Annotated in this window: 57 protein-coding genes and 2 riboswitches (1 of these 59 only partly in view); of the genes, 37 read left to right on the top strand and 20 right to left on the bottom strand. The window is 59.7% G+C overall.

The window, feature by feature from the left end; genetic code table 11:
* The 6 genes in view from AC0KVQ_RS01695 to AC0KVQ_RS01670 are tightly spaced (at most 1 nt apart) and all read left to right on the top strand, a layout consistent with a single transcriptional unit that may run on beyond the window.
* Positions 1-102 carry the 3' end of a class I SAM-dependent methyltransferase gene (locus AC0KVQ_RS01695; RefSeq protein WP_473419374.1) on the top strand. Its footprint begins 1,113 nt before the window's first position, so 102 of the gene's 1,215 nt are visible here — the last part of the coding sequence; the start codon falls outside the window, past its left edge; the stop codon is at positions 100-102.
* A complete protein-coding gene (locus tag AC0KVQ_RS01690) occupies positions 99-626 on the top strand; it encodes a chalcone isomerase family protein (RefSeq protein WP_473419373.1) in 528 nt (175 codons plus the stop codon). Before AC0KVQ_RS01695 ends, AC0KVQ_RS01690 begins: the two co-directional genes overlap by 4 nt.
* On the top strand, positions 623-1,882 hold the full coding sequence (locus tag AC0KVQ_RS01685; RefSeq protein ID WP_473419372.1) for an MFS transporter: 1,260 nt from the start codon (positions 623-625) through the stop codon (positions 1,880-1,882). Before AC0KVQ_RS01690 ends, AC0KVQ_RS01685 begins: the two co-directional genes overlap by 4 nt.
* Positions 1,879-2,400: a DUF3833 domain-containing protein gene (locus AC0KVQ_RS01680; protein WP_473419371.1), complete on the top strand. Its 522-nt coding sequence runs from the start codon at positions 1,879-1,881 to the stop codon at positions 2,398-2,400. The genes AC0KVQ_RS01685 and AC0KVQ_RS01680 overlap by 4 nt, the downstream gene beginning before the upstream one ends.
* Before the next feature lies 1 nt (position 2,401).
* Positions 2,402-3,187: an SDR family NAD(P)-dependent oxidoreductase gene (locus tag AC0KVQ_RS01675; RefSeq protein ID WP_473419370.1), complete on the top strand. Its 786-nt coding sequence runs from the start codon at positions 2,402-2,404 to the stop codon at positions 3,185-3,187.
* Complete coding sequence (locus tag AC0KVQ_RS01670; RefSeq protein WP_473419369.1) at positions 3,184-3,597, top strand: nuclear transport factor 2 family protein; 414 nt, start codon at positions 3,184-3,186, stop codon at positions 3,595-3,597. The genes AC0KVQ_RS01675 and AC0KVQ_RS01670 overlap by 4 nt, the downstream gene beginning before the upstream one ends.
* On the opposite strand, the gene AC0KVQ_RS01665 is transcribed toward AC0KVQ_RS01670, so the two are convergent.
* On the bottom strand, positions 3,563-4,504 hold the full coding sequence (locus tag AC0KVQ_RS01665; protein ID WP_473419368.1) for a MerR family transcriptional regulator: 942 nt from the start codon (positions 4,502-4,504) through the stop codon (positions 3,563-3,565). The genes AC0KVQ_RS01670 and AC0KVQ_RS01665 overlap by 35 nt on opposite strands.
* Positions 4,505-4,685: 181 nt before the next feature.
* Between AC0KVQ_RS01665 and AC0KVQ_RS01660 the strand changes: the two genes are divergently transcribed.
* Positions 4,686-5,864, top strand: a complete 1,179-nt coding sequence (locus AC0KVQ_RS01660) for a class I SAM-dependent methyltransferase (protein ID WP_473419367.1) — start codon at positions 4,686-4,688, stop codon at positions 5,862-5,864.
* 7 nt (positions 5,865-5,871) lie between these two features.
* On the opposite strand, the gene AC0KVQ_RS01655 is transcribed toward AC0KVQ_RS01660, so the two are convergent.
* Entirely contained in the window at positions 5,872-6,780 is a 909-nt protein-coding gene (locus AC0KVQ_RS01655) for a LysR substrate-binding domain-containing protein (protein ID WP_473419366.1), read from the bottom strand.
* A 112-nt stretch (positions 6,781-6,892) separates the two neighbouring features.
* On the opposite strand from AC0KVQ_RS01655, the gene AC0KVQ_RS01650 reads away from it, so the two are divergent.
* The 11 genes from AC0KVQ_RS01650 (at position 6,893) to AC0KVQ_RS01600 (ending at position 19,477) form a co-directional block, all read left to right on the top strand.
* Positions 6,893-8,164, top strand: coding sequence for an MFS transporter (locus AC0KVQ_RS01650; protein WP_473419365.1), 1,272 nt, complete (start codon positions 6,893-6,895; stop codon positions 8,162-8,164).
* Between the two features lie 57 nt (positions 8,165-8,221).
* Positions 8,222-8,305, top strand: a riboswitch (glycine riboswitch).
* Between the two features lie 12 nt (positions 8,306-8,317).
* Positions 8,318-8,427: riboswitch (glycine riboswitch) on the top strand.
* Positions 8,428-8,483: 56 nt separating this feature from the next.
* Positions 8,484-9,608 (top strand): glycine cleavage system aminomethyltransferase GcvT, encoded by a 1,125-nt coding sequence (gene gcvT / locus AC0KVQ_RS01645; protein WP_473419364.1) that lies wholly within the window; start codon positions 8,484-8,486, stop codon positions 9,606-9,608.
* 35 nt (positions 9,609-9,643) lie between these two features.
* Positions 9,644-10,009, top strand: a complete 366-nt coding sequence (gene gcvH, locus AC0KVQ_RS01640; protein ID WP_473419363.1) for a glycine cleavage system protein GcvH — start codon at positions 9,644-9,646, stop codon at positions 10,007-10,009.
* A gap of 668 nt (positions 10,010-10,677) precedes the next feature.
* Positions 10,678-13,512, top strand: coding sequence for an aminomethyl-transferring glycine dehydrogenase (gcvP, locus tag AC0KVQ_RS01635; RefSeq protein WP_473419362.1), 2,835 nt, complete (start codon positions 10,678-10,680; stop codon positions 13,510-13,512).
* A 161-nt stretch (positions 13,513-13,673) separates the two neighbouring features.
* A complete protein-coding gene (locus AC0KVQ_RS01630) occupies positions 13,674-14,000 on the top strand; it encodes a phosphoribosyl-ATP diphosphatase (RefSeq protein ID WP_473419361.1) in 327 nt (108 codons plus the stop codon).
* An 8-nt stretch (positions 14,001-14,008) separates the two neighbouring features.
* Positions 14,009-14,332 carry a histidine triad nucleotide-binding protein gene (locus AC0KVQ_RS01625; RefSeq protein ID WP_473419360.1) on the top strand — a complete coding sequence of 108 codons (324 nt, stop codon included), beginning with the start codon at positions 14,009-14,011 and terminating at the stop codon, positions 14,330-14,332.
* Between the two features lie 105 nt (positions 14,333-14,437).
* Entirely contained in the window at positions 14,438-14,647 is a 210-nt protein-coding gene (tatA, locus tag AC0KVQ_RS01620; protein ID WP_473419359.1) for a Sec-independent protein translocase subunit TatA, read from the top strand.
* A 10-nt stretch (positions 14,648-14,657) separates the two neighbouring features.
* Complete coding sequence (gene tatB, locus AC0KVQ_RS01615) at positions 14,658-15,260, top strand: Sec-independent protein translocase protein TatB (protein WP_473419358.1); 603 nt, start codon at positions 14,658-14,660, stop codon at positions 15,258-15,260.
* Positions 15,260-15,988, top strand: coding sequence for a twin-arginine translocase subunit TatC (tatC, locus tag AC0KVQ_RS01610; protein ID WP_473419357.1), 729 nt, complete (start codon positions 15,260-15,262; stop codon positions 15,986-15,988). The genes tatB and tatC overlap by 1 nt, the downstream gene beginning before the upstream one ends.
* Positions 15,989-16,012: 24 nt before the next feature.
* Entirely contained in the window at positions 16,013-17,749 is a 1,737-nt protein-coding gene (locus tag AC0KVQ_RS01605) for a PglL family O-oligosaccharyltransferase (protein ID WP_473419356.1), read from the top strand.
* A 129-nt stretch (positions 17,750-17,878) separates the two neighbouring features.
* Positions 17,879-19,477 (top strand): methyl-accepting chemotaxis protein, encoded by a 1,599-nt coding sequence (locus AC0KVQ_RS01600; protein ID WP_473419355.1) that lies wholly within the window; start codon positions 17,879-17,881, stop codon positions 19,475-19,477.
* A 66-nt stretch (positions 19,478-19,543) separates the two neighbouring features.
* Here AC0KVQ_RS01600 and AC0KVQ_RS01595 read toward each other — a convergent pair whose 3' ends face one another.
* The 5 genes from AC0KVQ_RS01595 to recD form a co-directional block, all read right to left on the bottom strand.
* Positions 19,544-20,275 carry a pseudouridine synthase gene (locus tag AC0KVQ_RS01595; protein ID WP_473419354.1) on the bottom strand — a complete coding sequence of 244 codons (732 nt, stop codon included), beginning with the start codon at positions 20,273-20,275 and terminating at the stop codon, positions 19,544-19,546.
* A 92-nt stretch (positions 20,276-20,367) separates the two neighbouring features.
* Positions 20,368-20,907 carry a TRAP transporter small permease gene (locus AC0KVQ_RS01590; RefSeq protein WP_473419352.1) on the bottom strand — a complete coding sequence of 180 codons (540 nt, stop codon included), beginning with the start codon at positions 20,905-20,907 and terminating at the stop codon, positions 20,368-20,370.
* 26 nt (positions 20,908-20,933) lie between these two features.
* On the bottom strand, positions 20,934-22,220 hold the full coding sequence (locus AC0KVQ_RS01585; protein ID WP_473419351.1) for a TRAP transporter large permease: 1,287 nt from the start codon (positions 22,218-22,220) through the stop codon (positions 20,934-20,936).
* Positions 22,221-22,309: 89 nt separating this feature from the next.
* Positions 22,310-23,284: a TRAP transporter substrate-binding protein gene (locus AC0KVQ_RS01580; protein ID WP_473419350.1), complete on the bottom strand. Its 975-nt coding sequence runs from the start codon at positions 23,282-23,284 to the stop codon at positions 22,310-22,312.
* Between the two features lie 343 nt (positions 23,285-23,627).
* Positions 23,628-25,577: an exodeoxyribonuclease V subunit alpha gene (recD, locus tag AC0KVQ_RS01575; protein ID WP_473419349.1), complete on the bottom strand. Its 1,950-nt coding sequence runs from the start codon at positions 25,575-25,577 to the stop codon at positions 23,628-23,630.
* Positions 25,578-25,702: 125 nt separating this feature from the next.
* Here recD and AC0KVQ_RS01570 point away from each other — a divergent pair, with 125 nt between their 5' ends.
* The 3 genes from AC0KVQ_RS01570 (at position 25,703) to AC0KVQ_RS01560 (ending at position 27,677) form a co-directional block, all read left to right on the top strand.
* Positions 25,703-26,875, top strand: coding sequence for a radical SAM protein (locus tag AC0KVQ_RS01570; protein WP_473419348.1), 1,173 nt, complete (start codon positions 25,703-25,705; stop codon positions 26,873-26,875).
* A gap of 33 nt (positions 26,876-26,908) precedes the next feature.
* A complete protein-coding gene (locus AC0KVQ_RS01565) occupies positions 26,909-27,280 on the top strand; it encodes a peptidylprolyl isomerase (protein WP_473419347.1) in 372 nt (123 codons plus the stop codon).
* A 247-nt stretch (positions 27,281-27,527) separates the two neighbouring features.
* Positions 27,528-27,677 carry a hypothetical protein gene (locus AC0KVQ_RS01560; RefSeq protein ID WP_473419346.1) on the top strand — a complete coding sequence of 50 codons (150 nt, stop codon included), beginning with the start codon at positions 27,528-27,530 and terminating at the stop codon, positions 27,675-27,677.
* A 265-nt stretch (positions 27,678-27,942) separates the two neighbouring features.
* On the opposite strand, the gene AC0KVQ_RS01555 is transcribed toward AC0KVQ_RS01560, so the two are convergent.
* Positions 27,943-28,833: a LysR family transcriptional regulator gene (locus AC0KVQ_RS01555; RefSeq protein WP_473419345.1), complete on the bottom strand. Its 891-nt coding sequence runs from the start codon at positions 28,831-28,833 to the stop codon at positions 27,943-27,945.
* A 114-nt stretch (positions 28,834-28,947) separates the two neighbouring features.
* Here AC0KVQ_RS01555 and AC0KVQ_RS01550 point away from each other — a divergent pair, with 114 nt between their 5' ends.
* The 3 genes from AC0KVQ_RS01550 to miaB all read left to right on the top strand — a co-directional run bounded on the left by AC0KVQ_RS01550 (position 28,948) and on the right by miaB (position 31,495).
* Positions 28,948-29,622, top strand: a complete 675-nt coding sequence (locus AC0KVQ_RS01550) for a carbonic anhydrase family protein (protein ID WP_473419344.1) — start codon at positions 28,948-28,950, stop codon at positions 29,620-29,622.
* A 168-nt stretch (positions 29,623-29,790) separates the two neighbouring features.
* On the top strand, positions 29,791-30,120 hold the full coding sequence (locus tag AC0KVQ_RS01545; RefSeq protein WP_473419343.1) for a hypothetical protein: 330 nt from the start codon (positions 29,791-29,793) through the stop codon (positions 30,118-30,120).
* 73 nt (positions 30,121-30,193) lie between these two features.
* A complete protein-coding gene (gene miaB, locus AC0KVQ_RS01540; RefSeq protein WP_473419545.1) occupies positions 30,194-31,495 on the top strand; it encodes a tRNA (N6-isopentenyl adenosine(37)-C2)-methylthiotransferase MiaB in 1,302 nt (433 codons plus the stop codon).
* Positions 31,496-31,712: 217 nt separating this feature from the next.
* Here miaB and AC0KVQ_RS01535 read toward each other — a convergent pair whose 3' ends face one another.
* The 3 genes from AC0KVQ_RS01535 to AC0KVQ_RS01525 form a co-directional block, all read right to left on the bottom strand.
* Entirely contained in the window at positions 31,713-32,501 is a 789-nt protein-coding gene (locus AC0KVQ_RS01535; protein ID WP_473419342.1) for a gamma-glutamyl-gamma-aminobutyrate hydrolase family protein, read from the bottom strand.
* Positions 32,502-32,511: 10 nt separating this feature from the next.
* Positions 32,512-33,642, bottom strand: a complete 1,131-nt coding sequence (locus AC0KVQ_RS01530) for a YbdK family carboxylate-amine ligase (RefSeq protein WP_473419341.1) — start codon at positions 33,640-33,642, stop codon at positions 32,512-32,514.
* A gap of 96 nt (positions 33,643-33,738) precedes the next feature.
* A complete protein-coding gene (locus tag AC0KVQ_RS01525; RefSeq protein WP_473419340.1) occupies positions 33,739-34,962 on the bottom strand; it encodes a cation:proton antiporter in 1,224 nt (407 codons plus the stop codon).
* 199 nt (positions 34,963-35,161) lie between these two features.
* Between AC0KVQ_RS01525 and AC0KVQ_RS01520 the strand changes: the two genes are divergently transcribed.
* The 4 genes from AC0KVQ_RS01520 to lnt are packed head-to-tail and all read left to right on the top strand — an operon-like array spanning position 35,162 to position 38,956.
* Positions 35,162-36,139, top strand: a complete 978-nt coding sequence (locus AC0KVQ_RS01520) for a PhoH family protein (protein ID WP_473419339.1) — start codon at positions 35,162-35,164, stop codon at positions 36,137-36,139.
* Positions 36,136-36,609, top strand: a complete 474-nt coding sequence (ybeY, locus tag AC0KVQ_RS01515) for an rRNA maturation RNase YbeY (protein ID WP_473419338.1) — start codon at positions 36,136-36,138, stop codon at positions 36,607-36,609. The genes AC0KVQ_RS01520 and ybeY overlap by 4 nt, the downstream gene beginning before the upstream one ends.
* Before the next feature lie 8 nt (positions 36,610-36,617).
* Positions 36,618-37,475, top strand: a complete 858-nt coding sequence (locus AC0KVQ_RS01510; protein WP_473419337.1) for an HlyC/CorC family transporter — start codon at positions 36,618-36,620, stop codon at positions 37,473-37,475.
* Positions 37,475-38,956 (top strand): apolipoprotein N-acyltransferase, encoded by a 1,482-nt coding sequence (gene lnt, locus AC0KVQ_RS01505; protein ID WP_473419336.1) that lies wholly within the window; start codon positions 37,475-37,477, stop codon positions 38,954-38,956. Before AC0KVQ_RS01510 ends, lnt begins: the two co-directional genes overlap by 1 nt.
* Here lnt and AC0KVQ_RS01500 read toward each other — a convergent pair.
* The 4 genes from AC0KVQ_RS01500 to AC0KVQ_RS01485 are packed head-to-tail and all read right to left on the bottom strand — an operon-like array spanning position 38,873 to position 40,827.
* Positions 38,873-39,436, bottom strand: a complete 564-nt coding sequence (locus AC0KVQ_RS01500; protein ID WP_473419335.1) for an RDD family protein — start codon at positions 39,434-39,436, stop codon at positions 38,873-38,875. The two genes, lnt and AC0KVQ_RS01500, sit on opposite strands and share 84 nt — an antisense overlap.
* On the bottom strand, positions 39,436-39,885 hold the full coding sequence (locus AC0KVQ_RS01495) for a DUF3106 domain-containing protein (protein WP_473419334.1): 450 nt from the start codon (positions 39,883-39,885) through the stop codon (positions 39,436-39,438). Before AC0KVQ_RS01495 ends, AC0KVQ_RS01500 begins: the two co-directional genes overlap by 1 nt.
* 1 nt (position 39,886) lies before the next feature.
* The gene (locus AC0KVQ_RS01490) at positions 39,887-40,222 is read right to left on the bottom strand and encodes a DUF3619 family protein (RefSeq protein ID WP_473419333.1); all 336 of its coding nucleotides are present in this window, start codon (positions 40,220-40,222) and stop codon (positions 39,887-39,889) included.
* Complete coding sequence (locus AC0KVQ_RS01485; protein ID WP_473419332.1) at positions 40,219-40,827, bottom strand: RNA polymerase sigma factor; 609 nt, start codon at positions 40,825-40,827, stop codon at positions 40,219-40,221. The genes AC0KVQ_RS01490 and AC0KVQ_RS01485 overlap by 4 nt, the downstream gene beginning before the upstream one ends.
* Before the next feature lie 335 nt (positions 40,828-41,162).
* Here AC0KVQ_RS01485 and ilvB point away from each other — a divergent pair, with 335 nt between their 5' ends.
* The 3 genes from ilvB to ilvC all read left to right on the top strand — a co-directional run bounded on the left by ilvB (position 41,163) and on the right by ilvC (position 44,553).
* Positions 41,163-42,926 (top strand): biosynthetic-type acetolactate synthase large subunit, encoded by a 1,764-nt coding sequence (gene ilvB, locus AC0KVQ_RS01480; RefSeq protein WP_473419331.1) that lies wholly within the window; start codon positions 41,163-41,165, stop codon positions 42,924-42,926.
* A 16-nt stretch (positions 42,927-42,942) separates the two neighbouring features.
* Entirely contained in the window at positions 42,943-43,434 is a 492-nt protein-coding gene (gene ilvN, locus AC0KVQ_RS01475) for an acetolactate synthase small subunit (protein ID WP_473419330.1), read from the top strand.
* Between the two features lie 96 nt (positions 43,435-43,530).
* A complete protein-coding gene (gene ilvC / locus AC0KVQ_RS01470; protein ID WP_473419544.1) occupies positions 43,531-44,553 on the top strand; it encodes a ketol-acid reductoisomerase in 1,023 nt (340 codons plus the stop codon).
* A 61-nt stretch (positions 44,554-44,614) separates the two neighbouring features.
* Here ilvC and AC0KVQ_RS01465 read toward each other — a convergent pair whose 3' ends face one another.
* Positions 44,615-45,208: a Maf family protein gene (locus AC0KVQ_RS01465; RefSeq protein WP_473419329.1), complete on the bottom strand. Its 594-nt coding sequence runs from the start codon at positions 45,206-45,208 to the stop codon at positions 44,615-44,617.
* Between the two features lie 56 nt (positions 45,209-45,264).
* On the opposite strand from AC0KVQ_RS01465, the gene AC0KVQ_RS01460 reads away from it, so the two are divergent.
* The 4 genes from AC0KVQ_RS01460 to AC0KVQ_RS01445 all read left to right on the top strand — a co-directional run bounded on the left by AC0KVQ_RS01460 (position 45,265) and on the right by AC0KVQ_RS01445 (position 48,236).
* Entirely contained in the window at positions 45,265-45,681 is a 417-nt protein-coding gene (locus AC0KVQ_RS01460) for a CoA-binding protein (RefSeq protein ID WP_473419328.1), read from the top strand.
* Between the two features lie 132 nt (positions 45,682-45,813).
* Positions 45,814-46,644 carry a diaminopimelate epimerase gene (dapF, locus tag AC0KVQ_RS01455; protein WP_473419327.1) on the top strand — a complete coding sequence of 277 codons (831 nt, stop codon included), beginning with the start codon at positions 45,814-45,816 and terminating at the stop codon, positions 46,642-46,644.
* A 21-nt stretch (positions 46,645-46,665) separates the two neighbouring features.
* Positions 46,666-47,328 carry a DUF484 family protein gene (locus AC0KVQ_RS01450; protein WP_473419326.1) on the top strand — a complete coding sequence of 221 codons (663 nt, stop codon included), beginning with the start codon at positions 46,666-46,668 and terminating at the stop codon, positions 47,326-47,328.
* The gene (locus tag AC0KVQ_RS01445; protein WP_473419325.1) at positions 47,328-48,236 is read left to right on the top strand and encodes a tyrosine recombinase XerC; all 909 of its coding nucleotides are present in this window, start codon (positions 47,328-47,330) and stop codon (positions 48,234-48,236) included. The genes AC0KVQ_RS01450 and AC0KVQ_RS01445 overlap by 1 nt, the downstream gene beginning before the upstream one ends.
* A 1-nt stretch (position 48,237) precedes the next feature.
* Here AC0KVQ_RS01445 and AC0KVQ_RS01440 read toward each other — a convergent pair whose 3' ends face one another.
* From AC0KVQ_RS01440 to AC0KVQ_RS01425, 4 genes are all read right to left on the bottom strand, one after another.
* Positions 48,238-49,803 (bottom strand): hypothetical protein, encoded by a 1,566-nt coding sequence (locus tag AC0KVQ_RS01440; protein ID WP_473419324.1) that lies wholly within the window; start codon positions 49,801-49,803, stop codon positions 48,238-48,240.
* Positions 49,804-49,806: 3 nt separating this feature from the next.
* On the bottom strand, positions 49,807-51,126 hold the full coding sequence (bioA, locus tag AC0KVQ_RS01435; protein ID WP_473419323.1) for an adenosylmethionine--8-amino-7-oxononanoate transaminase: 1,320 nt from the start codon (positions 51,124-51,126) through the stop codon (positions 49,807-49,809).
* Between the two features lie 69 nt (positions 51,127-51,195).
* Positions 51,196-52,875 carry a formate--tetrahydrofolate ligase gene (locus tag AC0KVQ_RS01430; protein ID WP_473419322.1) on the bottom strand — a complete coding sequence of 560 codons (1,680 nt, stop codon included), beginning with the start codon at positions 52,873-52,875 and terminating at the stop codon, positions 51,196-51,198.
* Between the two features lie 24 nt (positions 52,876-52,899).
* Entirely contained in the window at positions 52,900-53,613 is a 714-nt protein-coding gene (locus AC0KVQ_RS01425; RefSeq protein ID WP_473419321.1) for a FadR/GntR family transcriptional regulator, read from the bottom strand.
* A gap of 198 nt (positions 53,614-53,811) precedes the next feature.
* Between AC0KVQ_RS01425 and uxuA the strand changes: the two genes are divergently transcribed.
* The gene (gene uxuA / locus AC0KVQ_RS01420) at positions 53,812-54,867 is read left to right on the top strand and encodes a mannonate dehydratase (RefSeq protein WP_473419320.1); all 1,056 of its coding nucleotides are present in this window, start codon (positions 53,812-53,814) and stop codon (positions 54,865-54,867) included.
* Between the two features lie 141 nt (positions 54,868-55,008).
* Entirely contained in the window at positions 55,009-55,866 is an 858-nt protein-coding gene (locus AC0KVQ_RS01415) for an SDR family oxidoreductase (protein ID WP_473419319.1), read from the top strand.
* The last annotated feature ends 195 nt before the right edge of the window (positions 55,867-56,061 follow it).

Genomic DNA, 56,061 nt, shown 5'->3' with positions numbered 1-56,061 from the left:
CGCTTCATCAGGCTGTGGCGGCTGTATCTGGCCTATTGCGAAACGGGCTTCGATGCCGGCACCACCGATGTCTACCAATACCACCTGGTACGCACAACATGAAGGCCCTGCTGCTGTGCATCCTTTTGCTGCTTGCCAACCCGGCGCTGGCCTGGCGTGAAACCCTGCCGCAGGCCCGGCTGATCGGCGAAGGCGAGTTGCGCTGGTTTGGCCTGTCGATCTACACCGCCAGATTGTGGAGCCCGGCAGCGCCGCAGCAGTTGACCGCTGCCATTCCCGAAGCCGCCTTTGCGCTGGAGTTGACCTATCACCGCAGCATTACGCGCGAACGTTTCGTTGAAACCAGCCTGGAAGAAATCGAACGGTTATCCGGTGCCAAGATCGATGCCGCCCGGCTTTCGCGCTGGCGCGAGGCCATGCAGCGCGCCTTTGTCGATGTCGAAGCCGGCATGCGCATCACTGGCGTCTATCTGCCCGGCGAGGGCTGCCGCTTTTATGTGAACGATCGCCTGCAACACCATGTTGCCGATCCGGATTTTGCCGCTGCCTTTTTTGCCATCTGGCTCGATCCGCGCAGCCGTGATCGCAACCTGCGCCAGCGCCTGCTGGGCGGAGCGCTGACATGAACCGCGGGCAGGCCCCGCTGGCCTGGCCGGGCTTGCTGGCCTACAGCCTGATGGGTCTGCCGCTGGCAATGGCAGCCTTGCCGGTCTATGTACAGGCGTCACGCCTCTATACCGCCGAAATGGGTTTACCGCTGGCTCTGGCAGGCTGGGTGCTGTTTGGCGCCCGGCTGATCGATACCGCGCAGGATCCATGGCTTGGCCGGCTGGCCGATCGCTGGCAACACCGTAGGGGAGGATGGCTGCGCCTGGGTGGACTGGGGGTGGCGGGACTGATGCTGGGCCTGGCAGCACTGCTGCTGCCACCCCAGCTCCCCACCGCCCTGCTGCTGGTCTGGCTGGGCGTAGCACTGGTGCTTACCTACACGGCACACAGTCTGGTCAACATCATTTGTCTGGCCTGGGGCGCACGGCTTACGGATGTGCTGGCCGAGCGTACGCGCGTCACGGCAACGCGCGAGGGCGCGGGCCTGATCGGCGTGGTACTGGCCAGCCTGCTGCCCGGCGCACTACTGATCTGGATGCAACCGCGAGCCGCCTGGCAAGGCTTTGTGCTGGTGTTTTGCCTGTTGCTGGGCACCAGCTGGCTGATTTTCCGGCGCTGGAGCAGCCCACCCCGCCTTGCCCAGACCACGGCAGCGGGTTCCGGCTGGCTGGCCTTGCACAACCGGGCATTCCGACGTCTGGCGCTGGGCTATCTGGGCAACAGTCTGGCGGTATCGATTCCGGCCACGCTGGCCCTGTTTTTCATTGCCGACCGGCTGCAGCTGGCCGCACAAAGCGGCCTGTTTCTGGCGGCCTACTTTGTGAGCGGGGCGCTGGGATTGCCGCTTTGGCACCGGCTGGCGGCACGCATCGGCAAGCTGCCGGCCTGGCGGGTGGGTATGGCGCTCGGCGCAGCCGGGTTTGTCTGGGCGGTATTGCTTGAAGCCGGCGATGCCGGCGGGTATCTGGCCGTCTGCATCCTGACCGGACTGGTGCTCGGCGCCGATCTGGCGTTGCCGCCGGCACTGCTGGCCGATGTGATTCCGGAAAGCGAGCGTGCGCAGACGGCCAGCTATTTCGGCATCTGGAGCCTGCTGGGCAAGCTGCCGCTGGCCGGCGCCGGGCTGACCCTGCCGCTGCTGGCCTGGCTTGGTTATCAACCGGGACAGGCCGCGGGCATGGAACTGGCGCTGGTGTATGCCGGGCTACCCTGCCTGCTGAAACTGCTGGTGCTGGCTTGCCTGCGCCTGCCCCCGCAAGGAGAACACTCATGAAAAAATGGCTGATGGCACTTTGCGGCCTGCTGCTGGGCTGCGGCGGCGTACCCGTTGAACAATACCGGGACGAAAAACCGGCGCTCGATCTGCGCGCCTATTTCACCGGGCGGGTAGATGCCTGGGGCATGTTCCAGAAACGCAACGGCGAAGTGGTCAGGCGTTTTCACGTGGTAATCCAGGGACGCAGTGAAGGCGAAAAGCTGATTCTGGAAGAAGACTTTCACTACAGCGATGGCAGCAAGCAGCGCCGCGTCTGGACCCTGACCCCGACCGGCCCCAACCGCTGGTCGGGCAAGGCCGATGACGTGATCGGCGATGCCAGCGGTGAGGTGGCCGGCAATGCGCTGCGCTGGCGTTATGTGCTGAGCCTGCCGGTGGACGGCAAGGTTTACCACGTCGATTTTGACGACTGGATGTACCTGCTCGATGCCGACACCCTGGCCAACCGCTCGTTCATGAGCAAATGGGGGTTCGAGCTGGGCCAGGTCACCCTGTTCTTCCGCAAGGCGCACTGACATGTTTAGCCCGCTCAACCCCCGCTGGCAGGATTGGCAAGGCCGGCGTGTCTGGCTGATTGGTGCATCCAGCGGCATCGGCGCCGCGCTGGCGCAAGCCCTGCTGCAACGCGGCGCACGCGTGGCGATCAGCGCCAGACGCGTTGACGGCCTGCAGGCCGTGCTCGACCAAGCCGGCGGCAAAGGGATGGCGCTCGCCTTCGATGCCAGCGACCCGGATCAATGGCCTGCCGCATGGAAGCAGTTGCAGGATACGTGGGAAGGCATCGACTTCATCTGTTTTTGCGCGGCGATCTACGAGCCAGAGCGCAGCTGGCAGATCGAACCGGAACGGGTCCGCGCCACGCTGGCCTGCAATCTGGGCAGCGTCTATTACGGTCTGTCCCGGATACTGCCGAGCCTGATCGCTGCGGGCCACGGCGGCATCGGCCTGATTGCCAGCGTGGCCGGCATGACCGGCTTGCCCAATGCCACGGTTTACGGGCCGACCAAGGCCGCATTGATCAATCTGGCCGAAATTCTGTATGCCGATCTGCATGACAAGGGACTGGGCGTTTATCTGATCAATCCGGGGTTTGTTGCAACCGGGCTCACCGCCAAGAACCGGTTTGCCATGCCCGCGTTGCTGACCCCACCCCAGGCAGCCGAAGCGATACTGGAAGGGCTGGCGGCCGGGCAGTTCGATATCCATTTTCCGCGGCGCTTTACCTGCTGGCTCAAGCTGCTGCGGCTGTTGCCCTACCGCCTGCTCCTGCCCTTGCTGGTAAAACTGGGGGAACGTGCATGAAGCAAGCGGATGCCCTGATCGACTGGTACCAGACACTGACGCCCGGCAGCCTGGATCGCTTGCCGGAGTTCTACACCGAAGACGCACGCTTCAGTGATCCCTTCAACAGCGTGCAGGGCCATGCTGCGATCCGGAGCATCTTCAGCCATATGTTTGCCACGCTGCAGGACCCGCGCTTCACCGATGTAACGTGCTATCCGGGCAATGGAGAGGTGATGCTGCGCTGGCAATTCCATTTTGTCCTGGATCAGCGGCCTGTATGCATCGAAGGCTGCAGCCTGCTGACCTTCGCCATGGACGGGCGCGTCGCCCGGCATCAGGATTTCTGGGATAGCGCAGATCTCTATCGCCAGATCCCGCTGCTCAAACCCTTGTTCAGCTGGCTGACGCGGAAGGTGGCGGCAACATAGCGCCAGCAGTGCCGGCTTGGCTGGAACGCCACTCATCCAAAGCCGTTTCAAGCTCGGCCAGATCAGTCAGGATACGTACATCCTGGGGCAAGCGCCGCAAGGATCGCGTGCCCCCGCCACCGCACCACAACGCTTGCGTGGATGGCAGCAATTCGCGCACCTGTGCGATGGCGCGCGTGGCCTCCAGCACCGGGAAAGCGCTACTGAAGGACAGCAATACGATCTGGCTATCATGCGCCTGTGCCGCATTCTGAATCTCGGCCAAAGGCAAGTTCGGGCCGAGGTTGACCGGCTCCACGCCTTCAAGCCGCAACATCATTTCCACCATCAGCAAGCCCAGCCCGTGCATCTCGCCGCTGACCGTGGTCAGCAGGCAACGTGGCCATGGCTGGCCGGCCGGCAATGCCTGCATCAGCTGACGCAGCAAGCGCGTGACCTGTTCGGTATAGAGATGCTCCTCGGCAATGCTCAGTTGTCCATGCGCCCAGGCATCCCCCACGGCGCGATTGGCATCGTTCAGGAAAACCGTCATGAATTCGCGCAAGCCTTGCCGGCTGTGTTGACGCTGCAGGAAATGGCGGATCGCAGGCACATCATGCGCCTTGAGCAGTTCGATCAGCAGGCCGACCGGGTGATCGCCTGCAGCAGCCTGCGCATGCGCCGACTCGGGCTGGGCCAGCGCCAGCAAGGTCGCCTCATCCAGCGCCAGCAAGCGCTTGGGACGATGACCCTGATCCAGCAGGCGCCGCAACAGGCGCAGGCGCGCCACTTGCTCCGGCGGATACAGTCGATCCCCTTGTGCATCACGTAGCGGCTGTGGAAAACCGTAGCGCTGCTCCCATTTGCGCAGCAGATCCTTGCTCAGTCCGGTTTCACGCTCGACCGCATTGATAGGCAATCCAACCATGGTTTGTCCTGGACAAAATCACAAGTTGATCATGGCACAAGCCCGTCACAACAACAAGCCAGCCGTTCCTGTTCCACCCCAGGTGCTGACATGCGGCACACTTCCTTTTCAGACCTGCACTTTGTCCACCGGAACAACAGCCCCTAGAATGCAAACTTTACCGCCCAGACAACAACGCCTCATGTCCAGCCCTACCACCCGCCTGCCTTTGCCGCCATCCGATGCACGCTCGGCCAGTGAGGCCCTGCAACAGCACATAAGGCAAGCCATCGAAAAAGCCGGTGGCTGGCTGCCTTTTTCCGATTACATGCGCCTGGCGCTGTATACACCGGGGCTCGGTTATTACAGTGGCGGCGCCACCAAGTTCGGCCAGGCCGGGGATTTTGTCACGGCACCGGAAATCAGCCCGCAATTCGGCACCTGTCTGGCCGCAACGATTGCCGACGTGCTCAACGCACCGGAACTGGCTGGCACCGGGCAAGTGCTGGAAGTGGGCGCCGGCACGGGCCAGTTGGCGGTGCAGATCCTGCGCTCGCTGGAAGCGCGTGGCACCTTGCCGCTGCAATACTGCATCCTGGAATTATCGGGCGAGCTGCAACTGCGCCAGCGCGAACGGCTGCAGCAGGAAGTACCGCATCTTGCCAGCCGGGTAACATGGCTGGACACGCTGCCTGCCGGATTTCGCGGTGTAATTATCGGCAATGAAGTGCTTGATGCCATGCCCTGTGCGCTGGTGCATTACGGCGACAAGGGCTGGGAAGAGCGCGGTGTAGCTTGGCAGGATGGATTCGTCTGGCGGGATCAGCCGATCCGGGACATGACGCTCATGATGCAGGCCATGGTGCTGCCGGTGGCCGGCGATTACCTGACCGAGATCCAGATGGAGGCGCAGGGCTTCATCAAAAGCCTGGCTGCCTGCCTGGAGGCTGGTGTGATCCTGATGCTCGATTACGGCTTTGCCGCGGACGAGTATTACCATCCGCAGCGCCACATGGGTACGTTGATGTGCCACTACCGGCATCACAGCCATACCGATCCTTTCTGGCTGCCAGGCCTGTGCGACATCACCACGCACGTGGATTTTTCGGCGATCTGGCGTGCCGGTGCCGATGCCGGTCTGGCGCTGGAAGGCTACCTCACGCAAGGCGCCTATCTGGTCAATGCCGGTCTGCTGGAAGCGTTGAACCAACTGGACATGGACGACCTGAAACCCTATCTGGCGGCGACCGCCGCCGCGCAAAAGCTGATCAACCCGGCCGAAATGGGCGAGCTGTTCAAGGTCATCGCCTTTTCGAAAGGGTTCGTACCCTCCGGACTGCTGACCGGATTCCAGGCCGGCGACGATTCGCCCAAGCTTTGAACAGGTTTCAAAGCGGTTTGGCCTGTGACCCGGACATGCTGGCCAACACATCCAGAAAATCCTGCACCTGACGCGAATGCTGCCCGGTGCGCGTGGCTGCTGCCAGCAGAACATGGGCACCGGGATCGCGCAGCGGCAGATAACGCACACCATCGATCTTCACGCACGCCAGCGGTGCCGGCAACAAGGCAATCCCCAATCCAGCCGCCACCAGCCCGATCTGCGTGGTTGCCTCGCGCGCTTCCTGCACCACGCGCGGCTCGAAACCCGCAGCCAGGCAGAGCTGGCGCTCGTGCTCGTTGAAGCGCCCGCCCACATCGTGCGGATAGGTGATGAATCCTTCATCCTTCAGATCCAGCAACGCGAGGGATTCCTGTTTGGCCAGCGGGTGATTGGCATTGATCACCACGCGCAGGTCATCACGGCTGATTTCGTAGAGTTCGATGCCATCGGGCACGTTGCGCCCGGAATAACGCAACAGACCGATATCGAGCCGGTTGGCGAGCAAGGCATCGTATTGCTCGACCGAAAACAGGCTGCTGAGTTTGAGCTCGATGTGAGGATGTGTTTCGCGGTAATCATGCAGCACCTTGGGCAGCATGCTGGTGAACGGCAACGATGCGCTGTAGCCCACGCGCAACTCGCCGATCTCGCCGCGCGCAGCGCGCTGTGCTTCCGTCACGGCGCGCTCGGTTTCGGCAAACACGCGCCGCGCACCGGCCAGCAGATGCTTGCCGGCTTCAGTCAGCTCGACGCGCCGGCGATTGCGCTCGAACAGCTGTACGCCCAGTTCTTCTTCCAGCGCCTGGATTTGCTGGCTCAGCGGCGGCTGGCCGATGTGCAGGCGTTCGGCCGCACGCGTGAAGTGCAGTTCCTCGGCCACTGCAATGAAATAACGTAGATGTCGCAGCTCCACTTATATCTCCAACATATCAATTAATCAATAAATATATATTGGACAGTATTATTGTGGAAGCAGAGCATGCGCACATGTTCATACGGCAGTGATGCCAGAAAGACACCTGATCATGTCCTCCGCTCCAGCCGCCCCGTTGGCGGGAAACTCCGCAGCGCTAGATACCCCGCAAACGCCCAGCCCACTTGCCCAGTTGCGCATCCGCCAGGGCACGCTCGAATACCGCAACACCACCCGCGCGATGACACTCGGCGGCTTCGCCACCTTCGCCCTGCTCTACGGCATGCAGCCGCTGATGCCGGTTTTCGCGCAGGATTTCCATGTCAGTCCGGCAGCCACCAGCGGCGTGATTTCCGCCGCCACCGGCGCGATGGCACTCGCATTGATTCCCGCGAGCCTCTTGGCCAACCGTTACGGGCGCAAGCCGGTGATGAATGCCTCGCTGCTGCTGGCCGCCCTGCTGACACTGCTGTGTACAGTGGTGCAGAGTTTCCATCAGCTCGTCATCCTGCGCGCCTTGCTCGGCGTGGCACTGGCTGGCCTGCCTGCGGTGGCCATGGCCTACCTGAGTGAAGAAATCGATCCGGACGTGCTTGGCCGCACCATTGGTCTGTATATCGCCGGCAATGCGTTGGGCGGCATGTTCGGGCGCTTTGCCATGGCCATTTTGTCCGATCATGTTTCCTGGCGCGCCGCCACGCTGGTACTGGGCAGCATGGCGCTGCTGAGCGCGCTGGAATTCTGGCGCAGCCTGCCCGCATCGAAGCATTTCCGGGCAACCAGCGTCACGTTCAAGCGCACGGTGGCCGCGGCTCGCCGGCATTTTTCCGACGCCGGCCTGCCCTGGCTGTTTCTGACCGGCTTTATCCTGATGGGCTGCTTCGTGAGCCTGTTCAACTATCTGGCCTTTCGGCTGGCTGCGGCACCCTACGGCTACAGCCAGAGCCAGATCAGCCTGATCTATTCGCTCAATGCCGCCGGCATCTTCGCTGCCGGCTGGGCCGGTACGCTGGCCGACCGGCTGGGGCGGCGCAATGTGTTGTGGATCATGGTGCTGAGCATGCTGGCGGGCCTCCTGCTGACGCTGGCCAGCCCGATTGCCCTGATCTATCTTGGCACAGCCATCTTTTCGTTCGGCTTCTTTGGCGGACATTCAGTGGCCAGCAGCTGGCTGGGATTTCGCGCCCTGCAGAACAAGGCACTGGCAACGGCGCTGTACCTGAGCATCTACTATCTGGGTTCGAGCTGTCTGGGCACGCTCACCGGCTTCATGTGGAATCTGGACCGCTGGAACGGCATCGTCGCGGTACTGGGCGCGTTGCTGCTGATAGCTTTTGCTGTTGCCATGAAATTGCGCAAGCTGCCACCGCGCGTGCAGCCCTGATTGCGCATCTCCCTGATGGCGGCCCAAGGACTGTCAGGGTATGATGCGCGGCATTCAACAGGTTTTCCGGGAGAGAGCGGCTGGCCGCCGCCGAAGGCGTAACTCCCATAATCGCTCAGGCAAAAGAACCGGAAATACCTCGCCCGCCAAGGGCATGACCGATCTGGAGAGAGGCAGCCAGCGCTGCCCACCGAAGGGGCACCCGGCACTGCGTCGTTACCGACCGCCGGAAACTCTCAGGTAAAGAGGACAGAGGGACGGTTGGCAGATAATCATCATTATCTGCCGGCTGTCCTTTTTTGTTTTCGAGGATCGAAACATGACCGAACCCCTGCTTCACACCGCGTTGCACGCCCTGCACACCGAGCTTGGCGCCCGCATGGCCCCTTTCGCCGGTTATGACATGCCGATCCAGTACCCGCTTGGCGTGCTGAAAGAACATCTGCACACGCGAGAAAAGGCCGGCCTGTTCGATGTCTCGCACATGGGCCAGTTGCGCCTGTGGGGCCCCGGTGCGGCAGCGGCGCTTGAATCGCTGGTGCCAGTCGATGTGGTCGACCTGCCGGTAGGGCAGCAGCGTTACGCCTTCTTCACCAACACCATCGGCGGCATTCTGGATGATCTGATGATCACCAATGCCGGTGACCATCTGTTCGTGGTGATCAATGCTGCCTGCAAGGAGCAGGATGTCGCCCACCTGCAAAAACACATCGGTGGCGCCTGTCATATCGAAGTTCTGCCGCAACAATCGCTGCTCGCGCTGCAAGGCCCGGCCGCAGCCAGCGTGCTGGAACGGCTCTCACCCGAAACCGATTTCGCCAACTGGCATTTCATGACCGCACGCACCCTGCTGCTGGTCGGGGTGGAATGCCTGGTCACGCGCTCCGGCTACACCGGTGAGGACGGCTTTGAAATCTCGATTCCGGACAGCCACGCCGAACAGCTTGCCCGCGCCCTGCTGGCTGGACCGGAAGTTGCCCCGATTGGCCTGGGCGCACGCGATTCACTGCGCCTGGAGGCTGGCCTGTGCCTGTATGGCCACGATATCGATACCGGCACCAGCCCGGTCGAAGGCGGCCTGCTGTGGGCCATCAGCAAAACACGTCGTGTCGGCGGTGCGCGCGAAGGCGGCTTCCCCGGCGAGGACCGCATCCTGGCCGAGATCGTACAGGGCGTGGCACGCAAGCGTGTTGGCCTGGTCGGACTGGAGCGCACGCCGGTACGCGAGGGCAGCGAGATTACCAACCTGGCCGGCGAAGTCATCGGCAAGGTCACCAGCGGTGGCTTTGCCCCCAGCCGCAACGGCGTGGTAGCCATGGCTTACCTGCCACTTGAATACACTGCAGTCGGCGCGGAAGTGCTGGCCATGGTGCGCGGCAAACCCGTACGCATGCAAGTCTGCAAAATGCCGTTTGTGCCGCAGCGTTATTACCGGGGCATTTGATCCCCCTATCTACCCACATCGACAAAGGAAAACCCATGAAATACACCCCCGACCACGAATGGCTGCGCGCCGAAGCCGACGGTTCCGTCACCATCGGCATTACCCACCACGCACAGGATGCGCTCGGCGATCTGGTCTTTGTCGAACTGCCGGCCGTGGGCAAGCACTTTGCCAAGGACGAACCGGCTTGCGTGATCGAATCGGTGAAGGCAGCCGGTGATGTAAAGATGCCGATCGCCGGCACCATCCTGGCCGTGAACGAGGCGCTGGCAGATACACCGGAAACTGTAAACCAGGATGCCGAAGGCGCTGGCTGGTTCATCAAGGTGAAGCCGGACAATCTGGCCGATGCCGATGGCCTGCTGGACGAGGCGGCCTACAAGGCGATGCTGGGCGAGTGATGGTCTGGCCTGCCCTGACTGGTGGACAACAGGGCAGCGCCTTAGGCGCGTATTTAGGCGCCGGTCCCGCCCGGCTTGGCGTGATACTTTCTTTGCTTCTGCAAAGAAAGTATCCAAAGAAAGCAGCCCCCGGGTGGCCGGCGCTCCGCGCTGCCCTCGTTTGGTCGGGAGCCTGAGTCTCCCTCCGCGCACTCGGCGGCCTTGAAGGGGGTAAGAGTGGTTCTAATGGATTGCAGCGGTGTAGGTTGGGCAGAATGAAATGAAGCCCAACAGGTTTTGAGATCGTTGGGCTTCGCATGGCTTAGCCCAACCTACACAGCCGAGCATCGCAGAAGATCGTGGGAATTCGGCGAGGACTGTTTGAGCCCGCAGGGCGAATTTCCCGAAAAGGGACTTGATTGGCTTTGCCAATCATCGCCGCAGCCGCCACGATCTTTGAGAAGCACAGGGAACCCGAAGGGCGTGGCAGCGTGGTCGCCTTCTTTTGGTTTCTTTTCTTGGCGAAGCAAGAAAAGAAACTCGGCTGCCGGGACGAACTCCCGGCCAACCCAGATATCCATTGGATGCCGGGTGGTGAATTCCCGGCAATCATAAAAACCATCGCGCCGCAGGCGCATAAACCCCAAGCAACAACGCTTTGGCCACACAACAAACAAGAGAGAAACACCATGCATCGCCCCCTTGCCGAACTTGAACAACGCGATGACTTCATCAGCCGCCACATCGGCACCGATGCCGCCGACCAGCAACACATGCTCGCCACGCTGGGCTACCCCAGTCGCCAGGCACTGATCGATGCGGTCATCCCGGCAGTGATTCGCCGCAACGACACCATGCCACTGCCCGCACCCAAGCCCGAAGGCGAAGCGCTGGCCGAACTCAAGTCGATTGCCGCACGCAACAAGGTATTCAAATCCTTCATCGGCCAGGGCTATTACGGCACCCACACGCCGGGCGTGATCCTGCGCAACATCCTGGAAAACCCGGCCTGGTACACTGCCTATACCCCGTACCAGCCGGAAATCTCGCAGGGCCGGCTGGAAGCCCTGCTGAATTTCCAGACCATGATCACCGATCTCACCGGCATGGATATCGCCAACGCCTCGATGCTTGACGAGGCCACTGCTGCAGCCGAAGCGATGACGCTCGCGCAGCGTGCCGGCAAATCGCAATCGAACGTGATTTACGTGGCCGATGATGTCCTGCCGCAGACCCGTGCCGTGATCGAAACCCGCGCCCTGCCGCTCGGTATCGAGGTGCGGACCTGCAGCGGCCACGAAGCACTGGAAAACGATTCGTTTGCCGTGGTGCTGCAATATCCGGGGGTCAATGGCGAGGTGCGCGACTGGCGCGAGTGGGTGGCCAGCTACAAGGCACGCGGCGGCATGGTGATCGTGGCAGCGGATCTGCTGGCGCTGACGCTACTGGTTCCTCCGGGCGAATGGGGCGCGGATGTGGTGGTCGGCTCTGCCCAGCGCTTTGGCGTACCGATGGGTTTTGGCGGCCCGCATGCCGGTTACATGGCAACGAAGGATGCCATCAAGCGCAACATGCCGGGTCGGCTGGTCGGCGTCACGGTCGATGCCCAGGGCAAGCCGGCTTACCGGCTGGCACTGCAGACGCGCGAACAGCATATCCGTCGCGAAAAGGCGACCTCCAATATCTGCACCGCACAGGTGCTGCTGGCGGTAATGGCCTCGATGTATGCGGTCTATCACGGCCCGCAAGGACTGACGACCATTGCCACCCGCACGCACAAGCTCGCAGCCATTCTCGCCGCCGGCTTGAAACAGATGGGTTTCGGCATCGAAAACCGGGTGTTCTTCGATACGGTCACGATCAGCAGCGGCAACGAAACCGCCCGCATCCACGCTGCAGCGATGGCGGCCGGCATTAACCTGCGCCAGGTCGATGCCGCACATATCGGCATTTCTCTCGATGAAACCAGCTCAACCGAAGACGTGGAAAAGCTCTGGACATTGTTCGCCAAGCCCGGCCAGACGCTGCCCAGTCTGACCGCACTGGCGCAGACCGAGACCATTCCGGCCAACCTGCGCCGGACATCGGCATTCCTGTCCCATCCGGTGTTCAATACCCACCACACCGAAACCGGCATGTTGCGCTATATCCGCAGTCTGTCAGACAAGGATATCGCGCTGGATCGGGCCATGATTCCGCTGGGTTCGTGCACGATGAAGCTCAACGCCACCAGCGAGATGATTCCGGTAACCTGGCCGGAATTCGCGCATATCCATCCGTTCGCGCCGCAGGAACAGGCCGCCGGCTATCTGGAGATGATCGGCCAGCTCGAAGCCATGCTGTGCGCAGCCACCGGCTATGCCGGTGTTTCGCTGCAACCGAACGCGGGCTCGCAAGGCGAATATGCCGGCCTCCTCATCATCCATGCCTACCACGCCAGTCGTGGTGAAGAACACCGCAACATCTGCCTGATCCCGAGTTCCGCGCATGGCACCAACCCGGCCTCGGCGCACATGGCCGGCATGCAGGTGGTGGTGGTGGCCTGCGATGCAGAGGGCAATGTGGATATCGATGACCTGAAAGCCAAGGCCGAACAGCACAGCGCCAATCTCGCCGCGATCATGATCACCTACCCGTCCACGCACGGCGTGTTCGAAGCCCGTGTGCGCGAGATCTGCGAGATCGTGCATGCCCATGGCGGGCAGGTCTATGTGGATGGCGCGAACATGAACGCGCTGGTGGGGCTGGCCGCGCCGGGCCAGTTCGGCGGCGATGTCTCGCACCTGAACCTGCACAAGACCTTCTGCATTCCGCATGGTGGCGGCGGCCCGGGTGTCGGCCCGGTGGCCGTGGCCGCGCATCTGGTGCCTTTCCTGCCGGGACGCGAGCAGGCGATCGGCGCCATCTCGGCTGCCCCGTTCGGTTCGGCCAGCATCCTGCCGATCTCGTGGATGTATATCGCGATGATGGGCGCAAAAGGGCTGACCGCCGCGACCGAATCGGCCATCCTTGCCGCCAACTACATCGCCAGGCGGCTGGGAGAGCATTACCCGGTGCTCTACACCGGCCCGAACGGGCTGGTGGCACACGAGTGCATCCTTGACCTGCGCCCGCTCAAGGAAACCAGTGGCATCACGGTCGACGACGTGGCCAAGCGCCTGATCGACTATGGCTTCCATGCGCCGACCATGTCGTTCCCGGTGCCCGGCACGCTGATGGTCGAGCCGACTGAATCCGAACCGCTGGCCGAGCTCGATCGCTTCATCGAAGCGATGATCGCGATCCGCGAGGAAATCCGTGCTGTGGAAGAAGGCCGTATGGATCGCGAGGACAACCCGCTGAAGTTCGCGCCGCATACCGCCGAAGTCGTCACGGCAGACCACTGGACGCACACCTACAGCCGCGAACTTGCCGCCTGGCCGGTGAAATCACTGCGCAGCAACAAGTACTGGGTGCCGGTCGGCCGTGCCGACAATGTCTATGGCGACCGCAATCTGTTCTGCAGTTGTGTGCCGCTCAACTGATCATCATCGCAGTTGATTTCCATGCCCCGTGCTCACGCCGGGGCATGTCCATTTCTACGGTGAGGCAAAAACCAACACTTCTTTCACCGCATGACAAACTGCCATGCGCCTTTCCTGCTTACGCCCTATAATCAGCCCTCGTATTTGCAAATGCCTTCACCATGAACAGCACCGAAATCCTGGATCGCCTCACTGCCACCATCGAATCGCGTCGCACCGCCGACCCGGCATCGTCCTATGTCGCCAAACTGTTTCACAAAGGCCAGGACGCCATCCTGAAAAAAGTCGGCGAGGAAGCCATTGAAACCGTGATGGCAGCCAAGGATGGCGACAAGGATCATCTGGTGTACGAAGTAGCCGATCTCTGGTTTCATACTCTGGTATTGCTGGCCAACGAAGGCTTGTCCTACCAGGAAGTGCTTAACGAACTGGCACGACGTGAAGGCATGTCCGGCATCGCTGAAAAAGCAGCCAGAAAACAGGATTGAGGATCAGCATGGGCAACTGTATTTTCTGCAAGATCGCCGCCGGGGAAATTCCCGCCAGCAAGCTGTATGAAGATGATGATGTCATTGCCTTTCATGACATCCACCCCAAGGCACCGGTTCATTTCATGATCGTGCCGAAAAAGCATATCGATTCACTGTTTGCAGCAGAGGCTGCCGATCAGGCACTGCTGGGCAAGATCCTGCTACTGGCGCCGCAACTGGCGCGCGAGCAGGGGCTGTCGGCCGGTTTCAAAACGGCCATCCACACAGGCAAAGCCGGCGGACAGGAAGTTTTCCACCTGCATGTGCATGTTTTGGGCAGTCCGCAATAAAACTAATGCAACGGATACCCATCAAACGGGTATGGTCGGGGTTGTGATACACCTATCGTGTGCGGCCCGCCAGCAAGACAAGTCATTATCTGAGGAGACATCATCATGGGTTCTTTGAGCATTTGGCACTGGTTGATCGTTCTGGCTGTTGTCGTCCTGATTTTCGGCACCAAGAAACTGGGTAATGTCGGCAAGGATCTGGGCTCGGCTGTGCGCGGCTTCAAGGAAGGCGTGAAGGGTGAAGAAGAACCCAAGCAACTGCCGGAAAAAGAAGTCAATCCGCCGATCGATGCTGCCAATCGCGACCGTCGCTGATCACTGAACCATGTTCGATATCAGTTTCGGTGAACTGGCTCTCATCGGTACCGTCGCCCTGGTCGTGATCGGGCCGGAAAAGCTGCCCAAGGTCGCACGCACGGCCGGCATGCTGTTTGGTCGTGCCCAGCGCATGGCCGCCGGTTTTCGCGCCGACCTGGAACGCGAACTGCAAAACAGTGAAATCGCCGAGCTGCAGAAAAAAATCGCAGAAGAAGCCAGCAATTTTCAGGACGAAATGGCGGAATCTGCCGCGCAAGTCAGCAGTGCGCTTTCCGAGCCGGACAACCGCATCCTGCCCCCCGCCACACCGACCGCACTGCCGACCACCCCGGCGACGCCGGCACCCACTGAGGCGGCAACACCGGCTCTGCCGGCAGAGGCGGAACCGGCCAAACCGCGTCGGCGCCGCAAACCGGCACAAGCCACGCCCGAAGTTAGCGAGCCTGTTGCGCCAACCGCAACAGAAGCCGTGGTAGCAGAAGAGACTGCCAGCGCCGCAGAGCCCGCGCCCAAAAAGCCGCGCAAGCGCAAAAAGCCCGAACCGCAGGCCGACCTGTTCAATGCCCCCCCTGCAGCTCCCGAACCCACCGATTGGGGTGACCGACGCTGATGAGCATGCATGATTCTTTCCAGCCACTGCTGGTGCACCTGTTGGAACTCAGAACTCGCCTCATGCGTTGCATGATCGTTTTCGCACTGGGTTTTGGTGCGTGTTTTTTCTTTTCCACCCACTTGTACAACTTTCTGGTGGCACCGCTCGCCAGCGTGGTGCCAGGCGGCAAGCTGATCACGATCGGCGTGGTTTCGCCATTCTTCCTGCAGATGAAAATCGCGGCGTTGGCCGGTTTTCTGCTCACCCTGCCACATACGCTGTATCAGATCTGGGCCTTTGTTGCGCCCGGTTTGTATACCCATGAAAAGCGCCTGGTAATGCCGCTGATTGCCAGTTCCACGCTGCTGTTTTTTATCGGCATGGCGTTCGCCTACTACTTCGTCTTCGGCATTGTGTTCAGCTTCATGGCCAAGGTCGTACCAGCCTCGATGCAATGGCTGCCGGATTCGGGCGAATACCTGGATTTTGCCCTGGGCATGTTTGTCTCTTTCGGTGTGACGTTCGAGACACCCGTCGCGGTCGTGCTGCTGGTGCGCATGGGTATTGTCAGCCTGGAAAAACTGATCAGCATCCGTTCGTACATTATTGTCGCGGCCTTTGTGATTGCGGCAGTCGTTACGCCGCCCGATGTGGTATCGCAATTGCTGCTCGCGATTCCGCTGTGGCTGCTGTATGAAGTGGGCCTGATCGCCGCACGCTGGACGCCGCCGGTTCCTGCCAAATAATCTGACTGCCCCCTGCCCATATCCATGTTCCAGCGCTACTACTTCCAGACTGTTCTGTTCCTGCTCGCCGCAGTACCTTGTGCCATCCCGTTCCGTTATCAGCCCAATCCGGTTTTCCCGTCCGAGCTGGCGGCATTCATCGGCTCAATCCTGCTGATTCTGGGCGGAATGTTCATGCCGGCACGCGCTGACAGCCGTGTCCGCCTGCCTGTGGCCAGCCTGCCCTGGCTTGGATTGGCAGCAGTGGTTGCCCTGCAAACCTGGCTGGTGGCTACCCCGTATCTGAGCGAGCGCACGATTCCTGTTCTCTATCTGGTTTGTGCGGCAATTTCCGTCTCGGCGCTGCTGCGCGCCAAAGCCCATCTGGGCACGCAACCCCTGATGCAGGCATTTGCCTGGGGCTTGCTGGCCGGCGCGCTCTTCAATAGCGGAGTGGGTGCCACGCAACTGATTGAACTCTTCCAGAGCGGCTGGCGCCTGATTTACGGCAACATCGGTCAGAAGAACATGTACGGCCATTATCTGGCCTGGGGGCTGGCAGCCGCCGTCTGGCTCGCCAGCCAGCGCAAGCTGCCGCAATGGGCATTCTGGCTGATCGCCTGCTGGTTGACGCTGTCCATGGCCTGGTCGAGTTCGCGTTCGGTTTTCCTGTATGCGCTCGCCTGGCTGCCGGCGGCGGCCTTTGTCATCTGGCGCGGAAGGGACGATACCCGACGTTTTGGCTGGCTGCTGGCCGCAGCCGCGCTGCTGATCCTGGGCATGCAATTTGTCGCCCCCTTGATCAATGACGGCATCCAGGCACTGCTCAAAGCTCGCAACGAAGCGCCCACCGGGGTCGACCGCCTGGCATCCAATGGTTCGCGCCGATTGGTAGAGTGGACCAAGGCCTGGATGATCTTCAAGGATTACCCCCTGCTGGGCGCCGGCTGGGGCGCATTTGGCGTGCATAGCGTGGCCTTGCATGTATTGCCGGAATTTGCCCGGGTACAGGAAAGCGTGCTGTTCACACATTCACACAATTCGCTGCTGAACCTGATGGCGGAAACCGGCATCCTGGGAACGGGCTTCGTCGTGGCAGGTATCGGCGGGATTTATCTGGCGCTGCTGCGCAACTGGCGTGATCCTGCCGTACTGCTGGCTGCGGCCATGGTCACCGTTTCCATCCTGCACAGCCTGGTTGAGTATCCCCTCTGGTACTACCACCTGTTCGGCCCGTTTGTGCTGATGCTGGCATTCCTGCGGGATGACAGCATCGCTTTGCCGGTTCAGGAAAAAATCGAGCGCTTTGGCTACGCCGTCAGCGGCGGGGCCTTGCTGACTGCGGCCGCGATCGGCGCCATGCTGTACCTGAAAATCTACCCGATTCTTGATCCGGCAGACAACGAGAAAACCAATGCCACCAACATGCGCGTACTGGAGCAACTGCGCCGGCATCCGCTGCTGGATTTCTATGGCGACTATGCACTGTCGAACTATATCGTTGCCAGCGATAAGGACATGGTCTGGAAGCTTGGTATCCTGCGCAAGCTCAACAGCTTGCGCCCCTATCCCGGCCAGATGACGGATCAGGCCGTAATGGAAGCCTTGAGCAACAACCTGCCACGCGCGCACGAACTGATGCGGCAGGCCGCGTATGCTTATCCGGAAAGTTTTGATTATTTCTACGACACGCTCGGCCGCTTTAACCAGCCCCAAGTTGGTGCACTGCGCCAGGATGTTGACGAAGCGAAGTCTTTCTTTAGTGCATTGAATCCAAAGTAAGTTTTATTGCACTGCTGAATATGTGGTTTTTTTACACAGCGGCATGAGTTGTTAATGTAAACGCATCCTGTTTTTGTTATAAACAGCAGGCGCATTTCCTTACGTCGACTGCTTACGCCAAGGCTGGCCATGAAAATCAACCTCCCCGTCACTCAGCGCGAGATCCCTGTTCCCGCTGACACCTATCTCGTTTCGCAAACCAATCTCAAAGGCACCATCACCGACGCCAACGAAGCGTTCGTTGTCATCAGCGGCTTCACACGCGAGGAGTTGATGGGGCAAAGCCACAACATGGTTCGTCATCCGGACATGCCTGCAGCTGCCTTTGGCGACATGTGGGGTAGCCTGAAAGCCGGCATGCCCTGGCGCGGCACCGTGAAGAACCGGGCCAAGAATGGCGACCATTACTGGGTCGATGCGCAGATCGTGCCGATTCTCAAGAATGGCGAAATTACCGGCTATATGTCGGTACGACGCGCGCCGAGCCGGCAACAGATCGCCGAGGCCGAAGCGCTGTATGCAACATTACGAGACAAGACCAAGTTCCCGACGGTCAAGCGCAAACCGGTTTCCCTGAAACTGATGATGAACGGCTTGCTCGGTTTATCGATTGCCACCTTGCTGACCAGCAAGGCGATCGTACTGCTGGATGTCCCCAGCTGGGTGGATCATGCCGCCGGCCTGCTGTCGGTTGCGCTCGCCATTCCGCCGATCATCATGCTCAATTGGCGGATTTTCCGGCCGCTGGAACAGATCGGTCGCAACGTGGGGAAATTCATCGAAGGCGACCTGGCCACCCGTTACCCGATCCGGCGCCAGGATGAAATCGGCAAACTGGCCAATGCGATGCTTAACATGCAAACCCGCTGGCTGGTCAGCATTGATCACATTCGGGAAGCGATCCGCGATTCGCTGTCATCGGTCGAGAATGCCAATCAGCAATCGGGCACCATCACCGGCCACATTCATACCCAGCACGATCGCATTGCCTCGGTTGCAGCGGCGACCGAGGAGTTCTGCCAGTCGGTTGCAGAAGTCGCCAACAGCGCAGCGGAAACGTCACAGGCTGCATCCAAATCGGAAACGCGTGTCGCCGCCAGCCAGAAGATCGTTCAGGATGGCATGACCGCCGCCGAAACCGTGGTCACCGCCGTTACGCAGTCGCACGCCACGATCAGCGAGCTTGATCAGGCAGTCCGCAAGATTGGCGATATCACTCAGGTCATCAAGGAAATCGCCGACCAGACCAACCTGCTTGCGCTCAATGCTGCAATTGAGGCGGCACGTGCAGGTGAAAGCGGGCGCGGCTTTGCCGTGGTAGCCGACGAAGTGCGCAAGTTGGCCGAGCGTACTGCCGGCAGCACGCAGGAAATCAACCAGATGGTATCGGGAGTGCAGCAACTGGCCGGTGAAGTCGTCAACGCCATGGACCAGGCCGCAGCGGCGGTTGAAATGAGTTCCGCAAAAATGCGCGACAGCGTGGATGGCCTCGGTCTGGTGGCAGAAGCCAGCCTGCAGACCGTGGCCATGGCCGGCCATATCGCCAGCGCATCGGAACAACAGAATATTGCTGGCCAGGAAGTCGCCCGCAACATGGAAGTGATTTCGCAACTGTCCGAAGAAAACGAACAGCATGTCCAGCATCTGAAAAATGCGATGCAATCGCTGCGCAGCTCGGTCAAGCACATCGATGCTGCGGTCAGCGTATTCCAGATCAAACCTCGCTGATTCAGCGCACTGGCACACAAGACAAACGGGCCGCTATCGGCCCGTTTGTTTTTGGTAGCCACTAACTTAGAATTTCTCGCCCGGCTTCAAATAGCGCCATTTGCCGGTCGGCAGATTGCCCAGCATCATTTTGCCGATGCGGATGCGCTTGAGGCCCACAACCCGCAGCCCCACCTGTTCGCACATGCGGCGGATCTGGCGCTTCTTGCCTTCCTTGAGGATAAAACGCAGCTGGTCTTCGTTCTGCCACCACACCCGTGCCGGCTTGAGCTTTTCACCGTCGAGCGACAGGCCATGATTGAGCTTGCGCAGGCCATCCTCTGACAGCTTGCCCGCTACGCGCACCAGGTATTCCTTCTCAACCTGCGAATCCTCGCCGATCAGTTGCTTGGCGATTCGCCCGTCCTGGGTCAGGACCAACAGGCCTACCGAATCGATATCCAGCCGGCCGGCCGGTGCCAGACCGCGCAAATGCGCCGGGGCGAAGCGGATACCGCTGTCATCACCCTCCCACTGGTTTTCCGGTTTGAACAACACCACCGCCGGCTGATAGCCATCTTCGGCCTGGCCCGAGACATAGCCCACCGGCTTGTTGATCAACACGGTTACGCGATCTGCCTGCGCGGCCTTGGCCGAAGGTTCCAGCGTAATGGTCTGATCCGGCAACACCTTGCTGCCCAGCACATCCACCACCTGGCCGTCGACCTTGACCCAGCCCTTGGCAATGTATTCGTCCGCCTCGCGGCGCGAGCATAGCCCGAGTTCGGCCATGCGTTTTGAAAGTCTGATTGGTTCCATGGGCGGCATTTCAGCAGGAAGTGACGGCTTGGGCAAGAAAAAACCGCCCGGATGGCCGGGCGGTGACAAACTGATCCGGAGGAGAGATCGAATCAGTGGTTAAGATCTTCACGACCATCATCGATATTCGCTTCCGGCCTGATGATCTTGTAGAGCTCGATATACATGTTCTTCAGGCTATAGAGCACCATGATGCCGCCGGAAATCGGCATGCAGGCATACAACCATTTTTTGGACATGGCAAAAGCCGTGGTCTGCTCCTCGGTCTGCATGGTCAGCTCATAGGCATATTTGAAGAAGATGGCGATGAAGACCAGCGACATCAGCTCAACGATCAGCCGGTAGACAAAGCGAGCACGTACAGAATGCAGATGCTTGGACAGCCAGTCGCCCACGCTGAAATGGCTATGCGTGACCCAGACAGCGGCTGCACCATAGAAAATCAGCGCGCCATAGAGCAATTCCAGAATCTCGTCGAACCAGTGCATCGACATGACCGGCACGAAGCGGACAAAGATATTGAGTGTCAGGATCACGGTGATCGCGCTGAACAGGCCGATACAGACCCATTTCAAAACCTGCGTGAGGACGCGATCAATATGATTCAGCGTATAGAAAATCGTATGTTTCATGGCAATACTCCCAGATCGTTACCGGCTCAGGCTGCGCCCATCACATAGTTGGGCAACCACAGCGCAATTTCCGGAACAAAGGCGCACAGGATGGTTACCGCCAGAATCGACAGCAGATAGGGCAAGCATTCCGCCGCCAGCTTCCAGATACCTACCCTGGCAAAGCTCTCCACCGCGAACAGGCACATTCCGACTGGCGGGGTCAGGTTGCCGATCATGATCAGCAGCGTCATCACCACGCCAAAATTCACCATGTCCACATTGAACATCGGGCAAATTTTCATGAAGATGGGCAGGGTAATCAGGAAAATGGCGTTGCCATCAAGGAAACAGCCCAGCACCAAAATGATGGCTATCACAATCCACAGGAAACCGGCAGTGGTAGCGCCCAGCGCGGTCAACTGGGTAATCAGCGCATCTGGAATACGCTCGAAGATCACAAACCAGCCAAAGAAATTGGCCGTGGCGATGATGAACATCAGGCCACAGGTCTGCTTGAGCGAAACAAACAGGATATCCGGCAACTGGCTGATCTTGAGATCCTTGTAAACAAACCCCAGAACCAGCGCATACAGGGTCGCAACCACCGAAGCCTCGGTCGGCGTGAAAAAGCCGGTGGTGATCCCGCCGATGATGATGACCGGGGCCATCAGTGGCCAGAACGCTTCCTTGAAACTGACTGCGATTTCACGCAGATTGGCCTGTGGGTCTCTGGGCAAGCCACGTGGCTTGGCCATCAGCCATATCGCGATCATCATCGCCAATCCCATTGCCGCACCGGGAATGGCACCTGCCAGAAACAGGCGACTGACCGAAACCGAGGTAATCGCCCCGTACAGCACGAACGGGATTGAGGGCGGAATCACCGGCCCGATGGTGGATGCGCCTGCAACAATGGCAGCAGAAATGGTGGGCTTGTAGCCCGCGTCGACCATGGCGCGATGCTGGATCTGGCCCAGGCCCGCCGCATCAGCCACAGCCGAACCGGACATGCCGGAAAAGATCATCGAGGAAATCACGCTGACCTGGCCGAGGCCGCCGTTGAAATGGCCGACCAGCGCACGGGCAAAGCGGAAGATGCGCTGCGTGGTGCCGCCGGTATTCATCAGATTGCCGGCCAGGATGAAGAATGGAATGGCCAGCAGGGTAAACCCGGTGGTACCGGAATACATGCGCTGCGGCAGCATGGCCAGAAAATCGCTTTGGCCCATGCCGACAAAAAATCCGATGGCAGTCAGGCCAATGGCCACGGCGATCGGCACATCGATCACCAGCAGCAGCAAAAGCACTGCAAAAATGGAAAGGGTCAACATCTTGAAGCTTCCTGTAGCGGGAAAGGTCTGTCACATCAAACTAACGGGGCACTCCTGCGAGTGCCCCGCCATGCACAGCAAGGACTCGCTTATTTGCTGTTCTTTTCCACGATATCCATGAACTTCTTGAAGTTGTCGGCGCCGACACGTGCCTTGACCTTGTCCCAGGCCGGGCCCATTGCTGCCTTCCACGGACCGAGATCCGGACGGGCCACCACCAGGCCCTTGCCTTCCATTTCCTTTAACTGCTTGGCCTCATCGTCACGCAGCAGCTTGCGGGCCAATTTGGCAGCCGCAGCAGATTCTTCATCCAGAATCTTTTGCTGGGCAGGATTCAGCTTGTCCCAGCTCTTCTTGTTGACCAGATGCACCATCGAGCTGTAGGTGTAGTTCAGGATCGACATGTATTTCTGGTTTTCATACAGCTTCAGGTTGAAGATCGTGCCGATCGGATTTTCCTGGCCATCGACCACGCCCTGTTTCATGGCCATTACCAGCTCGGAAAACGCGATGGTCTGCGCATTGCCACCAGCGGCTTCCACAAATGCCTGATAAGCAAATGAAGGAGGCGTGCGGATCTTCATCCCTTTCATGTCGGCAGGAGACATGACCGGCTTCTTGGAATTGGTCAGCTGGCGGAAGCCCCATTCCCAATCGGACAGGTGGACCAGATTCTTCTTGGCCAACTCCGGATCTGCCCATTTCTTGAAATCACCATCGATGATCTTGTCTGCGGTGGCGTAATCCTTGAAGGCGAACGGGGTGCTGATCACATCGAAGAATGGCAGATGCTTGGCGATCTGGTCCTGGCCTGACAGACTCATGTCCACCGCACCCATGATCACCTGCTCCAGCACTTCCGGCGGGTTACCCAGCGTATTGTTGCCAAAGACGTTGATCTTGACTTCGCCATTGGTGCGCTTTTCCACGTTGGCCTTGAGCTGCTTGGCCGCGACATCGCACGGATGGCCATCCGGCGCAAAGTGCCCCAGCTTGAGTTCCACCGCTGCAAGTGATAATTGGGAGATGCCAGCCATTGCCAGCATCATGACGATTTTTTTCATGAAATTCCTCCTGATTTCCACATGCCCGACCCATGCCGGACAAGCGTGACTGCCGTTTGGATTGAGTCAGGAAACGACTGTTGTAGCCCAGCCTTGCTTTCCTACGCGAAGATATACGGTGTTTTTATCCGCTTCGCAATAGGTAAGCTGGCCTTACCAGAAAACAGTTTGAAAAAAGTCATGAAATGCTGCATATCCGCGACAGCCGGTTTGCAGGCCTGACCTTAGCATTCTTGAAAATTACCTGAAATTTTCAGAATTAAAAATAAGAGGGTGATGGCGGCTTTGTGAGGAAAACTTGTGTCTTTTGACAAAAACAAGTGTGTTGTCACAGATGGGCTGATTACATTCCGAGTCGGTCAGCCAAACCACTGGCACGAAGGGTTTGCTGGCCAATGGCCGCATCCAGCACGGCAGGCCGGCTGCTCACCAGCGTAAAGCGGGCGCGCGCGCGCGTGATGCCTGTGTACACCAGCTCCCGCGTCAGTACCTGGTTGATTTCCGGCGGCAGTACCAGAACGGTATGGTTGAACTCGGACCCCTGTGATTTGTGCACAGTCATGGCATAGGCGGTTTCCACGTCGGCCAGACGACTGACCAGCACCGAACGGATTTCTTCGCCATCGAGAAAAAACACCCGCATCGGGGCATCGTGCTGCGCCGCCGGCAAGGCAATGCCGACATCGCCATTGAATACTCCGGCAGCATAATCGTTGCGCGTGATCATCACTGGCCGGCCGACATACCACTCCCCGCGCTTGTTGATGAGGTGCGCCTCCTGCAGAGTGGCCTCAATCAGCTGATTGAGCCCTGCCACGCCCCACTCGCTATCGCGCAAGGCACAGAGCAGGCGGAAACGCTCAAACGTCTGCAGTACCTGCCTCACCCAGACCGCATGATCCTGTTGCGGCCCACGCCGCACCAGTTCGAGATAAGAACGATAACCGCCCGGCGCCCCGGTGCGCCCATCCAGTATCAGTCCGATCAACGCAGCGGGTCGCTCCGGCACCATCCAGCACAACTCTTCCCCCGGGGCCTGCAGGCAAGCCCGCGCTGCTGCGCTATCTCCTTTGTTCACGGCCAGGGCCAGTTGGCCGATCAGGCCGCCAAAACGCCGGCTCTGGCGCAACATCACCGTTTGCTGTGCCAACGCAGCACCGGCAGCATCCAGATACTGGGCAGGCAATGATTCGCCGGTAACGGCCGCAACGTAATCGCGTGTGGCTGCGGTATAGTGGCCCGCGTCCGCTTCGCGGCACACGTCACCCAGCACCGCGCCCGCCTCGACCGAAGCAAGCTGATCTTTGTCGCCAAGCAGGATCAAACGCGCAGTGGGGGGGAGCGCCGCCAAGAGGCCATCCATCATCTCCAGATGGATCATCGATGCCTCGTCGACGATCAGTACATCCACTTCCAGCGGATTGGCTTCATCGTGACGCAAACGGCGGGTGTCCGGGCGCGCACCCAAGAGCGCGTGCAGTGTGCGTGCCGAACCGGTTCGTGCAATGAAGGCATCCAGCGGCAGTCCGGGCAAATCGAGTTCTTGCAGGGAGCGATCAATGGACTGCTTGAGCCGCGTTGCTGCCTTGCCGGTCGGCGCGGCCAGCGCGACACGCAAGGACTCGGGCTGGGGGGCGGTAGCCAGCAGCAAAGCCAGGAGGCGTGCCACAGTGTAGGTTTTCCCGGTACCGGGTCCACCGGTAATCACGGCAAAATTCCCGCGCAGCGCCAGCGCGCAGGCAATTTTCTGCCAATCGGGCCCGGCAGCACTGACCGGGAAAAGCGCTGCCAAGTGGCGGGCCAGTGCAGCTTGATCGGGCACAGCCTGATAATGAGCGCGCACCTGAATCCGTTCTGCCACCCGGCATTCATAACGCCAGTAGCGGTGCAGGTACAAACGCGAACCATCGAGCACCAGGGGTTGACCTTCGATGCCAACCACGCTGCTGGCCTGCAACGCCGGCAGCCACTGCCGAGGCAGCTCACGCAGCTCGGCAGTCAACGCATGGATCGCATCATCCGCCCACCCAAGCGTCTGCCTGGGCTCGGCCAGCAAATCCGTCAGAACCAGACAGCTGTGGCCACGCCCTTCCATATGGGCAAGCAAGGCCGCCGCCAGGATGACTTCTGGCGCACAGCTCGGATCAAGACGCGCGATAAAACGCGCAAAGGCCAGATCGAGCCGGCGCAGCCAGCCGGCTTCACACCAGGCATTCAGGCGATCAAGCAAGGATTCGGCAGCCTGGCCGCAGAACAGATCCGGCGTGGCGGCATGGGCAGGAGAAAATTTCATGGAGTCATCAACGCAACGGCAAGGCAGACCATCCGCCCCACTCACTTTATAATCCGCGCTTTCCCATTCCAGCGATGGGGATTTTGTTCATTCATACACCGCCACAGAGGTTTACGTACCGCATCATGATGGATCAAGTTGTCACCCTGCACCGCCCCGCTCATTCAGCCAAACCGTTTGCCCCGATGATTCCCGGCCATCAGCGAGTGGAATTGCAGCTTTTCACCACGCTCAATTGCAATCTGAAATGCACGTATTGCTCGGCCGCCGTGGGTGACGTGTTGCACTCACAGGGGCATGTCCAATATTCCCCTGAAGATCTTGATCGCTTTATTGCCACGCATCTTACCGGCTATGAAGTGTATGTCACTTTCTATGGCGGCGAACCAGTGATGAATCGCGCGTTCATGCAGGAAGTCATGCAGCGCCATCCACAATTCCGCTTTCAGCTGCAGACCAACGGCACACTGATCGACAACTTGCCGGAATCCGTGCTCGGCAAGCTATCCAACGTATTGATCTCGGTCGATGGCGGCGAGCACATCACCGACCATTTCCGGGGCCGTGGCGTTTACAAACAGGTGGTGAAAAATCTTGGCAAGGTGCGCGGCATGCTCGGCGGCAGCACCACGGCACGCATGACCTGGAGTAGCCCGGATACGACGTTCGCGGAAATCGACAGCCTGCTCGAGCATTTCGATTACCTGTACTGGCAGTTCATGCAGGCCGAGGGCGGCTATGATGCCGACGGCATGGAAAAGAAAAAAGCCGTGCTGCGCCAGCTCGTGGCGCGATTCTTCGCCAGCAGCGACACGCTCTATCCGGTGATTCCACTGATGGGCATCGTGCGCAACAAGGTTCGGCCCGATATTCTCGAGCGCGAGCATGGCTGCTACAGCCAGTGCCGCGTATCCACCCACATCATCAACGTGTTGCCGGATGGCCGCATCTTTCCCTGCCCGGACATGGCATGGGCGCCGGAACTGCAGCAGGGTGATCTGCGCGGCAACTGGCTCAACCAGAGCCCGCTGCAGCCGCGTGCTGACATGCCTTGCCACGACTGCAGTGCATTTGGCTTCTGTCGCTACAACTGCATGAAAAACCTCTATCGCGGCTACATCCACGGCGACCACGATTACCGCGTGAACGTGGTCGAACCGATTTGCGATCTGGTGCGCTTTCTGGGCGAAGAGATCGACCGGCATGATCCGCAGCAGTGGTATGCCAACGCCAGCCCGGCCGTACGTCAGGAAATCGATGACTGCCCGATCTACCAGTATGTAGAGATCATGCCCTGAACACATTGGGCCGGTGCACCCGGCCAGCTTGAAATGCTGGCGGGTGGCACCATGTCATGCATGTTCGCGCATTTAGCGCTTTATTTAGATCGGATGCCCCTGCGCATCTCCCAACCGGAGCCTTCCATGGTACAAGCCACCGCCCGCCACATCCTCGTTCCCACCGAAGCCCAGTGCAATGAGCTCAAACAGCAGATCCTGGCCGGCGCCAATTTTGCCGAACTGGCCAAACAGCATTCCGATTGCCCGTCCGGCGCCGATGGCGGTGATCTGGGACGCTTCGGCCCGGGCATGATGGTGCCGGAATTCGACAAGGTGGTTTTCAGCGCCCCGGTCAATGAAGTGCAAGGCCCGGTCAAGACCCAGTTCGGCTACCACCTTATCCTGGTGACCAGCCGCGGCTAAGCTGAAGTCACTCAGCGACAAAGGGCCACATGGCCCTTTTTTCATATGCGCTGCCCTGGCATATGCAAGATAGTCAGGATGTGAAAAGTGGCAAAAATCGCTCGCCCCTTTTTTGGTCTTCATCAAGAAATACTGCATCGCACAATTTCATACTTTGCGGCGGAAAACTTGCCGGAATGGCCGGCAAGCCGATTCCGGCGCAACCCGGATTGGCCGGGCTGCGTTGACATATCAAGGAGCCCAAAGCATGTCGATGCAAATACTGAAGCAGCAGGAAAAGCAACTGCGCAACGCCTTCTATGATGCCAACTACCATGGCGACAAAGCTGCCGCCAAAACGGTATTGAAAGAACTTGAAACGGTTCTTTTCCAGCAGCGCAGGCTCAACGCTGCCTGACCTGGGTCGATGCGGCCCAAGGCTGCACCTCAGATCAACCAACCCGGCTCGTACAGCCGGGTTTTTCAGGCTGCTGGCAAAGTGGCATGCAAGCTCTCTGAAGTCCCGGCAGAGCCGATCATGCCATGGCTTGATTTCGCAGCCTTCTTGTTTATTCCCCCCTTCCGTCCCCTCCTTGAGGGGAAACCTTGCTGTGCAAGTGGGAGTTGTCATCGATCTGGAAACGGCTTTTTGAACGGTTTCCAGCCCCCAAACCGGCAAGGTCTCATTGCGCAGCGAGCCTTTGCAACTGCTGCAGGAAGGCAGCCGCACTGGGCGAGAGCCGTTTGCCTCGCGGGTAGACGATGTACCAGCTGGCGTGGATCGGGAAACCCTCGACATCGAGGATCGCCAGACCGTTTTCCGTCAGCGCCTCGCCAATGGCGTGCCGCGACAGCACCGCCAGCCCCATGTTGCCAGCCACGGCCTGCTTGATCGCCTCGTTGCTGCCCAGCTCCATTCTTACCCGAGGCCGGAATCCCTGTTGCTGGAAAAATGCATCGCAGGCCAGGCGCGTACCCGAACCGGCCTCGCGCAGGATGAAGCGCTCATCGGTGAGACTTGCCAGTGGCATCCTGCCGGCACCAGCCAGTGCATGCTGGCGTGACGCAAGCACGACCAGCGGATTGGGCAGGAAATCCTGTGTCACCAGATCGAGATCAGGCGGCGGCATCGACATGATGTAGAGATCATCACGGTTTTCGCGCAAGCGCTGTACCACGCCATCCCGATTAAGCACTTCCAGCGCGATATCGATATCCGGATGCTGCGCGCAGAAATCGCCAAGTAGCCGTGGCACAAAGTATTTGGCAGTACTCACCACGGCCACGCGCAGCCGGCCACGATCCAGCCCCTTCATGCCGTCAATACGCTGACGAAAGCCGGCCCACTCATCCTCCATGGCACGCGCCGATCGCGCCAGCTCCTCGCCCGCAGCGGTCAGGTAGACCTTCTTGCCGATGACCTCGTACAAGGGCAGCCCGATGGTTTCGGTCAGCTCCCGCAACAGCATCGATACGGTCGGCTGGGTGACATGGCTGGCCCGCGCTGCAGCACTGATGCTGCCCAGCTCTGCCAGGGCAAGAAAAACACGTAACTGACGGAAGGTTACATTCATAGATATAAATCTATAAAAAGTCACTTATAAATTGATTTTACCCGATCAACCAAGGCAGTTAGCATTCCCGGCATCACGCCCTATCCATTGTCAGGCAGGAAGGTACATCGCTCGATGAAAACGCATACGTTCGAAACGCAGGCCACTGTCACCCCGGCAATTGCGCTGCAGTTTCTCAAAGAAGGCAACGCGCGTTTCGTCAATAACCTGCGCGCAAGCCGCGACCTGTTGCAGCAAGCCAATGAGACGCGCGACGGCCAATGGCCATTCGCCACCATCGTCAGCTGCATCGACAGCCGCACGTCGGCAGAACTCATCTTCGACCAGGGCCTTGGCGATATCTTCTCCGTGCGCATCGCCGGCAATGTGATCAACACCGACATCATCGGCAGCCTCGAGTTCGCCTGTCACGTGGCCGGGTCGAAACTCATTGTGGTGCTCGGGCACACCTCGTGTGGCGCCATCAAGGGCGCGTGTGACCACGTGGAGCTTGGCAGCCTGACCGAACTTCTCTCGAAGATCCAGCCAGCCGTGTACGAAGAAAGTCAGACCCCGAATCCGGCGATGCGCAACTCGAAGAACACTGCGTTCGTCGAGAACGTTGCCAACCTGAACGTGCGCCGTTCGGTGCGGTCGATCGTCAATCGCAGCCCCATCCTTGAGCGCATGATCGCCGCGGGCAAGGTCGGCATCATCGGCGCCAAGCACGACCTGGCATCCGGCGAGGTGACGTTCTTTGACGACACCTGGGTGCATGATCAGGCTTCGATGCAGATGATCGCCGGCTAGTGCTGCTCAACATTCTGCCGTCATCGGGCTCCATACCGGCGTGGCCCACCGGGCTCCTGCCTGAGCGTACATCCGCCCGACCGACACCTAGCCGGGCTTTGCGCTACAATCTGCCGCGACTTTATCCTTCTCCCCCGGCGCGGCAGGCAGGGCTCTCCTGAAATGACGATGCGAAAATTTTTACTGGCATTTCTTCTGGCGGTGTTATCACTGCCGGTATCTGCGCGCATCCTCCCGGCCAGCGCGCGTTTCGGGGAAGTCAAATCCGTGACATCGAACCAGATCAAGATCGCGGACACGGTTTTCCGGACTGCACCAGGGCTGCGTGTGATCAACCAGAACAATGTGCAGATCTTCGTGCGCCAACTGCCCGTGGATACCCTGGTCGGTTACCAGGTTGACGGACGGGGTGAACTTTTCCAGGTCTGGATGCTCACCGAGCAGGAGATCAGCGCACGCGGACTGGAAAAACGTTCGATTTTTTCTTTCGGCAATTGATCCGATATTCCAATTCAGTTTTCAGGCAATTCAAGTGACCAAAAAAGTATTCATCAAGACCTACGGCTGCCAGATGAACGAGTATGACTCGGACAAGATGGTGGATGTGCTGGCATTGGCCGAAGGCCACATCAAGACCGACAAGGTCGAAGAAGCCGATGTGATTCTGTTCAATACCTGCTCGATCCGTGAAAAGGCGCAGGAAAAGGTGTTTTCCGATCTGGGCCGCGTACAGGATCTGAAAAAAGCCAATCCGGATATCGTGATCGGTGTCGGCGGATGCGTGGCGAGCCAGGAAGGCGAAACCATCATCCAGCGCGCCAAGTATGTCGATGTAGTGTTCGGGCCGCAAACGCTGCACCGCCTGCCCGAACTGATCGCCAAACGCCGCGCCACCGGTCTGCCACAGGTGGATATCTCGTTCCCGGAAATCGAAAAGTTCGACCACCTGCCACCGGCCAAGGTCGAGGGCGCAACGGCTTTCGTATCGATCATGGAAGGCTGCTCGAAGTTCTGCACCTTCTGCATCGTGCCGTTCACGCGCGGGCAGGAAGTCAGCCGTCCGTTCGACGACGTGCTGACCGAGGTCGCCGGCCTGGCACAGCAGGGCGTGAAGGAAGTCACGCTCCTGGGGCAGAACGTCAACGCCTATCGCGGCGTGATGGAAGATGGCGAGATCGCCGACTTTGCGCTGTTGCTGGAATACGTGCACGAAATCCCCGGCATCGAGCGCATCCGCTACACCACCAGCCATCCGCGCGAAATGACCCAGCGCGTGATCGATTGCTACCGCAAGCTGCCCAAGCTGGTATCGCACCTGCACCTGCCGATCCAGTCGGGCTCTGACCGGGTGCTGGCAGCAATGAAACGCGGCTATACCCTGATTGAATTCAAGTCGCTGGCGCGCAAGCTCAAGGAAGCCCGTCCGGACCTGTGCCTGTCGTCCGATTTCATCGTCGGCTTTCCCGGCGAGACCGATGACGATTTCGAACGCACGATGAAGGCGATCGACGACATCGGTTTCGATGCCAGCTTCAGCTTTATCTACAGCCAGCGCCCCGGCACACCGGCTGCGGAGTTGCACGACGACGTGCCCGAGGAAGTAAAGACGCAGCGCCTGATGCGCCTGCAAAAGCGCATCGACGAACTTGCGAATGAGGTCAACGAAAAGATGGTCGGCACCGTGCAGCGCGTGCTGGTCGAAGGCCCGTCCAAGAAAGACCCGAACGAGCTGGCCGGGCGCACCGACAACAACCGCATCGTCAACTTTGCCGGAAATCCACGCCTCATCAACCAGTTTGTCGATGTGAAAGTGACACGAGTCTCTTCGCACAGCCTGCGCGGCGAGATCGTGACGCGCGAGTCCGCGCTGTAATCCCACTAAGTTGTTTCCGGCGCCCTGCATGGTTTCATGGCGCCGGATCTCTGTTTCCCATTGCCAAAAACCTGCCTCTGATCTTGCTGTGAAATCGTAGCCTGTCCATCCTGGCGGGTAAGAACATCCCCTTTTACTGTAGGTCGGGTTTCAACCCGACAGTCTGGCATTGTGTCGGGTTGAAACCCGACCTACGGCAACAAGCAAAGACAGTGTTTCAACGCCGGTCACGGGCACGCTCGGCAGCTGCCAGAAATGCCGCCAGCATCGGGCCGCCGTCGAGCAATTCACTGCCTGCAGGGTGAAACTCTGGATGCCATTGCACCCCGACCAGAAATCCTTCGCCTTTCTTGCGGATGGCTTCGACCACGCCATCCGGTGCTACCGCCTCGATGACCAGATCGTTACCGAGTTTGTGGATGGATTGATGGTGAATGCTGTTGACCCGCACTTGTACCGGGTTTGCGTAGATATGCTGTAGCCAGCTACCAGCAGTAAAGGCAATGTCATGTTCCAGCCGGTCATACAGGCTGCGGTCGACATGGCGAGCGGCCTCGGGTAATTGCGTGGCGATATCCTGATACAACGTGCCGCCCAGTGCCACATTGATCAGCTGGCAGCCACGGCAGATGCCCAATACCGGTTTGCCCTGGATCAGGAATTCCCAGATGAATTCGGTCTCGTACAGGTCGCGCACCCGGTCGCCTTCCCATTCCTGCCGCAGTGCGGTTTCGCCATAGCTGATCGGCGACACATCCGCACCGCCCTGCAGGATCAGACCGTCGAGTGCTTCGACATAGCGCCGCACCGACACGTCGCGCCGACCGAGCGAATCCCCTGTTTCGATGGTCGGCACCATAAAAGCCAGCGCGCCATGGCGCATCACCCAGTGCGCCACCGATTGCTCGATGTACTGCAGCCGCTTGCCGGGGAAATTCAGCTCGGCAGGCGGGGAATGCATCAAGCGCGCAGTTAGACCAATGCGCAGGGGTTTGGCGGAAGGCATGATTTTGGGCTCAGCTTGGCAACTCCACTCCCGCCCACATCAGGCATTGCTGGCGGACCACTTCAGGCAGCAGTTGTTCGTTGTCCTGCAGCTTGCGCAAGCGGCTGGCGTCGTTATCCTCGCCCCGGGCCAGCGCAGCGACCTGGCGGCAGGCTTCCTCGGCTTCAAGTTCAGCCGCATGCGGTGCCAGATTTTCCAGCAGCGCCAGGATATCTTCGCGGATGGTGCGGTGCTCGCCGGTGACTGGGTCGGCGATGATGCCATCCAGCCCGAAGCGGCAGGCCTGGAAACGGTTGAAGGTATACGGCAGGTAGTGGTCTTCCTCGGGGCGAACCGGATGTTCGACCATCAGCCAGCGTGCCACGCACTGGATATAGGCGGCGATCATTGCCGCGCGCTCGATCGTGAGCGGGGTATCCATCACGCGCAGCTCGATGGTGCCGAACTCAGGCTTGGGCCGGATATCCCAATAGAAATCCTTCATGCTCTTGACCACGCCGGTGCGGGTCATTTTTTCATAGAACACGGTGAAATCCTGCCAGGTAGTTACGAACGGCGCCCGGCCCGACAAAGGAAAAGCGAAGACCGAGTTGAGCCGCGCCGAATGAAAGCCGGTATCTACACCCTGCACGAAAGGCGACGAAGCGGTCAGTGCGATGAAATGCGGGATATAGCGTGACAGGCCATGCAGCAGCACCAGCGCTTCGTCCGGGCCGGGGCAGCCGATATGCACGTGCTGACCGAAGATGGTGAACTGCTTGGACAGATAACCGTAGAGTTCGGAGAGCTGGTGAAACCGCGGCGTATCGAAGATGCGCTGCTGGCTCCAGTGCTGGAACGGGTGTGTGCCGCCGCCGCAAATGCCAACGTCGAGCTTGCGTGCTGCCTTGACGATGGCATCGCGAATCGGAGTGAGCTGGTCGATCACCTCCTGCCAGTTATGGCAGATGCCGGTGGAAAGCTCGATCATGCTGGAAGTGATCTCGGGCTTGATATCGCCGGGCAGGCCGGCCTCTCTCTCCAGCAAGCGCAGCAGATCCGCCGCGCACGGGGTCAGATCGTAATCGCGCTTGTTGACGATCTGCAGTTCGAGCTCCACGCCCAGCGACAGCGGCCGGGAATCCTGAAAATTTTCTAGCATGGTGAGTATTCCTTGGTTGCACTTGGCATGTTGTCAGCAGCAGAACCGTTCAAAGTCGTCGCGAAAGACCCTCGCCGCAAGACTATGGACGGGTTCTCAGTCCGCTTCGCCGATATGGGTTTCATTACTTCGACGCAGCGCCCACAGCACGATCAGCGGCCCGAACAGCTCCATCAGCGCAACGGCGCTCAAGACAATAGGGGCAAGGCGACCGGCGAATTCGGGCAGTAGCAGCTGATACTCGGCGATCAAGGAAAAGGCCACGGCAGACAGTGGCGAAAGGGCCAGACCAAGGCTCAAGCCCTGACTCAGCGTCAGCCCACTCGGCCGGGAAAAAATCAGCACACCCAGAGTCTTCGCGCCGGCTCGCAGCAGGATCAGCGCCAGTGCAGCCAGCCCCCCGGTCAGGAACAGTTCCGGCTTGATCGAAAGACCGGTGAACACGAACAGCAGCGCTACCAGAATGCCGCCGGCCGTGCCGAAATGGCGCGGCCAGATCAGGGGGCGATCGGTTTTGCTGCGCAGCAAAATACCCGCCAGCAAGGGCACCAGGATCACCGATACCTGCAGGACGCGGGCAGCGGTGGTGGCCAGCAGCAGCAAGCCGAAGATCAGCAACAGCGTGTTTTCCTGACTCAACTTGAAATGCCGCACCACATGCAGCATCGCCAGCGTCAGCACGGCGGCGAGCAAAATGGCGCCGAACAGCATGTAGGCCGGTTGCAGCATGGTTTTGAGCAGCGTATCGGCAGTGCTGATCTGCACCCAGCTCATGATCAGCTTGGTGGCAATCACGGCATAGATGCAGTTGAGCCCGGCCAGCAGCGTCAACCGTTCGGAAACCTGCCCTTCCGCGCGGGATTCGCTCACCACGCGCATCACGATCGCTGGAGAGGTGGCGATGCAGATCGCAGCAATCGCCGAAGCCGAACGCCAGCCCAGCCCGAACAGGTGCAGCACCATCAAGACCACGCCAAAACTGAGTGCGGCCTCGAGCAGGCTGGTGGCAACCAGCCACGGATTGGCCTTGAGCCATTTCAGGTTGATGCGCGCACCGAGTTCAAACAACAACAACGCCAGCGCAAGATCGATGACGATGCGAAATTCAGCGGGAAGACTGGCTTCGTCATAACCGAGACCCACGATGCTGGAAACCAGGCCCACCAGCACATAACCGGTGATACGCGGCCAGGCCAGCTTGCGGAACAGGTATTCGCCGCACAGTGCGGCCAGAATCAGGGCGATGGCAAACCCCATCAGGGTGTCGGTCAGCAACGAGGACTGCAAAACCGGCAGGGAAGAAAAATCCAGGCTGGGCATATTTCAATGCCTCCCTTGTGATTGCGAGGGCAGAACGTACCATAACGTAACAACACGTAACAAACCAGGCTGGTTACCCATTTAGCTGTGGCACAGCGGAAGATGGAGTGCCCAGTGGTAAAAGATGACTGGATAAATCACCCATCTGGCGGCACACTTCGAGTACTTTTTATAGCACCTTCTATTGCGGGAAATTGTCTTGAACACCCAGACCATCGCCTTTACTCCTGTCGACAACAAGCGGCTCGCCAACCTGTGCGGCGCGCTGGATGAACATCTGAAGCAGATCGAAAACGCGCTCGATGTCACCATTGCACGGCGCAACGAGGTGTTTCGCATCAGCGGGCCGAATCGCAAGGTCGAACTGGCGGTCACCGCGCTGCAGCATTTCTACAATGAATCGGACAAACCGCTTGATCTCGATGTGATCCAGCTTGATCTGATCGAGCTGATCATGCCCAAGAACGGTGATCCGGCACCGTCTGCCACAGAACCCTCCTTGCAACTTAAAACCCGGCGCAGTGATCTGCGCGGGCGCACGCCTCGCCAGACCGGCTATATCAAGGCAATCCAGGAACACGACATCACTTTCGGCATCGGCCCGGCCGGCACCGGCAAGACCTATCTGGCAGTAGCCTGCGCGGTCGATGCGCTCGAGCGCGATGCGGTCAAGCGCCTGATCCTGGTTCGCCCGGCCGTGGAAGCCGGCGAAAAACTCGGCTTCCTGCCCGGCGATCTGGTGCAGAAGGTCGACCCTTACCTGCGTCCACTCTACGATGCGCTGTACGATCTGATGGGTTTCGACAAGGTCACGCGCTGCTTCGAGAAAGGTATCATCGAAATCGCCCCGCTTGCCTTCATGCGCGGACGCACGCTCAACCACAGCTTCGTGATCCTGGATGAAGCGCAAAACACCTCGCCCGAACAGATGAAGATGTTCCTGACCCGCATCGGCTTTGGCAGTAAGGCGGTGATCACCGGCGATCCAACCCAGATCGATCTGCCGCGCCACCTGAAATCCGGCCTGATCGATGCACAGGACGTACTGGCCGATGTGCGCGGCATCGCCATGCACCACTTCACCAGCGAAGACGTGGTGCGCCACCCGCTGGTGCAGAAAATCGTCGATGCCTACGAGCGCCAGACCAAACGACTGGCCGAAGGAGAAAAGAAGTGAAAACCAAGCTCAAGCTTGCCTTGCAGAATGCCAGCGGCGCGGCAAATCTGCCCACGCGCGCCCAGATCAAGAAATGGGCCGAAGCTGCCTTGCAAGCGGACGTGACTAACGCCGAAATCACCTTCCGCATTGTCGATACCGAAGAAGGGCAGACGCTCAACCGCGATTACCGCGGCAAGGATTACGCCACCAACGTGCTGACCTTCACCTTCGACGAAGACATGCCCGATATCCCCGGCCTGCCGCTCCTGGGCGATATCGTACTGTGCGCACCGGTGGTCGAACGCGAAGCCGCCGAGCAAGGCATCACGCTCGAGGCACACTACTGCCACCTGGTCGTACATGGCGTATTGCACCTGCAGGGCTATGACCATATCGAAGAAGATGAGGCCGAGGCGATGGAAGCGCTGGAAACGCAAATCGTCATGGCCTTGGGTTATGATGATCCGTATCGCATGGACAAGGAGTAGTCCCCCGTATGGACGAGGTCTCGTCGTCCAGCCCCAGGCCGGGCTGGCTGGAACGTCTGTCCCAACTGCTGCTCAGGGAGCCTGACAATCTCAGCGAACTCGCAGACATGCTGCACTCTGCCTTCGAGCGCAACCTGCTTGATGCCGATGCGCTGGGCATGATCGAAGGCGTGCTCTCGGTGGGTGAAATGCAGGTGCGCGATGTCATGGTGCCGCGCAGCCAGATGGATGTCATCGATATTGCCCAGCCCCCCAAAGAATTCATCCCGTTCGTGATCGAAGCGGCCCATTCGCGCTTTCCGGTCATCGAAGGCAGCAAGGACAACGTGATCGGCATCCTGCTGGCCAAGGATCTGCTGCGTTTTTATGCGCGGGAAGAAGCGTTCGAGGTACGCGATATACTGCGCCCGGCCGTGTTTATCCCCGAAACCAAGCATCTGAACGTATTGCTCAAGGATTTTCGCAACAACCGCAACCACATGGCGATCGTCATCGACGAATACGGCAGCATTGCCGGACTGGTCACGATCGAGGATGTGATCGAACAGATCGTCGGCGATATCGAAGACGAATTCGATTACGACGAACTTGAGGACGCCATCACGCAGGAACGCCCGGATCTATGGCACGTCAAAGGCATGACAGCGATTGTCGATCTCAACGAAATAATCGGCAGCACGTTTACCGACGAAGCCTTTGATACCGTGGCAGGACTGGTAATGAAACATTTCGGGCACCTGCCCAAGCAAGGCGAATCGATCAGCTTCGATGGCTATCGCTTCCTTGTCCTGCGTGCCGATAGCCGGCGCATCCATTCCCTGCAGATCGAGCGCCTGGCGCCCACCGAAGAAGACAATCCGTACTGATGCTTTCCCGTTCCCTGATCCTACCCGTGCTGCTGGCGCTGGCCGGCGCCGGCAGCGTAGTGTCGTTTGCCCCGCTGGAAGTGCCAGGGCCGATATTTGCCGCGCTGGCGCTACTGTTCTGGGCCGTTGAGAAAGCGGCTTCCCCTGCCCGTGCCGCAGCACTCGGTCTGGCTTTCGGCCTTGGCTATTTCGTGGCGAACGTTCACTGGGTCTATATCAGCATGCACGACTTCGGCGGCATGCCGGCCTGGATGGCAGCGGGCTGCACGTTGCTGTTCGCGGCTTACCTGGCCCTGTTTCCGGCACTGGCGGCCTGGCTGAGCCGACGACTGCCCTGCCCCGACATCCTGCGCCTGCCCCTGCTAGTGCCGACACTATTCATCCTGACCGAATGGCTGCGCGGCTGGCTGTTCACGGGGTTTGCCTGGGCCGGCATCGGCACCAGCCAGGTCAAATTGCTGGCAGGCTGGTTTCCCCTCCTCGGGGTTTACGGTGTGGGCTGGCTGCTGGCATTGGCGACCGCATTGACCGTGTGGCGCTGGCGCTGGGGGCTGACCACTTTTCTGGCAGTGCTGCTGACCGGGCTCGGCTTGCAAGGCGTGCCCTGGACACAGCCAGCAGGTGCGCCAGTTAGCGTCAGCCTGGTACAGGGCGGCATCCCGCAATCGCAGCGCTGGGATATGCGCCAGTTCGACAACACCCTGCTGCGCTACCTCGAACTGGTGCGCCAGACCCGCGGCCAGTTGGTACTGCTGCCCGAGGCGGCGATTCCAGTCCTGCTTTCCGACATGCCGCCCGACTATCTGGCGGCATGGCAGCAGCTGGTCGAGCCGCGCGGGGCGGCACTGGTATCGGGCTTTATCACCGGCCGGGAAGGCAGCTATCTGAATAGCGTGGTTACCCTGACCGGAACCCAGCAAGCCTACAGCAAGCACCATCTGGTGCCCTTTGGTGAATTCGTTCCACTGCCGGCGCTGTTTGGCTGGATGTATGACTTCATGAATATGCCGATGTCTGGATTTTCGCGCGGCGGAAATGGCCAGCCACCACTGGTATTGGGCCAGACCAGGCTTGGGGCTAATGTCTGCTACGAAGATATCTTTGGGGATGAGTTGCGCCATACCGCCGCGCAATCGACCTTGCTTGCCAATGTCAGCAACATGGCCTGGTTCGATGGTTCGTGGGCGGCGGACCAGCATCTGCAGATGGCACGTGCGCGCGCACTGGAAACCGGGCGCTGGATGATCCGCGCCACCAATACCGGCGCCACGGCCATCGTGGATCATCGCGGCAATATCGTCAGCCGGCTGCCTGCACGCGTAGCCGGCGTTCTGGAAGGCCAAGCCGAAAATCGTAGCGGCCTGACCCCGTATTTGCGCTGGGGCGATATGCCGGTGCTAGGCCTGCTCGCCAGCCTGTGCCTTGCGCTGGCGGCGTTTGGCTATTACCAGGCGCGTACCCGCAATCCGGTCATGCAGTAACTGCCGGTCACGATCGAAGCGGACCCAGACAAAAGGCGCCAGCAGCCAGCCCGACGCCAGCCAGGCCGGCATCAGCCAACGGGCATCGTGCCAGGCCATGACCCAGAGCGGAAGCACCGGCCCATAGAACAGACTCGCCAGGATGAAGCGCAGGCAGATCGCGCGCCAAGTCGGCTTGCTGCCATCGGCCATGACCAGCCGCATGCGCCAGGCCTTCATCGCCAGCGTCTGTCCGCCCTTGCGCCAGCACAGGGCAAACCAGGCGAATACCCAGATCAGCAGCCAGATGAAGTTGAGCGTGCGCGCCCAGGGAAGATCCGTCAGCGCGGTAACCGGCAGCCCGGTGGCCAGTTGAAACAGCGTCTGGCCGAGCGCGCCAGCCAGCAATACAATCGCTGTCAGCAGCAGTACCTCATACCAGAACGAAAGAAAGCGCCGCCACCAGCCGGCAGCGGCGCCTATTACCAGTTTTTCCGTCATCAATCCTGTCCTTGCTGCTTTTGTCCGGGCCCATGCATGCCGTTGCCGGGCCCTCGCCCGGGACCCGGCCCCGAGCCATTTTTCATCTGCCCGCGATGTTCGCGGTATCGCTCCATCACGGCATCACGCTCCTGCGGCGACATATCGCGAAAACGCTTGTAGTTCTCGCGCATGCGCGCCCGTTGCTCGGGCGGCAACTCGGCCCAGCGGCTCATGCGCTCACGCACGCGAGATTGCTGTTCCGCCGACAATTTCGGATAACGCTCGACTACCCGCAGGAACTGCTCGCGCTCGGATTCCGACAGTGTATTCCACTTGTCTTTCAGCGGCGCCAGCACTTCCTTCTGCCCAACAGTCAATGCCTGCCAGTTGGGTACGTCGGCCCAAACCGGAGCGGTCAGCCACGCCAGCAACACGCCCAGCAATACCTTGCGCAAATAGGCCGTCATGTCAGAACCGCTCGCTCAGAAACATGTCCATCGGCACATCGTCCGCCAGCAACATGGCTTCGATCGAACGATCCGCCTCCCGCGATTGATGCCATTGCCAGCCGGCACCTGCGATGGCCAGCGTCACCGCCAGCAGCAATCCGATGCTCGCTGTGTGATGGCGCTGCCAGAAACGCACAACCAGATTACCCGCACTTGCCAAAGCGGTGGTTTGCTGCGCCACGGCCCGGGCAACGGCTGCTTCCCGTGCACTACGCAAGCGGTCGGCGGCATGATCCGATAGCGGCGCGGTGTTTAGCTGGCGCGTCAGTTTCTTGGCAAATTCACGTTCATTCACGATTTTATCCCCCGCTCTTGCAGCCAGGCTGCCAGCGCATGTGTTGCCCGGGAACAGTGGGTTTTGACACTTCCCTCCGAGCAGCCCATGACCTTGGCCGTTTCAGCGACATCCATGTCTTCCCAGTAACGCAGCAGGAAGGCTTCGCGTTGACGCGCCGGCAGTTTTGCCAAGCCCTCTTCAATCGTCTGCATGGTCTGCGCCTGGCCCAACTCCTCTTCCGGCGCCATTGGTGATTCTGCCGTATGCGGCAACCATTCCAGCGGATCGCCGGCATCGGTCTCGTCATCATGCGGCTGGAATGCGGACAATACGGTCGTCCACCATGAACGCACCTTCTGGCGCCGGTAATAATCCCGAATCACATTTTGCAGGATGCGCTGAAACAGCATCGGCCACTCGGAAGCGGGTGCCGCCGCATACTTATCGGCCAGACGCAGCATGGCATCCTGCACGATATCGAGCGCAGCATCCTCATCCTGTACCGCATAGAGCGCCTGTCTAAACGCGCGCCGCTCCACATCGGCCAGGAAAGCCGCCAGTTCTCCCGGGGTACCCAGTGCCGTCTCCTGCAAAAATGTTGGTTTAAAACAAAGCGCTGTCATGGTATCCGCTCGCTGTGCCTGCTTGCAATAACGCGGCTGATCGGTTAAGGTTGACAGCTCATCCAAATTCTTTTGCTGACGCGGCCGACACGGTGCGTTGGCACCGACAGGCACCGCTACAAACACATCTGGTCGTCCCTTGGGCCACAAGCCCGACGCGACGGCGGCAAGCCCGGACTATGGACTGCTGATGGAAGTGCTGAACACGCCGGTAATGACCGACAGACCCGACCAACGCCTGGATGCGTTTTTGCGGGTATACGTTCAGCAGCATAATCTTCCCCGGCAGGACCGCTCACATATTCATGTTCAACTTAGAGACAGGGATTGAACCGATGGAAATCTCGGGTGCAGAGATCATCGTGCGCAGCCTGGCTGAAGAAGGCGTTGAATTCGTCTTCGGCTACCCTGGCGGCGCCGTTCTGGAAATTTACGACGCAATTTTCAAACAAAATGCTTTCAAGCATGTGCTGGTACGCCACGAGCAGGCCGCCGCGCATGCTGCGGACGCCTATTCGCGCTCCAGCAAGAAAGTCGGCGTATGCCTCGTGACCTCCGGTCCGGGTGCAACCAATGCGCTGACCGGTATTGCCACCGCTTATATGGATTCGATTCCGATGGTGGTGATCTCCGGCCAGGTCGGCACTGCCGGCATTGGTCTGGATGCGTTCCAGGAAGTCGACATGGTCGGCTGTTCACGTCCGATTGTGAAGCACAACTTCCTGGTGAAGGATGTGCGCGATCTGGCCGTCACGATCAAGAAGGCCTTCCACATCGCCTCCAGCGGCCGCCCCGGCCCGGTGGTCATCGATGTGCCCAAGGATGTCACGATCCACAAGACCGAATTCAGCTATCCGGCCTCGATTGCGATCCGCAGCTACAACCCGCCGACCAAGGGCCATCCTGGCCAGATCAGGAAGGCTGTGCAGCTGATCGGCGAAGCCAAGCGACCGATGATCTATGTTGGCGGCGGCGCCGTACAGGGCAATGCCGGCGCGGAAGTCACCGAGCTGGTGAAGCTGCTCAATGCACCGTGTACCAACACGCTGATGGGTCTGGGTGCGCTCGATGGCACCGATTCGCACTTCCTCGGCATGCCCGGCATGCACGGCACTTTTGAAGCCAACCTGGCCATGCAGTATTGCGATGTGCTGGTGGCGATCGGCGCGCGTTTTGATGACCGCGTGATTTCGGTACCGAACCATTTCCTGTCGCAACCCAAGCGCATCATTCATATCGATGTCGATCCGTCCTCGATCGCCAAGCGTGTGAAGGTCGATATTCCTATCGTCGGCGATGTGAAGCATGTGCTGACCGACATGCTGGCCATGCTGAAGGAAACCGGCATCCGTCCGCACACGGAAGGTCTGGCCGATTGGTGGAAACAGGTTGAAGCCTGGCGTGCACCGAAATGCCTGGATTACGCCACCTCGGAAGAGAAGATCAAGCCGCAGTACGTGATGCAAAAGCTGTGGGAAGTGACCAATGGCGAAGCCATCGTGACTTCCGACGTCGGCCAGCACCAGATGTGGACGGCGCAGTACTACAAGTTCCGCCGCCCGCGTCAGTGGATCAACTCCGGCGGTCTGGGCACGATGGGTTTTGGCCTGCCGGCCGCCATCGGTGCGCAACTGGCCAATCCGGATACGCCGGTAGTCTGCGTGACGGGCGAAGGCTCGATCCAGATGAATATCCAGGAGCTTTCCACCTGCAAGCAGTTCCATGTGCCGGTGAAGATCGTGCTGCTAAATAACCGCTACCTGGGCATGGTGCGCCAGTGGCAGGAATTCTTCTACGGTAACCGCTATTCGGAATCGTACATGGATGCCCTGCCCGACTTCGAGAAGCTGGCCGAAGCCTACGGCCATGTCGCCATCCGCGTGGAAAAGCCGCAGGATGTCGAAGCCGCGCTGCGCGAAGCCTTCACCACGCACAAGGAACGTACTGTTTTCCTCAATTTCATTACGGATCAGAGCGAAAACGTGTTCCCGATGGTGCAAAACGGCAAGGGTCTGAACCAGATGGATCTGCCGGCGCACATGAGTGGCATGCAGCAGACGCCTTTCGAAAACAACCGTGATTACGGCAATCTTTGCTGAGAAGGGAGAGGAAACCATGCGTCATATTCTGTCCATTCTCATCGAGAACGAAGCCGGCGCGCTCTCGCGCGTGACCGGCCTGTTTTCGGCCCGTGGCTACAACATTGATTCGCTGACGGTGCAAGTGACCGAAGATCCGACCATGAGCCGCATGACCATCGTCACGCACGGCTCGGACGACATCATCGAGCAGATCACCAAGCAGTTGAACAAGCTGGTGGAAGTGGTGAAAGTGATCGACCTCAACGAGGCCGAACACATCGAACGCGAACTGATGCTGATCAAGGTACGCGCCACCGGCAAGGATCGCGAGGAAATGAAGCGGATGGCCGACATCTTCCGCGGCCGCATCATCGATGTGACCGAGAAGACCTACACCATCGAGCTGACTGGCCCGGGCGAGAAGCTGGATGCCTTCATCAAGGCAATCGATCCGGCTACCATTCTGGAAACCGTGCGTACCGGCGCCTCGGGCATCGGTCGCGGCGAACGGATTTTGAAAATCTAGTGAACTAGTGAAGGTGTGAACTAGTGAACGAGACTGGATCAACACTCGCTCACCCCTTCACTTTTCACTTGTTCACTCTCTGAAAACGAAAGGAAACTGCAAATGAAGGTTTACTACGATAAAGACGCCGACCTCTCCCTGATCAAGGGCAAGCAAGTCGCCATCATCGGCTACGGCTCGCAAGGCCACGCCCACGCGCAAAACCTGCGCGATTCCGGCGTGAACGTGGTGGTTGGTCTGCGCCGTGGCGGCGCTTCCTGGTCCAAGGTTGAAGCCGCTGGCTTGAAGGTCATGGAAGTCAACGATGCAGTGAAGAGCGCTGACGTTGTCATGATGCTGCTGCCGGATGAAAACATCCCCGAGGTCTACAACAACAACGTAGCCCCGAACATCAAGCAAGGTGCTGCGCTGGCCTTCGCCCACGGCTTCAACGTGCATTACAACCAGGTTGTACCGCGCGCCGATCTGGACGTGATCATGGTTGCCCCGAAAGGCCCGGGCCACACCGTGCGTTCCGAATACCTGAAGGGTGGTGGCGTACCGTCGCTGATCGCCGTGTACCAGGACAAGTCGGGCAAGGCCAAGGACATCGCTCTGTCCTATGCCGCTGCCAATGGCGGTACCAAGGGTGGCGTGATCGAAACCGATTTCCGCGAAGAAACCGAAACCGACTTGTTCGGCGAACAGGCCGTGCTGTGCGGCGGCGCCGTTGAACTGGTGAAGATGGGCTTCGAAACCCTGACCGAAGCTGGCTACGCGCCGGAAATGGCTTACTTCGAATGCCTGCACGAACTGAAGCTGATCGTTGACCTCATGTACGAAGGCGGCATCGCCAACATGAACTACTCGATCTCCAACAACGCCGAATATGGCGAATACGTGACCGGTCCGGAAGTGATCAACGCCCAGTCGCGCGAAGCGATGCGCGCAGCACTGAAGCGCATCCAGACCGGCGAATACGCCAAGATGTTCATCCAGGAAGGCAAGACCAACTACCCGAGCATGACCGCTCGCCGTCGTCTGAACGCCGTGCACCCGATCGAAGTGGTCGGTGGCCAGCTGCGCGCAATGATGCCGTGGATCGCCAAGAACAAACTGGTTGACCAGAGCAAGAACTGATCATCGGTTAGATCCGTTAAAAAAACCTCGCTGGCAACAGCGAGGTTTTTTGTTGGCACGATCATTTCACGGCCAGGAATCCCAAGCCGACATGAGCGAGCAGCATGGCGGTTTCATGCAACGGCAAGCCCATCACCCCGGTGAAGCTGCCATCCAGATGTTCGACAAACAGGCCGCCCAAGCCCTGGATGCCATAGCTACCGGCTTTGTCATGCGGCTCGCCACTGGCCACATAGGCGGCGATCTGGGCATCGCTCATGGCCGCGAAGCGCACGCGGCTGGTGGAAAGCACCGTGTCACAGCCGGATTGCGTGCGCAATGCCACGGCCGTCAGCACTTCATGCGTGGTGCCGGAGAGCATTTTCAGCATGGCTATCGCCTGGGCATCATCCTCGGGCTTGCCCAGCAGATGATCAGCCAGCGCCACCGTGGTATCGGCACCGAGTACGGGGCGTACCGGCAGGCCCTGTGCCTGCATCTGCAGCCAGCCGGCTTCGGCCTTGGCGCTCGCCAGACGCAGCACATAGTCATGCGCGAGCTCATCGGGCAAGGGCGTTTCGTCGACCGGTGCGCTGATTTTTTCGAATGTCACGTGGATTTGGGCCAGCAACTCGCGTCGGCGCGGGCTGCCGGAAGCCAGGTAGAGATCAATCACGGTATTTCTGTTCCGGATGCAATAAACTATCGATTCTATCAATGCCGGAGGTAGCCATGTCTTTCCAGAATCCGTCCGATGACGAAATCCGTACCTTCTTGCAGAAAATGAAGCATATCGCCGTGGTCGGGCTTTCACCCAAACCGGATCGGCCCAGTTTTGGCGTGGCGCAAGTGATGCAGGATGCCGGCTACCGCATCATCCCGGTACATCCCGGTGCCAGCGAGATTCTCGGGGAAAAGGCCTGGCCGGATCTGGCCAGTGTGCCGGATGCGATTGATCTGGTCGACATGTTCCGCAAGGCGGAAGATGTCGATGCCGTAGTCGACGAGGCCATCCGCCTGAAGTTGCCGGCAATCTGGATCCAGCTCGGCATCATCAACGAAGCGGCGGCTGAACGCGCCCGCGCTGCCGGTATGTTCGTGGTGATGGATCGCTGCCTGAAAGTGGAATGGCGGCGGCTTTGTGCCTGAGGATCTGTCATCGTCTTGCAGCGAGATTCTTTTGCCGCGGACGCTGAGCAGGGCTTGGGGCGCTTTTAAATTTGAATCCATACGGCTTTGCCGCTACGCTTGCGGCAATCCGACAAACATTAGCGTTTACTTATGAATCTGCGCTTTACCAAAATGCACGGCCTGGGCAACGATTTCATGGTCATCGATGGCGTGACCCAGCCGGTGCAATTGAATACTGATCTGATCCGCCGTTTCGGTGATCGACACTTCGGTATCGGCTTTGATCAACTGCTGCTGGTCGAGCGCTCGAAACAGCCGGGTGTGGATTTCCGCTATCGCATCTTCAATTGCGATGGCAGCGAAGTAGAACAGTGCGGCAATGGCGCACGCTGCTTTGCCCGTTTCGTCTATGACCAGGGGCTGACCGACAAGCGAGAAATTGCCGTCGAAACCGCCAGAGGCCTGATCTACCCGCGCCTGGAAGACAGCGGCGAAGTCACCGTCAACATGGGCCAGCCGCGTTTTCTGCCGGCGGAAATCCCGTTCGTGGCCGAAGCCGATAGCGTGATTCACCCGCTTGATATCGCCGGGAAATCATTCGATATCACCGTGGTTTCCATGGGCAACCCGCATGCGGTGCAAGTGGTAGCCGATGTGGATACCGCGCCGGTGACCGAACACGGCCCGCTGATCGAGCACCACCCGCGCTTTCCGCAACGCGTGAATGCCGGCTTTATGCAGATCGTTTCGCGTAATGCGATCCGCCTGCGCGTGTTCGAACGCGGTGCGGGTGAAACGCTGGCTTGCGGCACTGGCGCCTGCGCTGCCGTGGTAGCTGGCATCCGGCGTGGCTTGCTCGATGCCACCGTGCGCGTCAGCACACATGGCGGCGAACTCACGATTCAGTGGGCAGGTGGCAGCGAACCGGTGCTGATGACCGGCCCGGCTGTCACCGTATACGAAGGTCATCTGACTATCTGACCGTTTCAGGGAGAAAACGCAATGCAGCCGATCGAAATCGTGGAATGGCTTCGGCAAAACCCGGCTTTTTTTGAAGATTTTGCCGATGATCTGGCACAGATCTATGTGCCGCACACGCATCGCGGCCATGCCATTTCGCTGGCAGAGCGGCAACTGCTGACCCTGCGCGAGAAAAATCGCGAGCTGGAAATCCGTCTGGGTGAATTGCTGCAGTTCGGCGAGGAAAATGATGTCACTTCGGAGCGGCTGCATCGGCTCACCGTCGACCTGATGCGCGCGGTCGATCTGGCCGGCGTGATCGGCACGCTCGAATATCATCTGCGCGAACGCTTCGGCGTGCCGCACGTGGCTTTGCGCCTGTGGTTGCCCGGCACGCAGGCCAGCTTGCGCGAATTCGAACCGGTCGGAGCCGACGTGCTCCGGCTCGCCGGCAATCTGGTTTCCCCCTACTGCGGGCAATATGTCACCGAAGAAGTGCTGGGCTGGTTCGGAGAAGCCGCAAGCGGGCTGAAATCGTTTGCCCAGTTCGCGCTGCGCAAGGGTGAAGAGCCTTTCGGCATTCTGGTCATGGCCAGTGAAGACAGCGAACGCTTCTACCCGGACATGGGTACGCTCTACCTGCAGCGACTGTCGGAACTGGTTTCCGCTGCCCTGCTGCGCGCCATACCGGCAACCAGCGACTGATGGCCGAAACACCGGAGGCTGGCGATGATCCGTACATCGCCCACTTCCTGCGCCAGCTGGCCAGCGAAGAAGGCGCCAGCCCGCACACGCTGGCGGCCTATGCGCGCGATCTGCACTGGCTGACCAGGCTGGCCAATGGCCGTAGCGCTGCCGTGCTGACGCCAGTCGATATGCGCGGCTTCGTGCGCCAGCTGGCAGCGCACAAGCTGAGTGGGCGCAGCATTGCCCGCATGCTGGCGGCCTGGCGCGCCTTTTACCGCGTCATGCAGCGTGACAAGGGTTGGCCCGCCAATCCGGCCGATGGTGTGCGGCCGCCGCGTAGCGCCAAAAAACTGCCCGCGGCCATGACCACCGATGCAATTGGCGGATTCCTCGACAATCTGCCCGCTGACGATACTCTCGCTTGTCGCGACAAGGCGATCTTCGAGCTGGCTTATTCATCCGGCTTGCGCGTGGCAGAACTTGCCGGCCTGCAACTGGACGATCTGGATCTGGCCAACGGCATGGCAACGGTATTGGGCAAAGGCGGCAAGACTCGCGTTGTGCCGGTTGGCAGCCAGGCAGCCGACGCATTGCAGCACTGGCTAGCGCAGCGGGTGTTGCTTGCGGCGGGTGGCGAGACCGCCGTTTTCGTCGGCAAACACGGCCAGCGCCTGACCACCCGCGCCATCGAACTGCGCCTGGATCACTGGCGCCGCCAGCTCGGTTTGTCCGAACCGCTTTATCCGCACAAACTGCGCCACAGTTGCGCCAGCCATTTACTGCAATCATCGGGCGATTTGCGCGCGGTACAGGAGCTGCTCGGTCATGCCAGCATTGCCACCACGCAGGTCTATACCCACCTGGATTTCCAGCACCTGGCCGATATCTACGACAAGACACACCCGCGCGCCAAAAAGAACGACTGAATCAGCCAATGTCTTCTTGATAGTCAAACAAGTCATAGCCCATTTGCTGCTCGATCAGCTTGAGTGCCCGCACCACTTTTTCACCGCTTGGCGTCATGACTGACAACTCGTGCAGCGGAATATAGCTTCCCTTGCTGGCGGCAATACGGGCAGGCTGCCGGATGCTGGAGATTTCCGGCAGCAATACCGCCGGCAAGCCGGCTCCGTCCGAGGAGGTTGGACGGATCAATACCGGTATGGCCTTGGGAGACAATACCTGCAGGCCCATCTCGATCCCGCCGCTGTCGTTGGTCTGCAGCCAGCGGACTGATGCCACCATCCACCCGGCCTGCGGCGTGCGCAAGGCCACGATCTCACCTGCGCGCACCTGCTCTTCGAGCACCGAAACTGCACGGATGGCAAACCCGCCCGGACTCTCGTTGATGATCTGCCAACTGGAAAGCGTACAGGGCATGGCATCACCGGCTTCCGGCCAATCTGCGCCGCCGGGCAGGCACCGCGCCATGGTTTCCCGCAACGGCGATTCATCGTTTTCATGCAGATGAAATACCACGGCAGGCAAACCCAGTGCCAGCTCGACCAGTGAGTGAGAGGGAATGCGCTGAAATACCCGCTGCGGTGCAATCGCCCACTGGCGCAAGGCACGACGCAAAATCTGCAGGCGTGCCAACAGGCGCGCACGGTCTTGCACCTGCGGTGCCTTGGCTTCGATCGCGGCCTCGGTCTTGTGCAGGTGGCGCGATAACTCGGTGGTATCGAACAGGATCGTGCCGGTGAGCGCCGGATCGATGGTACGACTGCCAATGTAGCGCGGGGGCTTGTCGCTCTCCAGCTCGATCAGAAAATAACCGGCGCTACCAGCCAGACGCGAAACCGGCAGAAAATGGGCCAGATGGCCATAGCTTTCCACCAGCTCGACCACTTTGTCCTGTTCTGCCGGAGCAAAGCGCAAGGGATCGGCCAGTGAAAACAGGAGAATATACTTGTACAGGCAGGCAATTGAGCGATTCTTGGGCTCGCCCGGCTCATCCAGGAACTGGTGCTTGATGCCCAGGCGAAACAGTTGATGCAATTCCCCCCACAACCCTGTCGGCATGGGCAAATACAGCCGGGAGCTCAGGCGATAAAACCGCCAGATGCTCAGCAGGATCCGCTGAACCAATACCGGATCGGCTTTGCCGCCACCGCCAAACAGCGAGCGTTTTTCCAGGCGGTTCACCAGGGCGATCTTCCAGCCAATGGCCATTTCCTGCCACAGGTTGCGATGCAGCGTCGCAGCCAGTTTTGCCGTCTCCTTCAGCGGAATGCCACTGCCTTGGCTCGCGACATCAAAGCTGCCTGCCAGCAATTCCAGCATCGATTCATACTCGGCCAGCAATTTGACGCGTACATCGGCCGTCAGCTCGATGCGGTTGAGCGAGGCGAGCGCATCATGTATCGGTCGCGCCGCCGCGGTGATGTCGGAGGTCGGCAGGCTGATCAGCCAGGCGCGCAGCCGGGCCGGATCGGTCTCGACCATCGTGGCGAGCTCCGGTGCGATTTCAGGCAGATCAAGCAGTAATTGCATGGATCACATCACTTGTTCAAGCGTTAGGGCCAGCGCATTCAACGTGCCTTGTACCAGCCATTGCGCAGCGCCATCATCCAGAATATAGGGCGGCATGAAATACACGGTTGCACCTATCGGCCTCAGCAACAAGCCCTGTTGCAGTGCCTCTGCAAAAAATCGCTGGGCAAAACCGGCACCTGCGTCAGCTACATCGAATGCCCAGATCATGCCTGTACGCCGCCAGTTTCTGACTCGCGGATGCTGCCGGAGCGGGGTAAATAGCTGATCCAGCCGCAGCGCTTTCTGCGCGTTGGCGGCAATCACGTCATCGTCATGGAAAATATCCAGTGTTGCCAGGGCCGCCGCGCAAGCCAGTGGGTTTCCGGTATACGAGTGCGAATGCAGAAACGCGCGCGCCATATCATCATGGTAGAAAGCGCCGTAAATTTCACCCTCACACAAGACGCACGCAAGCGGCAAGTAACCACCGGTAATGCCTTTTGAAAGACAAAGCAGGTCGGGACGGATGCCGGCTTGCTCACAAGCGAACATGGTGCCGGTGCGGCCAAAGCCTACAGCGATCTCGTCCGCGATCAGGTGCACGTTGAAACGATCACACAGCGCGCGTGCACGGCGCAGGTAATGGGCATCGTACATCGCCATGCCGGCAGCACCCTGCACCAGTGGCTCCAGAATCAGCGCGGCAATTTCAGGGTGCTTATCCGCCAGCAACCGTTCCAACGCCAGGGCGGCCCGTTCGGCCACATCCTGCGCAGATTCACCCGCTACGGCCTGGCGCCAATCCGGGTTGGGCACGCAATAATTTTCACGCACGAGCGGGGCATAGGCCGTCCGGAAAATCGGGACATCCGTCACCGATAGCGCACCCAGCGTTTCGCCGTGATAGCTGTTTTCCAGATAGATGAAACGGTTCTTGTGCGGTTGACCCTGGTTGCGCCAGTAATGGGCGCTCATTTTCAGGGCAATTTCGGTGGCCGAGGCGCCATCGGAACCATAAAAGGCATGACCGAGCCCGGTCAGCTGTGCCAGGCGTTCCGACAGCTGTACCACCGGCTCATGGGTAAAACCGGCCAGCATCACATGCTCGAGCCGATCCATTTGCGCCCGGATGGCAGCCTTGATGCGTGGTTCGTTATGGCCAAACAGGTTGACCCACCAGCTCGATACCGCATCCAGATAGCGCTTGCCATCGCAATCAATCAGCCAGGCGCCCTCCCCCCGGCTGATCGGAATAAGGGGGAAGGATTCATGCTGTTTCATCTGGCTGCAGGGATGCCAGACAGCAGCCAGGCTGCGCTGCAGCAGTTCTTGGTTGGTCATGATCAAGCAGAGGCAAAAAAGCGCATTCTGACGCAAAAATGTTTCGCAGACAGCATCGACCGTCGGCGATCAATGCAGACCGGTCATATGGCCGCCCGCATCGACCCGAATCCGCTCACTGGCGGGATGTTCGGGCAAGCCTGGCATGGTCATGATATTGCCGCAGTGCACCACCAGAAAACCGGCCCCGCGCGCCAGGCTCACATCGCGTACCGGCAGCGGCATGCAAGTCGCCGCGCCAGTCTGGCGCGGATCACCGGAAAAAGAGAACGGGGTTTTGGCGATACATACCGGGTAGTGCCGATATGCCTGATCCAGCCTGTCGATTTCGTTCCTGACCGCCTCGGGTGCATTTACCCCGCTGGCGCCATAGATACGCATGGCAACAGTTTCAATTTTCTGCCACAGCGGCAAATCGTCCGCATACAGCAAGGTGAACCGGTTCTCCATCTGCGCGATGGCATGGATGACTGATTGGGCAAGCTGTTGCGCACCGGTACCGCCTTGCGCCCAATGCTGGCTGATCTCGCAGGCAATGCCATTGCGGGCGCACTCCTGCTGCACCAGCGCCAGTTCTGCGGCGCTATCTGTCGGGAAAGGATTGATCGCCACCACCACGGGCAGGCCGAAATGCCCGCGTAAATTGGCGTGATGCCGCAGCAGGTTGGCCATCCCCGCCCGTAGCGCAGGGCAATTTTCCTGTGCCAGATCTTTTTCCGCTACGCCGCCATGGAACTTGAGGGCGCGCACCGTTGCCACCAGAACGGCCAGCGCAGGCGTCAAGCCCCCCTGCCGACACTTGATATCGATGAACTTTTCCGCCCCAAGGTCGGCGCCAAAGCCGGCCTCGGTCACAACATAGTCGGCCAGCTTGAGTGCCGTACGCGTCGCCAGCAAGGAACTGCAGCCATGGGCGATATTGGCAAATGGTCCGCCATGCACCAGCGCCAGATTGTGTTCCAGCGTCTGGACCAGATTGGGTTTCAGCGCATCCTGCAGCAGCGCAGTCATCGCCCCGATGATTTTCAGGTCGCGCGCCAGGATCGGCACCCTTCCGTCGTTGCCGCCATAGGCGATCAGCATATTGCCCAGACGTTCCTGCAGTTCGGTCAGTGATTCGCTCAGGCACAGGATGGCCATGATTTCTGACGCGACCGTGAGATCGAAGTGCTCCTCGCGCGGGATGGAACCCTGTGGCCCACCCTGACCAATCGTGATATTGCGCAAGGCCCGGTCGTTCATGTCCATGACCCGATGCCAGGCAATGCGGCGCGGGTCGATGCGCAAGGCATTGCCATGGTGCAGGTGGTTATCGATATGCGCCGCCAGCAGATTGTGCGCAGCGGTAACGGCGTGGAAGTCGCCGGTAAAATGCAGGTTGATGGCATTGCGCGGGGCAACCTGAGCCCAGCCGCCACCCGTCGCACCGCCCTTGATGCCAAAGCAGGGGCCAAGCGACGGCTCGCGCAAACAGACAATCGCCTTGTGTCCCAGCCGATTCAGCGCATCGGTCAGCCCGATCGCGGTCGTGGTCTTGCCCTCGCCGGAAGGGGTGGGCGTGATCGCGGTGACCAGAATCAGCTTGCCCGATGGCCGGTCCTGCAACTGCTGGAGGGTGTCGAGGGTTATTTTCGCCTTGTCCTGGCCATAGCATTCCAATGCTGCAGCAGGAATTCCGGCCTTTTGCTCTGCCAGGCCAGCGATGGGCAGCAACGTGACGGATTCGGCAATCTCACTGTCGGAAAGCACTTCTGGCCTCCGTGGACGATAGCGCTACTTGATAAACTGCCGGCGCACCCGATCCAGATGCTTGCGCATGGCACTGCGCGCCTTGCGTGAATCGCGCTGACGGATGGCCTCGACGATGGTGCGATGCTCTTCCAGTACCGCTGTCTGTTCCGCCGCGCCAGTAAAGCGTTCTTCAAATGCCCGATAAACCGGCAACGTGCGCTGCGCCCAGAGGAACTGCACCAGATCGATCAGGGTCTGGCTGCCGCTGGCCACCACGACCGCCATATGGAAATGCTGGTCTTCTGCCAGAAAGCGCGTGCGATCGTTGATCACGCCCTCCATGGCAACCAGCGAGGCATCCAGCGCCGCCAACTGTTCCTCGGTCGCATTTTCCGCAGCCAGTCCTGCCACTTCACCTTCGAGCATCATGCGTGCCTGCAACTGTTCCAGCGGGCTGTTTTCGTCTGCGGTTTCCGCCAGAGGGATACGGCGATCGCACACCAGCACGCCGTCGCCCACGCGCACCTCGACCAGGCCCATGACTTCGAGCGCAATCAGCGCCTCGCGCACCGATGGCCGGCTGACGCCCATCTGTTGCGCCAGATCCCGCTCGGATGGCAAATAACTGCCCGGGGCAAATACACCGGAACGAATGCGTGCTTCCAGCGCATCGGCAATCTGCTTGTACAGACGCCGCGATTGGAATACCGGCAATTCTGCGTTTGTACCGTTGGATTGCGAAAGTTCCTGTGCCATGTCTTGCCTATTGTTTATAACGGGTTACGAGTCGGTCAGAACGATATCCGAAGCATGATCTCATTCTATAACCAGCTCCGACGAGCGGATACATTATCTGTTGCAGCCAGAAAATTATACGCCTATACTTTAATCAATGGTCTTACCAATTTACCTTTTGACCATTTAGTCTTTAGCCCTCACCCAAGGAGCATAACCATGAAAATGACTTTCCGCTGGTACGGTGATTCCGATCCGGTCTCCCTGCAATACATCCGCCAGATCCCGGGCATGACCGGTATCGTTTCCGCGATTTATGACGTGCCGGTTGGTGAAGTCTGGCCGGTAGAAAAGATCCAGGCCCTGAAAGCCAAGATCGAAGCCGCAGGCCTGGAATTTGAAGTGGTCGAATCGGTACCGGTGCACGAAGACATCAAGCTCGGCAAGCCGAGCCGTGATCGCCTGATCGCCAACTACCAGCAGAACATCCGCAACCTGGGCGCCTGCGGCATCAAGGTCATCTGCTACAACTTCATGCCGGTGTTCGACTGGACCCGCACCACGCTGGACAAGCAATTGCCGGACGGCTCGACCTGCCTGGCCTTCAGCGCCCAGGAAGCCGACGAAATCGACGTGAGCAAGGGCATTTCCCTGCCGGGTTGGGATGCCAGCTACAAGACCGACGAACTGAAAGCCCTGCTGGCCGAATACGCCCAGGTTGGCGAAGCCAAGCTGTGGGAAAACCTCGAATACTTCCTCAAGGCGATCATTCCGGTAGCGGAAGAAGCTGGCGTGAAGATGGCCATCCACCCGGATGATCCTCCCCGCCCCATCTTCGGCCTGCCGCGCATCGTCAAGAACCGTGACGACCTCGCCCGCATCCTGGGCATCGTCAATTCCCCGGCCAACGGCCTGACCCTGTGCTCGGGTTCGCTCGGTGCCGGTTACGAAAACAGCGTGGAAGCCATGGTGCGCGAATTCGCCCCGCAAGGCCGCATCCACTTCGCCCACCTGCGCAATGTGTACGTGACCCCGGCTGGTGACTTTGAAGAAACCGCCCACCTGTCTTCCTGTGGCTCGCTCGACATGGCCGCCATCATCAAGGCCTACCACGATGCAGGTCAGCCCTTCTATGCCCGTCCGGACCACGGCCGCATGATCTGGGGCGAAACCGGCAAGCCGGGTTACGGCCTGTATGACCGCGCACTGGGCGCGATGTACCTGATCGGCCTGTGGGAAGCCGTCGACAAGTACGGCTCCAAGCAAGCCGCCTGATTCATGCCCCATCTGTAATTGAATCCTGTCGCTGCCTTTGGACCGCGGCAGGATTCTCTCCACGCCATACCGCACCCGCAGCATGGCAAAGCTTGTTGCACCCTATAAAAATGCTTCTCTCACTTCGAATGGAGAACTCAAATGTCCTTACCCAATTTCAATGATCTCGCAGGAAAAGTTGCCGTTGTGACCGGCGGCGGCGGCATTCTGTGCGCCGACATGGCTCGCGCACTGGCCGAAGCCGGTGCCAAGGTCGCCATCCTCGACCTGAAGCTGGAATCCGCCGAAGCCGTTGCCGCTTCGATCCGTGCCGAAGGCGGCCAAGCCATTGCCGTAGCAGCCAACGTGCTGGAACGCGCTTCGCTGGAAGCCGCTGCCGCAGAAGTGCTGGCCAAGATCGGCCAGTGCGACATCCTGATCAACGGCGCCGGCGGCAATCATCCGAAGGGCACCACCACCAAGGAAAACCTGACCCTGGCTGACTTCCAGCAAGCCGATGCCTCGATCACCAGCTTCTTTGATCTGGACCCGGATGGCATCCGCTTCGTATTCGACCTGAACTTCCTCGGCTCGCTGATGCCGACCCAGGTATTCGCCAAGCAGATGGTTGGCCGCAGCGGCTGCAGCATCATCAATATTTCGTCGATGAACGCCTACCGCCCGCTGACCAAGATCCCGGCCTACAGCGCCGCCAAGGCTGCCGTGAGCAACTTCACCCAGTGGCTGGCCGTGCACTTCGCCCCGGTCGGCATCCGCGTGAACGCCATCGCCCCGGGCTTCTTCGTCACCAACCAGAACCGCGCTCTGTTGTTCACGGAAGACGGCCAACCGACCGCACGTGCCGGCAAGATTCTGGGCAACACCCCGATGGGTCGCTTTGGCGAATCCAAGGAACTGATCGGCTCGCTGATGTTCCTGACCTCTGAAGAAGCCTCCGGTTTCGTCAACGGCGTAGTTGTGCCGGTGGATGGCGGTTTCTCGGCCTACTCTGGCGTGTAACTTCCAGAAGCTGTTCCACACAGCAAAAAGCCTCTATCCGGGAATCTGGATAGAGGCTTTTAATTTGCCGACAGGAATCGGGTTATGAGTGCGCCAAATATGAATTACTTTATTATTCTGTAAACCGGCATGCAAAACTTTCCAGGTTTCCGGGGTGATCGGCATCCAATAGTTTCCACCCCGGGTTGTGCAACC

It is taken from the genome of Formivibrio sp. oc-25, assembly GCF_055810895.1.
The sequence above is the reverse complement of the archived record's forward strand: the minus strand, read 5'-3'. Positions and strand labels throughout refer to the sequence as shown.

Bases quoted from the DNA above. Each gene is read 5' to 3' on its own strand.
- AC0KVQ_RS01525 (WP_473419340.1), bottom strand. From the start codon at position 34,962: ATGCCCAGCCTGGATTTTTCTTCCCTGCCGGTTTTGCAGTCCTCGTTG.
- AC0KVQ_RS01485 (WP_473419332.1), bottom strand. From the start codon at position 40,827: ATGACAGCGCTTTGTTTTAAACCAACATTTTTGCAGGAGACGGCACTG.
- AC0KVQ_RS01535 (WP_473419342.1), bottom strand. From the start codon at position 32,501: ATGCCTTCCGCCAAACCCCTGCGCATTGGTCTAACTGCGCGCTTGATG.
- AC0KVQ_RS01565 (WP_473419347.1), top strand. From the start codon at position 26,909: ATGCTGGCGGGTGGCACCATGTCATGCATGTTCGCGCATTTAGCGCTT.
- dapF (WP_473419327.1), top strand. From the start codon at position 45,814: ATGAATCTGCGCTTTACCAAAATGCACGGCCTGGGCAACGATTTCATG.
- AC0KVQ_RS01630 (WP_473419361.1), top strand. From the start codon at position 13,674: ATGAACAGCACCGAAATCCTGGATCGCCTCACTGCCACCATCGAATCG.
- ilvB (WP_473419331.1), top strand. From the start codon at position 41,163: ATGGAAATCTCGGGTGCAGAGATCATCGTGCGCAGCCTGGCTGAAGAA.
- AC0KVQ_RS01460 (WP_473419328.1), top strand. From the start codon at position 45,265: ATGTCTTTCCAGAATCCGTCCGATGACGAAATCCGTACCTTCTTGCAG.
- AC0KVQ_RS01685 (WP_473419372.1), top strand. From the start codon at position 623: ATGAACCGCGGGCAGGCCCCGCTGGCCTGGCCGGGCTTGCTGGCCTAC.
- AC0KVQ_RS01545 (WP_473419343.1), top strand. From the start codon at position 29,791: ATGCGAAAATTTTTACTGGCATTTCTTCTGGCGGTGTTATCACTGCCG.
- AC0KVQ_RS01585 (WP_473419351.1), bottom strand. From the start codon at position 22,220: ATGTTGACCCTTTCCATTTTTGCAGTGCTTTTGCTGCTGCTGGTGATC.
- recD (WP_473419349.1), bottom strand. From the start codon at position 25,577: ATGAAATTTTCTCCTGCCCATGCCGCCACGCCGGATCTGTTCTGCGGC.
- AC0KVQ_RS01665 (WP_473419368.1), bottom strand. From the start codon at position 4,504: ATGGTTGGATTGCCTATCAATGCGGTCGAGCGTGAAACCGGACTGAGC.
- AC0KVQ_RS01660 (WP_473419367.1), top strand. From the start codon at position 4,686: ATGTCCAGCCCTACCACCCGCCTGCCTTTGCCGCCATCCGATGCACGC.
- AC0KVQ_RS01510 (WP_473419337.1), top strand. From the start codon at position 36,618: ATGGACGAGGTCTCGTCGTCCAGCCCCAGGCCGGGCTGGCTGGAACGT.
- AC0KVQ_RS01445 (WP_473419325.1), top strand. From the start codon at position 47,328: ATGGCCGAAACACCGGAGGCTGGCGATGATCCGTACATCGCCCACTTC.
- tatA (WP_473419359.1), top strand. From the start codon at position 14,438: ATGGGTTCTTTGAGCATTTGGCACTGGTTGATCGTTCTGGCTGTTGTC.
- AC0KVQ_RS01440 (WP_473419324.1), bottom strand. From the start codon at position 49,803: ATGCAATTACTGCTTGATCTGCCTGAAATCGCACCGGAGCTCGCCACG.
- AC0KVQ_RS01450 (WP_473419326.1), top strand. From the start codon at position 46,666: ATGCAGCCGATCGAAATCGTGGAATGGCTTCGGCAAAACCCGGCTTTT.
- AC0KVQ_RS01495 (WP_473419334.1), bottom strand. From the start codon at position 39,885: ATGACGGCCTATTTGCGCAAGGTATTGCTGGGCGTGTTGCTGGCGTGG.
- AC0KVQ_RS01595 (WP_473419354.1), bottom strand. From the start codon at position 20,275: ATGGAACCAATCAGACTTTCAAAACGCATGGCCGAACTCGGGCTATGC.
- AC0KVQ_RS01650 (WP_473419365.1), top strand. From the start codon at position 6,893: ATGTCCTCCGCTCCAGCCGCCCCGTTGGCGGGAAACTCCGCAGCGCTA.
- AC0KVQ_RS01580 (WP_473419350.1), bottom strand. From the start codon at position 23,284: ATGAAAAAAATCGTCATGATGCTGGCAATGGCTGGCATCTCCCAATTA.
- miaB (WP_473419545.1), top strand. From the start codon at position 30,194: ATGAACGAGTATGACTCGGACAAGATGGTGGATGTGCTGGCATTGGCC.
- AC0KVQ_RS01680 (WP_473419371.1), top strand. From the start codon at position 1,879: ATGAAAAAATGGCTGATGGCACTTTGCGGCCTGCTGCTGGGCTGCGGC.
- AC0KVQ_RS01560 (WP_473419346.1), top strand. From the start codon at position 27,528: ATGTCGATGCAAATACTGAAGCAGCAGGAAAAGCAACTGCGCAACGCC.
- AC0KVQ_RS01570 (WP_473419348.1), top strand. From the start codon at position 25,703: ATGATGGATCAAGTTGTCACCCTGCACCGCCCCGCTCATTCAGCCAAA.
- gcvP (WP_473419362.1), top strand. From the start codon at position 10,678: ATGCATCGCCCCCTTGCCGAACTTGAACAACGCGATGACTTCATCAGC.
- AC0KVQ_RS01675 (WP_473419370.1), top strand. From the start codon at position 2,402: ATGTTTAGCCCGCTCAACCCCCGCTGGCAGGATTGGCAAGGCCGGCGT.
- AC0KVQ_RS01425 (WP_473419321.1), bottom strand. From the start codon at position 53,613: ATGGCACAGGAACTTTCGCAATCCAACGGTACAAACGCAGAATTGCCG.
- AC0KVQ_RS01530 (WP_473419341.1), bottom strand. From the start codon at position 33,642: ATGCTAGAAAATTTTCAGGATTCCCGGCCGCTGTCGCTGGGCGTGGAG.
- tatB (WP_473419358.1), top strand. From the start codon at position 14,658: ATGTTCGATATCAGTTTCGGTGAACTGGCTCTCATCGGTACCGTCGCC.
- AC0KVQ_RS01605 (WP_473419356.1), top strand. From the start codon at position 16,013: ATGTTCCAGCGCTACTACTTCCAGACTGTTCTGTTCCTGCTCGCCGCA.
- AC0KVQ_RS01555 (WP_473419345.1), bottom strand. From the start codon at position 28,833: ATGAATGTAACCTTCCGTCAGTTACGTGTTTTTCTTGCCCTGGCAGAG.
- ilvN (WP_473419330.1), top strand. From the start codon at position 42,943: ATGCGTCATATTCTGTCCATTCTCATCGAGAACGAAGCCGGCGCGCTC.
- bioA (WP_473419323.1), bottom strand. From the start codon at position 51,126: ATGACCAACCAAGAACTGCTGCAGCGCAGCCTGGCTGCTGTCTGGCAT.
- AC0KVQ_RS01690 (WP_473419373.1), top strand. From the start codon at position 99: ATGAAGGCCCTGCTGCTGTGCATCCTTTTGCTGCTTGCCAACCCGGCG.
- tatC (WP_473419357.1), top strand. From the start codon at position 15,260: ATGAGCATGCATGATTCTTTCCAGCCACTGCTGGTGCACCTGTTGGAA.
- uxuA (WP_473419320.1), top strand. From the start codon at position 53,812: ATGAAAATGACTTTCCGCTGGTACGGTGATTCCGATCCGGTCTCCCTG.
- AC0KVQ_RS01500 (WP_473419335.1), bottom strand. From the start codon at position 39,436: ATGACGGAAAAACTGGTAATAGGCGCCGCTGCCGGCTGGTGGCGGCGC.
- AC0KVQ_RS01625 (WP_473419360.1), top strand. From the start codon at position 14,009: ATGGGCAACTGTATTTTCTGCAAGATCGCCGCCGGGGAAATTCCCGCC.
- AC0KVQ_RS01600 (WP_473419355.1), top strand. From the start codon at position 17,879: ATGAAAATCAACCTCCCCGTCACTCAGCGCGAGATCCCTGTTCCCGCT.
- gcvT (WP_473419364.1), top strand. From the start codon at position 8,484: ATGACCGAACCCCTGCTTCACACCGCGTTGCACGCCCTGCACACCGAG.
- AC0KVQ_RS01670 (WP_473419369.1), top strand. From the start codon at position 3,184: ATGAAGCAAGCGGATGCCCTGATCGACTGGTACCAGACACTGACGCCC.
- lnt (WP_473419336.1), top strand. From the start codon at position 37,475: ATGCTTTCCCGTTCCCTGATCCTACCCGTGCTGCTGGCGCTGGCCGGC.
- AC0KVQ_RS01415 (WP_473419319.1), top strand. From the start codon at position 55,009: ATGTCCTTACCCAATTTCAATGATCTCGCAGGAAAAGTTGCCGTTGTG.
- AC0KVQ_RS01550 (WP_473419344.1), top strand. From the start codon at position 28,948: ATGAAAACGCATACGTTCGAAACGCAGGCCACTGTCACCCCGGCAATT.
- gcvH (WP_473419363.1), top strand. From the start codon at position 9,644: ATGAAATACACCCCCGACCACGAATGGCTGCGCGCCGAAGCCGACGGT.
- AC0KVQ_RS01590 (WP_473419352.1), bottom strand. From the start codon at position 20,907: ATGAAACATACGATTTTCTATACGCTGAATCATATTGATCGCGTCCTC.